This is a genomic window from Janthinobacterium sp. P210006, from assembly GCF_036231885.1.
GTDB lineage: Bacteria > Pseudomonadota > Gammaproteobacteria > Burkholderiales > Burkholderiaceae_D > Janthinobacterium > Janthinobacterium violaceinigrum.
In genome coordinates this window covers 1-57,671 of record NZ_JAZARD010000007.1, presented here as the reverse complement: position 1 = coordinate 57,671, position 57,671 = coordinate 1, and the positions used below count along the sequence as shown (strand labels likewise).

The window sequence follows — 57,671 nt, the reverse complement described above, 5'->3', positions numbered from 1 at the left end:
ACCGACGACGGATGCCATGGTGTCGCCCTGGCGGATGGGGATGCCCTTCAATTCCTGCGTGTAGCGGTTCGGATCTTCGCCGCCCTCGCCCGTGTTCGACTTGCCGCCGATGCGGTTCATGGCCACGGCCAGGGTCGCGTGTGCTTCCGTGCTGATCGAGCCGAGCGACATGGCACCCGTGGCGAAACGCTTGACGATTTCCTTGGCCGGTTCCACTTCATCGAGCGGGATGGCCTTGGTCGGGTCGAGCTTGAACTCGAACAGGCCGCGCAGGGTCAGGTGGCGACGGCTCTGGTCGTTGATGATTTGCGCATACTCTTTATAGCTGGAGAAATTGTTGCTGCGCGTGGAATGCTGCAATTTCGCAATCGCATCCGGCGTCCACATGTGGTCTTCGCCGCGCACGCGGAACGCATATTCGCCGCCCGCGTCGAGCTTGTCAGCCAGCACGGGATCGCTGCCGAAGGCCAGCGCGTGCAGGCGCAGCGCTTCTTCCGCCACTTCAAACACGCCGATGCCTTCCACGTTCGACGCCGTACCCTTGAAGTATTTGTCCACCAGCGACTTGTTCAAGCCGATGGCTTCGAAAATCTGCGCGCCGCAGTAGGACATGTAGGTCGAAATACCCATCTTCGACATGACCTTCATCAAGCCCTTGCCCACGGCCTTCGTGTAGTTGTAGATGGCTTTGTCGGCGGACAAATCGCCAGGCAAGCCGTGCGCCATCTCGGCCAGGGTTTCCATGGCCAGGTAGGGGTGGACGGCTTCCGCGCCATAGCCTGCCAGCAGGGCAAAGTGGTGCGTTTCACGGGCCGAGCCCGTTTCCACGACGAGGCCCGTGGAGGCGCGCAAGCCCTTGCTCACCAGGTGCTGGTGCACGGTCGAGGTGGCCAGCAGCGCAGGGATCGCCACCTGGTCGGCGCAAATGGCGCGGTCCGAGACGATCAAAATGTTATGGCCGGACTTGACGGCGTCGACGGCTTCCGCGCACAGCGAGGCCAGGCACGCTTCCACGCCTTCCTTGCCCCAGGCCAGCGGGTAGCAGATGTCCAGTTCGTACGACTTGAACTTGCCGCCCGTGTGGGCGCTGATGTTGCGCAAGCGCGCCATGTCGTCAAAGCCCAGCACGGGCTGCGCCACTTCCAGGCGCATCGGCGGGTTGACGTTGTTCGTATCGAGCAAGTTCGGTTTCGGGCCGATGAACGAGACGAGCGACATCACCATCGCTTCGCGGATGGGGTCGATCGGCGGATTCGTCACTTGCGCGAACAGCTGCTTGAAGTAGTTATACAGTGGCTTCAGTTTGTTCGACATGACGGCCAGCGGCGAGTCATTGCCCATCGAGCCCGTCGCCTCTTCGCCGGCTAGTGCCATCGGCGCCATGAGGAATTTCAAGTCTTCCTGCGTATAGCCGAACGCCTGCTGGCGATCCAGCAACGATGGCTGGACTTTTTCGCCCTGGGCGCGGTCCTGCTTGGCCTGGCCTTCGGCCAGCTTGATCTCGTCGAGCTTGATGCGCACCGAGTTGATCCACGCCTTGTACGGCTTGGCGTTGGCGTAGGTGTTTTTGAGTTCCTGGTCGTCGATGATGCGGCCCGCTTCCAGGTCGATCAAGAACATCTTGCCAGGCTGCAAGCGCCATTTCTGGATGATTTTCGATTCCGGAATCGGCAGCACGCCCGATTCCGACGCCATCACCACCAGGTCGTCGTCCGTGACGATGTAGCGGGCCGGACGCAAGCCGTTGCGGTCCAGGGTGCCGCCGATGTGACGGCCATCCGTGAACGCCATGGCGGCAGGGCCGTCCCACGGCTCCATCATGGCCGCGTGGTATTCATAGAAGGCGCGGCGGTTGTCATCCATCGTCGTGTGGTTTTCCCACGCTTCCGGAATCATCATCATCATGGCCTGGGCGATCGGGTAACCGGCCATCAGCAGCAGTTCCAGCGCATTGTCGAAACACGCCGTGTCGGACTGGCCTTCATAGATCAGGGGGAACAGCTTTTGCAGGTCGTCGCCCAGCACGGCCGACTTCATCACGCCTTCGCGCGCGCGCATCCAGTTGAAGTTGCCTTTCACCGTGTTGATCTCGCCGTTATGAGCGATCAGGCGGTACGGGTGGGCCAGCGGCCATTCGGGGAAGGTGTTCGTCGAGAAACGCTGGTGCACCAGGGCCAGGGCCGAGATGCAGCGCGCATCCTGCAAGTCCTTGTAATACACGCCCACCTGGTCGGCCAGCAGCAAGCCTTTATACACAATCGTGCGCGCCGACATAGACGGCACGAAGAATTCCTTGCCGTGCAGCAGTTTCAAGGCCTGGATGGCGTGGCCCGACGATTTGCGGATTACATACAGTTTGCGCTCGAGCGCGTCGGTGACCATGATGTCCGGGCCGCGGCCGATGAAGATCTGGCGGATCACGGGTTCCTTGGCGCGCACGGTGGGCGACATCGGCATGTCCGTATGGATGGGCACGTTGCGCCAGCCCAGCACGACCTGACCCTCGATGCGCACGGCCCGCTCGATTTCCTGCTCGCAGGCGATGCGCGACGCGTGTTCCTTCGGCAGGAAGACCATGCCCACGCCATATTCGCCAGGCGGCGGCAATTCCACGCCCTGCTTGGCCATTTCTTCCCGGTAGTACTGGTCGGGAATCTGGATCAGGATGCCGGCGCCATCGCCCATCAGCGCATCGGCGCCCACGGCGCCCCGGTGATCGAGGTTTTTCAGAATCAGCAAACCCTGTTCGACGATCGAATGGGTCTTGTTGCCCTTGATATGGGCGACGAAACCGACGCCGCAGGCATCGTGTTCATTGGCTGGGTCGTACAGGCCTTGCGCTTTCATGGGCTTCTCCGCTGCATATGACTATCGAAAAACTAGAGTAGTGCAACGCAACAAAAAACTCAACCACAAAAATTAGGGTCGGAGTCGAATTAAATTCGATTCCGTCGCCCTAAAAATTTAATAGGGACACAGTCGAAGCAATTTCAATAAAAGCGCGGAAAGGAACCATTTTTTGTTTTAAATGCGAATGCTTTTTAATTAGGGGCCGCGTCGGCCACGATTTTGCGGGGACGGCCCCGCTTGGCAGGCAGCACTTGCCGCTGCATTTTCTGCTCCAGCGCCTGCTTGAAAGCGTCGGAACCCAGCGGCCAGCCCTTCAGCACAGCCTGCTCTACCGCCTTCACCTGGCTGCTGCCCAGGCCCTGCTCGAACAGGCGCAGATACGCGGCCTCGCGGTCGAACGGCGTGTTGCCCAGCGCCCAGTACAGCGCATGGTCGGTAATGACGGGATCGGGCCGCACACCCGCATGGTGGGCATAGCTGGACCAGCTGTAATCGAGCGCCTGGCCCGCCAGACCCGTTTGCACGGGTACGCATTCCAGGTAGCGGCAGCAGGTCAGGAAGAAATTGTCGGGATCGATGACGGAAGTTTTGTAGCGTCCCTGCCACAAGGCGCCTTCGCGGCCGTATTTTTGATTGAAATACGGCACGTAATAGCGTCCCAGCCACTGCATCAGCTGTCCCAAGCCCGTGGCATCGGCCGGCGTCGCCAATACATGTAGCTGATCAGGCAACAAAACATAGGCGTGGATGGCCACCTTGAACATTTTCGCGCCCGTTTTCAGCCAGGACAGGAATTGCGCGTAATCGGCCGCATCCTGGAACACGGGCTGACGGTTGCTGCCGCGCTGAATCACATAATGGGGCAGTGCGGGAATGATAAGACGGGGCAAACGGGCCATGGCAGAATCGGTCAAAAGAAGGCTAAGGCCTTGATTTTACACACTCTGACGCGTCAGGCGCGACTCTGACCCTGTTTTATTTTGAATGCAGGAAAAAGCCGTTGACTCTGTCCCTTTTTATGGCACCACCCGCCTGCGGGTGGCTGCAGGCGCTGATCAGGACAGGTTGAAGCTGGCCGACAGACTGTAACCCTCGCCATACGCGCTGCGCAGCGGCAAGTCCTGGCCCAGGCCCGTCTTGGCTTTCTTGCGCAGGCGGTACACGAGCATGTCGACCCGGCGGCCCGCATCGGGATCTTCGCCGCCCATGCCGGCCACGATGACGTCGCGCGGCACGGGGCGGGTGTTGATGGTCAGCAGGTGCAGGAAGTTGAATTCTTTTTCCGTCAGGGCGATGACCGAGCCCATCAGTTCAAGTTGGCGAGCGCTTACTTTCAACGTCCACTTGCCCGGCTCGGGCACGGGGTCTTGCGGCCCCACGCGGCGGTCGAGCGCCTCGATGTGGGCGGCCAGTTCGGGGAACTTGATCGGCTTGGTCAGATAGTGGTCGGCGCCCAGGCGCAAGCCCAGGATGCGGCTGTCGAACGCCACGCGCCCCGTCAGCACCAGCACGCCGATTTGCGGATACAGCTGGCGCATGCGGGGGATGACATTGAAGCCATCCTCATCGGGCAAGCCCAGGTCCAGTACGACCACGCCAACATTGCCATGGCTCAACGCCGTCCACATGCCGCCAGCGGAGCTGGTGATATGGACTTCGTGTTCGAGCTCAACGAGAAACTCCGCCATGTCTTCGGCGTAGTCCAGATTGTCTTCGACGATCAGTATTTTCGTCATTGCAACGCCATTCTTCCGTTAGTGAGCTACCGTGGGCAAACCATGCCATTCACTTCTGCACCATGATGGACGGCACAATAGGTTTACGTCAAGGAATTATCACGGTTGCCTTCAGCGGAAGCAAGGCTTTTCCTTGTCTAGACAGGCAAGGGCAGCCAAATCCGGAAAACAGCCCCGCCTTCGGGCAGATTATGCCCCTGTAAACTCCCCCCATGCACGTCCACCACGGCGCGCGCCATGTACAGGCCCAAGCCCGCCCCCGGATGCTGCGCATCGGTTCCACGGAAACCTTTTTCGAACAGCTGCGCCAGTTCTTCTTCCCGCAAGCCGGGCCCCGCATCGCGCACGCACAGGGCCACGCCCCCTTCGGGCACCAGCTTGGCCGACAGGGTGATGGCACTGCCCGGCGCGCTGAACTTGACGGCGTTATCGAGCAGGATTTTCAGGCACAGGGCCATGCCGGGCACGTCGCAGCGCAGCCTGGCCGGCAAGTCCTCGTCCAGTTCCAGCTGCACGCGGTGGCTGGCCGGTACGGTGGCGGCCGCCTGCTGCAGCAAGGCCAGCGGCGCGATGCCGTCGGCGGCCCGCTCGCGGCCGATGGCCGCCATGCGTTCGGGCGACAGATAATCGTCGATCATGGACAACAGGCGGTCGACGGCCGTCTGGATTTTCACGTAGCGCTTGCGCGTGGCGTCGTCCGCGTCTTGCGAGGTCGACACGAGGCGCTGGATGGCACCGTCGATGGTGGCCAGCGGCGTGCGGAATTCATGCGACAGCATCGAGGCGAAGCGCTTCTGTTCCTTTTCCCGTTCCGCTTCCTGCGCCTGCGCCTCGCTGACGTCGCGCAAGCTCCCCACCAGGGTCATGCTGCGCCCCGCCGCCGCGGGCACGATGGTCGAGCTGATTTCCAGCGCCAGCAGGTGGCCGTCGGCGTGCGGCAGCGCCACTTCGCGCAGCAGGGTCAAACGGCTGGCATCGCCATCGCGCCAGCGCTGCAGCCGGGCCGGCACGTCCGCCGCCAGCTGTGCCGCGTGCCCGCGCAAGGCAGGCAAGTCGTAGCCCGTCAGGCGCTGCGCGGCGGGGCTGATGTAGAGCAATTCGAAGGTGGTGGCGTCGAGCAGGAAGGCCGCGTCGCGCCCGTGCTCGGCCAGCAGGCGGAACTGCGTTTCGCCCGCCCGCGCGCGCAACAGGGCGCGGCGCAACTGGACGAAACGCAGCGCCATGAGAATGGCGCCGGCCAGCAGCAATACAAGAAAGGGCAGGAAGGGCAGCATGCGTTATACCTGGCAAGAAAGAATCGCCAAGTATAAGCGTGCGGCAGCGTTAATCTTCCAGCGGGGCGAAAATCTGCTGCAAGTCTTCCTGCGTGAGCGCCATCTTCTGCGACTCGCCTTCGGCCAGGATCGATTGCGCCAGCTCCGATTTCTTTTGCTGCAGCAGCTGGATTTTTTCTTCCAAGGTGCCCTTGGCGATCAGCTTGTAGACGAACACGGGCTTGTCCTGGCCGATGCGCCAGGCGCGGTCCGTGGCCTGGTTTTCCGCCGCCGGATTCCACCACGGATCGTAATGGATGACCGTGTCGGCCGCCGTCAGGTTCAGACCCACGCCGCCCGCTTTCAGGCTGATCAAGAAGATGGGCACGGCGCCCTGCTGGAAGGCCGCCACTTGCGCGCCCCGGTCCTTCGTCTCGCCCGTCAGCAAGGCGTACGGAATGTCGCGCGATTCCAGCTCTTCCTCGATCAATTCCAGCATGCTGGTAAATTGCGAGAAGACGAGGATCTTGCGCCCTTCGTCGAGCAAGTCTTCCACCATCTGCATCAGGTCGAGCAGCTTGGCCGAACCGGCCGACTGCTTCTTCGCCGGCAAGGATTTCACGAGGCGGGGGTCGCAACAGACCTGGCGCAATTTCAACAGCGCTTCGAGGATGACGATCTGGCTGCGCGCCACGCCCTTCTTGTCGATTTCTTCGCGTACTTTTTGATCCATCGCAAGACGCACGGTTTCATACAGGTCGCGCTGCGGTCCCGTCAATTCCACCTTGCGCACCATTTCCGTCTTCGGTGGGAGCTCCTTGGCCACATTGTCCTTCGTGCGGCGCAGCAGGAAAGGCTTGATGCGGCGGTTCAGCAGCATGCGGCGCAGCGGGTCGTCCTGGCGCTCGATCGGGTGACGGAACTGCGTGTTGAACGTCTTTTCGTCGCCCAGCAAGCCCGGCAGCAGGAAGTGGAATTGCGACCACAATTCTCCCAGGTGATTTTCCAGCGGCGTGCCGGACAGGCACAAACGGTGGCGCGCGCGCAGCAGGCCCGCGCTTTGCGCCGCCTTGCTGCGCGTATTCTTGATGTAATGCGATTCGTCGAGAATGACCAGGTGGAAATCATGCTCGCGCAGGGTTTCCTCGTCGCGCGGCAACAGCGCGTAGGTGGTCAGCACCAGGTCGCATTGGTCGATCTGGTCGAATTGCTGGGCGCGGTCCTTGCCTTGCAGCAGCAACACTTTCAGGCTGGGCGCGAACTTGGCCGCCTCGTCCTGCCAGTTGCCCATCAAGCTCGTGGGCGCGATCACCAGAGCTGGATGCGTGAGACGTCCCGCTTCCTTTTCCACCAGGATATGCGCCAGCGTTTGCACGGTCTTGCCCAGGCCCATGTCATCGGCCAAAATCCCCGCCAGGTCATGGTCGCGCAGGAATTGCATCCACGCCAAGCCATCGGCCTGGTAATCGCGCAAGGTCGCTTGCAAGCCGGCTGGGGCCGCCACTTTTTGCACGGAACCGAACTGGCTCAGCTTGCGGCCCATGGCGCGCAGCTGCTCGCCGCCCGTCCATTCCATGTCCAGACCCCGCGCCAGCTCTTCCAGGCGCGCCGCGTCCAGGGTCGACATGCGCACCGCATGTTTGATCTTGTCGCTGAAGTACAGTTCCCCCAGCGTGTTCAGGATGGGGCGCACCCGGCCCCACGGCAGGGCCACGCGCGTGCCGTTTGGCAAGGTTGCCAGCATCTGGTCATCGTCCGCATGCGCTTCGATGACTTTCGGGTTGAAATCGTTGGGCGCGTTGCGGATCAGCTGCACCAGCACGGGCAGCAGCGGCACGCGTTCATGGTTGACGACGATGCCCAGTTCCAGCTCGAACCAGGCATTGCCGCTGTCCGGGTCCTGATCGTCGATCTCCGCATACCAGTCGCCCACGTCGCTCACGTCGTAGCGGTATTTGGCCGTCTTTTCCACGATCCAGCCCTGGTCCAGCAAGGTGTCGATACCGGACTCGGCAAAACGCAGCCATTCCGCCTGCGAAGGCAACAGCAAGGCGCCCTTCAAGCCGCTCAAGGGGGCGGAGCCCGGCTTCTTGAATTGCAGCTCGGCCAGGGTGGCCAGCGCGCGCGCTTCATCGGCCGTGTTTCTCTGGATAATTTCCGTCACGTCGCCCACTTGCCGCACCACCCGCTGCGACGGGTCGAACGAGACGCGCTCGCCATCATAGTCGTAGGACAGCACGGCGAAGTCGCTCCAGCGCTGCGCGCTGCCATCGGCCAGCATGGCGCTGTCCATCAGCAAGACCGGTTGCGCCGGCACATCCTTGCGCAAGCGCTGCGGCAACGGTTGCGGCAGCGGCATCAAATGCTGCAAGCCCTGCGCCAGCAGCAGTTGCGACACGCGCACCTTGTCGTTCGCGTTCAGCGGCGGCGCCTGCGCCACCAGCGCCTGCAAGTCGGCCAGGGAAATGTCGGAGCCGCCCTGGTTCAGTTCCAGCACGCCGCACGACAGGTTGTCGATGTACCACGGCGGATCGGTGGGCAGCATGTAGTCGATCTGGTCGGCGCCATGGTGCTTCGCCCCTTCCGGCGGGTCCACCTGCCAGCCCAGGCGCATGGTCTTGCCTTCGTCGCGCCAGAACAGGCGGGCGGGACGCACGGGACCTTCCTTCAGCGGATACACGAGTCCATTCCCCACATCGGCCCAGGAATTGGCCCACAACAATTTATCCTGCTCGGCCAGCATTTTCAGCAGGGCCGCGCCCACCTTGCCTTTCGGCTCCGTGGCGCTGCCCGTCTGCGAGTTCTGCCCACTGCGCATGGCCACGAAGAAACGCACGAGGTCTTCGTCAAACGGCGTCAGGAACGTGGGCGGCGCGGACAGCAGGGAAAAGATTTCGCTGATGGGACTGGCCGCCGCCACGTCGCCGTTCGGCCGCAGTCGCGCCTTGTACAGGCACAGGGCCACGTGGCGGCCACCGCTGGTGGGCGCCAGCACGTAGATCAATCGATGCTGGTTGAGCTTGGGATCAGGTTCGGCAATCGTCAGCACGGCCTTCGGATGGGCGGCTGCCTCCACCCGCTGCAGCCAGGTGGCGACGGCATACGGCAAAGGCGCTCCCGGCGCGCTGGCCGGGGCAACTGGGGTTTCACTGGTTTCGTCGCGGGTAAAATCCATGGGGCGCATTTTTGTGTAAAGGTCGTATCCAAATCGGCAACAGGCAATATTATCCGCCATACAGCCGTTGCTGGCTTGATTCACACACGCTCTTTAAGCAGTTTTAATGCGCGATGCCTAAAAAATAAGTATTTAATACGACACTTGGGACCCGCAGGCGGCAAAAAAGACCCGTCACCGGCCCTTTTTGCCGCCCTTGACCCGCTTATCAGGCTGCTACCGTTTCCTCTTCGGCCACGCTGGCGGCCTCGACTATCGGTGCCGTGCTCGTGTCGGCGGGCGTAAAGTTGCGCAAAAACAAGAAGAACTGGCCCATCATCTGCGTCCACAGTTGCAGATTGATATTCAGATACTCCTGGCTGACGCCACCGGCAACCAGCACATCCATTTCCAGCACGACGAAATCGCCATGCTGGGCCACGCGGGCAAAACGCTTGCTGCGGTGCCATTCGGCCAGCAAGCCGGCCGGCAAGTCGCCGCCCTGCACGCGCAGCGGGCAGCTCAGGGTCAAATCGGCGTACTGGCCAGGCGCCGCTTCATTGCCCCACAGCACCTGAAAGCCGATGCCATGGCTGGCACTGTGCAGGCGCACGACGCCGTCGTGTTCGATGCTGGTCACGGCGCAGCCGGCCGCCTTGATGGCGTCGGCCATTTGTTCCGCATTCAGGGTGCTCAGCAAGTTGGTATTGTTTTCCATCGTCATTCCATTCATTTCAAAAAATAAAATTATTGGGGAGCGGGCGCGGGGGCGGCCGGTGTGTCACTGGTTTGACGCGCATCAAAGCGGCCCTGGTACAGCTGGTCGCCGTACTGCTGCGCAATTTGCTCGAGCTTGACGCGGCTTTGCGCGGCGAACGGCTGGCGCGCCTTCATGACGTCCAGCACGTTCAGCGACTCGTACGCTTGCAGGATTTCCTGCCCGGCCGCGAACAGCTGGGCATTCTTGCTCTCGCAGCGCGCCAGGGCGCCCCGCTGCAACGCCACTTCGCCGTCGAGGCGCGCACGTTCCGTTTCCAGCTGCTTGCCCGTGGCGGCCAGCTGTTCGCTGGCCTGGCGCAATTGCGCCAGACTGGCGGCCGCCTCTTGCGCGGCGGTAGCGCTGCGCTGTTGTTGCTCGCCCAGTTTTTCCCGCTGCGCGCGCTCTTGCGCCAGCTGCGACTGGCTGCGCGCCAGTTCCTTTTTCAAGCCCTCGCTGGCAGGCGCGGCGACGGGCGCCGCCTTGGCGGCAGGCACGCCCTTGGCTTTCAGCATTTCCAGCTCGCCGCGCGTCTGCTGCAATTGCGCCGTGACATTGCGCAACTCAGCCCGCAGGCGCTCTTCCATGCTCTGGCCCTTCTGTCCCTGCGCCTGGGCAGTGCCGGCAGCCAGCAAGCTCAGCAACAGTAGCGGCACGCGCATTTTGTTGGATATCAACATCATGGCTCCTTAAAAACGCGCGTTCAGTTCGATTTGCAGGGTATCGATCGACAGTGCCGAACCGAACACTTCACGGCTCGACGTCCAGCGGCCGTTCAGCCAGGTATTCTTGTCGAGCGCATATGCGCCGCCCAGGTAGTAGCCACGCGCATTCGTGCCGCCCAGGTGGAAGGTGGAATCGTTGTAGGCGTCAGGCAAGGCATCCGGTTCGATGCGCTTGTAGCCAAGTAAAACGTTCCAGTCGCCGCGCGCCGCCGGATTCGCCTTGCCCAGGGTTGCCTGCAGCATGTAGGCGTTGCCGCCGCTCCTGAAATCGGCTTGCGACACGCCGCCCGTGCCGCCGAAGTTGTTCATGATGCCGCCCTTGGCGCGCGCCCACATGGCATTCTTGTCGTAGGCCATGTTGCGCACATAATCGCCTTCGATGCGCAAGTCCGTGCCGCCGGCCACCTTGCTATCCCAGCGCGCATTCAGGTTGGCCAGGCGGAATTTCGACGCCAGGCCCACGAATTGCGGCTGCGGCGTATTCGCCGGGTCCAGCGGATTGAGGGCGATATTGCGCAACAGCATCAAGCTATTGCCCTTTTGCATACTCGACGGACGCGACCAGTCCGTGCTGCAGCCATCGGCGCCCGCGTACAGCGCGCACGGCTGCGAATATTCGCCGCTGATGTTGCGGAAGTTGTAGTAGGCCAGCGCGCCGCGCAATTGATGGTCGCTATTGATCTTCCACGAGGCGCCCACTTGCGCGCCCAGCAGCCATTTGTTTTCGCTGGACATTTTTGCCTGGCTGCGGCTAGGCGCATTGTCGGACGAATACTCGAGCGGAATCAGGCCCAGGGTACCGAACACGGTGACGTCCTTGCTCTCGCCCACCGGTTGCTGCACCTTGGCGGCGATGCCGTCGAAATTGAGTTCGCTGGAAAACAGTTCGTCGCCGGACACAAACGGATTGTCGAAGCGGCCCGCCGTCAGTTTCAGCCACGAGGCAGGCTGATACGACAGCCAGGCCTGGTCCAGCCAGATGTTTTTCTTGCCCAGGCCGCCACCGAGCGTTTGCGTGGTGGACACGGGGCTGTCGTCGTTGCCGCTGGCCAGGCGGATGCCTGCCTGCGTGCTGTCGGAAATGTCGGCTAGGATGCCCAGGCGGGCACGGGCGCGCAGCAAGTGCTTGCGGTCTTCACGCGTATTCAGCAGCGCCGGCAGGGCCAGGTTGGTGTTCGAATTGACGTCGTAGCCGCTGCCGCTGTTGAGCGAGCGCCAGTCGATCTCGATATTACTGTTGGCCATGTCGTAGTAGCGCGATTCGTAGCGGGCGCGCACGTCGCCTTCCACGCGGATGCGCTTGGTCCAGGCCGGCGTTTCATTCGGCGCCGCCCAACCGCCCGCTTTTGCCTCGGCCAGCACTTGTCCCTTGATCTCGTCGCGGATCTGCTCGCGCACGGTTTGCGAAATATACGGCACGCGCACGTCGCCCGGCTGCACCTGCGCCAGGGCGGCCGGCGCTGCCGCCGGACGCGCTTGCGCAGCGGCCAGCGCCTCGCTCTGCGCCTGCGCCAGCAAGGCTTCGCCGGCATCCTTGTTCAGGGCGCCGCTCTGGATCAGGCCGCGGATCAGCTTGACCATGGTGCTGTCGGCCGGCGCCTGCGCTTGTACTGCGCCTGCCGCCATGCTCAACGCCAGGGCAGCGAGCGCCAGCGGAAGGCGGCGCATGCGCTGTGGGGAAGAAAATAAGGAATTCATTGTTTCTTTCGGTAAAAATTAAAATGAATGTCGTCAAGAACGCCTGACAAAACCGTCGCGAGCGGCAGTGAGTTGTGGCTGAGAAGCGCAGCTGTGCGCAGGCACAGCGAGCATCGCAGGCCGCAAATCACAACGCGCAGCAGGTTTGGTCGGGTGTTCACGGCCGGCGGCCCTTGATCGATACACGTGCCGGGAAACGCAATGACGCCGGTGGCCGCTCATCGGCGCGGAAGTCGCGCACCATGGCCAGCACCTGCTCATCCGTCTGCGCATTGCCCGTGCCTTGCACCAGCTGCACCTTCGTCGTCTTGCCTTCCGTATCGAGCCACAGGTCGACGCGGATGTCGGCAAAGGCCAGCTGGCGCGTGCGCGGGTCGCGGGCAATGGCCATCTGCAGCGCATTGGCGACATAGCGGCCATACGATCCCGCGCCCAGGCCGCCGCCACCGCCGCCGCCCGTCATGCCGCCGCCGCGCCCGGCCTGGATGCCGAAGGCGTCGCTGCCGGCCTGTGCCGCGCCGTCGATGGTGACGGGGTCGCCCTTGTCCGGCGACGGGCTTTCCGGCGCGTCATCCATGGGCTTGTCGGCCGGCGTCGGTTCCGGCTCCGACACTTCCGGCACCACCTTGTCCGGCGTCGGTTCCGGCAGTTTTTCCGGTTCCGGCGGCGGCGGGGGCGGGGGCGGCAACATCAGCATCGGCGGAGCCGCCACTTCGCGCTTGGTGGCCGCCGTGTCGGACAGCAGATACCAGACCAGCGCGGCCAGCGCACCGGCCAGCAGGGCGCCGCCGGCCACGCCGCCCCAGCGGCGCCACCATTGCGCCGCGCCCGACGGTTCCGAGGCAGCCATCTTCATCATGTCGTCACGCTTCACCTTGCGCTCCTCATGCCGGCTTGCCGGTCACCAGGCCCACCTGGTTCAGGTCTATGCGGCGCAGCAAGTCCAGCACTTCGACCACTTTCGCGTATTGCACGGCGGCATCGCCGCGCACGATCACGGGGAAGTCGGGCGTCAAGGCCTTTTCCGTGCGCAAGCGCTCTTCCAGCTCGGGCAAGGTGACGGGATAGGCGTCGAGGAAGACCTGGCCCGCGTTGTCGATGGTGATGGCCTTGGTCTTCGGTTTTTCCAGCGCCATGGCCGAGCTGGCCTTGGGCAGGTCGACCTTGATGCCGGGAATGCTGGCATTGCTGGTCAGGATGAAGATCACCAGCACCACCAGCAGCACGTCGACGAAGGGCGTGATATTGATGCCGCCGCTACGCTTGCGGGGGGTAAACTTGGCGGAGGTGGCCATGGTTATGCGCCCCTCACGCCTGTTGCAGCACGGGACGCATCTGGCGTCCGTCGCCCTGCTCTTCAGCCAGGCGCGTGGCAAATTCATCGACGAAGACGGCCATGTCGGCAACGATGGCGTCCGAACGCGACGACAGCCAGTTGTAGCCGAACAGGGCGGGAATCGCCACGCCCAGGCCCGCAGCCGTACACAGCAGCGCTGCCGCCATGCCTGGCGCCACCGAGTTGATGTCCACGGCGCCGGCCATGGCCGCCACGACGAACACCAGCATGATGCCGATCACGGTGCCGAACAGGCCCACGTAGGGCGCGCCTTCGATGGTGGTCGAGAGCCAGATCATGCGCTTGGACATGCGCTCGCTTTCGCGCACCATCACGCCATCCATGGCGGCGCGGATGGCGCCGATCGTCGCGTTCGACACGGCGTTCAGGTCGTAGCCGCGGTCGTGGCGGCGGCGCATCTCGTCGATGGCCACGTCATACAGGCGCCACAGCGAGGAATCCGTCTTCACGGAAGCGCTCAGCTTGCCGTTGCGCGCCAGGTGGTCCAGCGGCGCGCCGGCCGCTTCGTGGAACGACTGCATGAATTGCGCATTGGCGCGCGAGATGGCGCCATAGCTGCGGCCCTTGCCGATCATGATGATCCACGACAAGACCATCATCAGGCCCAGCACGCCGACGACGATCCACGCGTCGAGCGGCATGGCGGCGACGATGAAGCCGAAATGGCTTTTGCCGGCCTGCTGTTCGTCGGCGCCAAACACGGCCAGGCGCGATTCGGAACCTTGCGAGACGGCATCGGCCAGCAGCAGGGCGTCGGGACGGGCCGTGCGCGACAGGCGCAGCTCGTCGATGGCGCCCGTGAAGTTGGCCAGGGTGGCGGCGCCGGTGGCGACCGGCGGCGCATCGGCGCCTACCGAGGCGGCCGTGGCAAACGCCGGCAAGGCGGTGGCCAGCGACACGGCCGGACGGCCGCCCACATACAGGGCCACGTTGGCTTTATCGGCCTTGACGGCCAGGTGCGACCATTGCGCTGCCTGGATCGGTTGGCCGGGCTTGCTGCGCTGGCCATTCACTTGCACGAAGGGTACGCCCTGGTCTATGCCGATCAGCAATTCATTGGCGCCGTCGCGGCGGGCATACAGCACTTGCTGCGCGCCCAGGCTGTCCGGACGCACCCAGGCGGAAAACGTGAACGGCGCGCCGGCAGCCAGCGCCAGCGAAGGCGAGGCGGGCAGCATCAGCGGTGCCGTGCCCAGGCGGGCGCCAGCGCCGATGACGGAGCCGTCCAGCGCGGGTACGGCCGTCTGGGCATGGTTGCCGTAGGCGGTGCTGTCGCGCGAAGGCACGCCGGGTTCCGTGAAGTGGTACACCAGGCTGTAATCGGGATCGAAGGTGCGCTGGCCGTTACCGGAAGCGGGCGCCTTCGGATTGCCGTAGTACATCCACAGCTGCTGCGGCGTGCCGGCCGTCAGGGCCGGGACGTCGACCCAGATCAGGGCGATGCCCAGGAGCGGGTTGAACTGTTCGATCTGGTGGTTCAGCACCGTCTTGTCATCGCCTGCCACGAAGCGCAGGTCGGCGCCGTTGTCGCTGACGCCTTCGAAGTTGAAGTTACCCGAATGCAAGCGCAGCAGCACGGGAATGCGGCCGGGATCGCCGCCGACGGCGCCTGCCTTCGGACCGGCATCGACGGTGACGGGTTTGCGGTAAGCCCAGTCGGGCTGCCACCAGGCATGCGCCAGGCCGGGAACGAGCGTGCCCAGGATCGTGAGCAGAAAAAGAAAACGTTGCATGACAGTGATTCTCCGAAGAAAAGTCTAAAAAAGTGCAGTGCTGGTGAGCTGGCCCGTCAGTAGCTGGCCGACAGGTTGAAATTGATGCGGCGCACGTGTTTGTGCGTGCGCGGGCCATCGCGCAGCGGGTAGGCGAAATCGATGCGGCCATTCAGGTAGCGCAGGAACTGGAAGCTGCTGCCCACGCCCACGGAAGCCAGGCCGAACAGGTCTTTCTGCTCGATCATCGGGTCGCGCAGGCGCAGGCGCGCGCCATCGGCAAAGGCAAACAGGCGCCAGTTTTCCAGGCGGCTGAAATACGTGAGCTGGGGCGTGCGCCATTCGACGGTGCCCGAGACGCCGTAGTCGCCCGTCGCTTCGGCCGACAGATAGCCGCGCACGGAATTGGCGCCGCCGGCGGCCATCTGCTCGCCCGACACCAGCGCCGCGTCGGCCAGCTGGCCCGACATGCGCCCGTGCAGCTGCGCGCCGCTGCCCAGGGTGTAGGTGGCGTTGGCGTCGCCCTTGAGCACGAGGAAGCTGGGCGAAGCCTTGTAGCGCTTGTTGTCATAGGCGGCGCTGTTGCTGCCGTAGCCGAACGAGGCGCGCGTGCCGGCCACCAGCGACAGGCCCAGGCCGTACGTCGCCGCGTCCGTCTGCGCAAAGCCGTTATACGACACGCTCAGGGGCACGTACTTGAGCGGAATATTGCTGCCCGTGCCATTGAGTTTCAAGGCTTCCTGGTTATCCTTGAAGTCGATGCCGGCAGAAAAGCTATGCCACCAGATGCCGCTGTTGGGCACCGTGTAGTTGACTTTCATGCCCAGCGCGTGACCCTTGCCCAGCACGCTGGTGCCGCCCGTGCTGGCCACGTTGCTGTTCGACTGGTAGCCCGTCGCTTCCACGCTCCAGCCCTGCGTGCCGATGGGCGCCACGTACGAGGCGGACCACACCTTGGTCTGGTTCAGGTCGCCCGGCGTGCCGAAAAAGCTGATGGTGGCGCTGTGTCCCAGCTGCCACAGGTTGTCGTGGCCGACCGACATGCTGGTGCGCAGCTTCTTCGTGTCGGCGCTGTAGTCGTTGTTCAGGCCCACGCTGGCGCGCCACGGGCTGCTGTCCTCGACTTTCAAGTCCACGTCCATGGTGCCGGGCAGGCTGCCCTGCTTGACCAGCGGCATCACCTGGCGCTTGGGTCCCCGGTTCAGGGCCGTCAGTTCCGCTTGCGCCTGCGTAAAGTCCGGCACCTTGCCTTCCGTCAAGGCCGGCACTTGCTGGCGCACGTCGAGCGGCGAGTTGTATTGCGCACCGACCACGCGCAAGCGTCCCACCTTCGTTTCGCTCACCTGCAGCACCACCACGCCCTGCTCCACCTGCTGCTCGGGCAAGTCCACGTAGACGGACTGGTAGCCGCGCGCCTGATAGGCGGCGACCAGGGCGTCGCGCGCCCCTTCCACGTCCTTCAGGGTGCGGCCCGGTCCCAGGAAGGGCGTGACCGCCTCTTCGATGGCACGCGCATCGAGCACGGTATTGCCGCGCACCAAATATTCCTCGATCGTCACCTGGCGCTCCGGCACGGCCGGCGCGGCTGCAGCTGTTTCCTGAGCGTATGTCATGCCGGGCAGCGCCAGCATGGCCAGGCACAGCATCGTCAAGGCCGTCACAGGCGCCGCTGGCGCTGCACCGTTGCCCTGTTTTTTCATCTCACGCATCTTCCATTCACCTTAAAATCAAACGGTTGCCCTGTATTGCGGCGCTGGGCCGGCGTTGTGTACTGCGCATGTCGTCCATCGAAGCTTGTCTACTGATGCCTAGACAGTCGCCGCGCGCGGCGACTGCCGAATGTCATCAAATGTTCATAAAACTCCGCTCAAGGCTGCAAACCGCGCCGCTCGTTCGGCGTGAGCGCCTGCAACTGCGGCGCCGTCAACGGCCCCGCACCGAGCACCTGCACCACGCCGGCCGGCTGGTAGCTGGACGCCTGCGGTTCGCCGCCCGTGTGCTTGCCCACACCGGCTTCGTCCGCCTGCTCATTGCCAAAACCCAGCACCTTCACCGTAAACAGCGACGGCTGCGCCTGGCGCGTGGCGGCCCGTTCGCGCTGCAGCACATCCTGTGCCGCCGTCACGGCTTGCGAGGCGGCCGCGCTGGCATTGCTGAGCGCCCCCACGTTCACCGAGGCGATCACGGGCATGCCCGTCGACTTGCCCTGCACCTGGATGTTTTCCGCATTCACCACCTGCAAGGCCGCCAGGTTGACGTTGCCCGAGACGCGGATGCCCGCCTCGCCCGCGTCGATGCTGCCCAGCGGGGCGATCAGGTCGATGTCGCCGGGCGGCACCTCCGGGATCGGGTTCAGGGTGGCGATGCCGGCGCCCGTGCTCGGCGTGCTCGGCGACAGGCTGACGAGGCCGATGCTGTCATAGTTACGGCGCTGCGGCGTGTAGACGACGGTGGACTTGGTGCCGCGGCCCGCATTGATGTCGCCCGTGGCCGACCAGGCCAGGATGTTGCCGCCGAAAGTGGTGAAGATGCGGCTCTGGCCCAGCAGGATGCTGTCTTTCGCATACATCTGGATCTCGCCCGCCCCCTGCGTCAGCACGCCCGAGCCTTCGCCCGGCGCATAGCCGCCGTCGACGCCGATCAGCGCGCGGCCGCCCGGCACCGCGATGCCGATATCGCCGCCGAAATCCGTGTGGATGCCGGCATCGTTGACGATCACGTGCGGCACGTTGACGACCGGACGCCCCGCCTCGGCCCACTCCTGCGGGCTCAAGTAGCGCACGCCCTCGACGGGCCGCTTGGTATAGATGCCTGCGTAGTCGTTGACCGTGTACAGCGCGCTGCTGAACATCGTCAGGTCGCCCTTGTACTCGATCTTCTTGCCCGCCTTGTCCTGGGAGGGGAACAGGGTGGCGATGGCTTCGCGGCCGCGCAGGTAGCTGCCGCGGCGCATGCCGTCCGGATCGTTGTATTCGCGCCCGGCCGCCTTCAGTTCGGCAAAGTAGACATTGCTCAGGTACACCTGCTGCTGTTCCTTCGGCAAGGCGGCAAAGAAGCTGCGCGCATCGGTTGCCGGGTCGTAGCGGATGCCCAGGCCGCTGTCGCCGCCGAAGCGCGTCGTCAGCCAGTTCACCAGGTGCAACTGGCTGACCAGCGCGTATTCGCGCGCCAGGTCGCGCCGCACGCCGCCCGTTTGCGCGCCGGCCTTTTCCAGTTCCGCCTGTTTCGTGCCGAGGAAGGCGGAAGCGCCCGCCTCGTCGCCGCCGTAGCCGAACTGGCCGCGCAGCCAGTCGGCCAGGGTCAGCTTGCCGCCGTAGACGTACACGGCACTGCCGGCCTGGTCGGCCAGCGGGCGGCCCGGGTCGGCCAGCTTGGCCGGGTCCAGGTAACGCGCCGCGAAGGCCGCATAGTCGGGGCCATTGCGGCCCACGCCGGCGGCCACGCTGATGCCGGCGCCGTTGCCGCGCTCGCCGGAACCGGTGCCGACGATGGAACCGAGGCTGCGCAATTCCGCCTTGTCGGCCATGTACAGGTCGCGCCCGGCGCTCACGCTCAGCTGGCCGGGACCCGCCACATAGAAGGTGCTGTAGCGGATATCGCGCCCGGCGCTGACGACGGAGACGTCAGCGGCACGGCGGTGCACGAACAGATTGCCGCGCGCCGACGAGCTGCCGGTGACGACCGGCTTGTCCGGATAGTCCGGCCGGCCGACAAAGCCCTGGCTGGTCCATCCGGCCGCGCCGTCCGGCACGTCTTCGATGCTGCCGAGCGGCGTACCCGAATTGACGATGTCGCGCCCGGCGCGCACGGCCACGGCGCCGCCGCCCTCGTACCACACGCCCAGCGGACCCACGTCTCCCCTCAGCGTGGCCCGGTACACGATGCCGCCCGTGCGCAGGCCGACGATGTCGCCACTGTTGGCATAGAAATGCGCAGGCAGCTGGCCCACGGGCACATAGTCCGACACCGTCGGTGCCGTCATGCTGAACAGCGGATAGGTCTGCGCCTCCACGCCGGCGCCATTGGCATTCCCCGCAAACGACTTCAGCGGCGAAGGCGCCAGCGCATTCGTGCTGACGTTATGCAAGGGCAGCAGGCCGAACCAGACCTTGTCCAGCGCCCCGACGAAGCCCGGATTGAACGGGTTCGGCAAGAGGCGCGGATCGGCGCCCGATGGCGTGATGGGATAGCCGGCCGCATGGATGGAATCGGCGGCCAGCATTTCCAGCTGGCCCGTGCCCGTCTTGACGAATTGCGGCGCCACCGGCGACGGCGCCAGGATCACGCCGTTTTGCGGCATGTCGACCTTGCCGCCCTCGCCCAACCTGCCCAGGCTGGCATTGCCGTAGTACAAGCTGCCGCTGGCAGCCACGGCGCGCAGCACGGACGGCATGACAAAACGTCCGTCCGAGGGCGCATGGTTGTTGCCCGTCAGCGTATTGATCCAGGCGGACGTCGGCGTCAGGTTGCCGCCGGCGCTGAACAGGTCGATGGCCGTGGCCGGCGTCCACAGCGAGAACCAGCTCCAGCCCTCGCCGGCGCGCTCGACGCCCTGGTAGTTGAACGGCGAACCGTTGCCCAGCTGCTTGACGCGGCCCGCATCGGCCGTGCCACCCAGCACCAGGTCGCCGCGCGCATCGATGCGCACGCCGCTGTCGCCCGGCACCAGGATCGGCCCGCCGCTGGCAATCGCCGTGCCCGCCGTATAGGTTTCATACGGCCGCGATTCCTTCGGATCGGCGCGGTCGAAACGCAGCTCGACGCCGCCCACGGCGCCCGCCTCCATGCGCAGCGCGCCGCGCAGGTTCGTGAAGGTGCTGTTGAGCGTGAGAGACTGGCGCTCGTAGCGCGTATCGACATTCTGGGCATCGCTGTTGCGGTCGAAACTGCGCACCTCGGCAACAGGGTTGAGCCCGCCGCCGATGCGGATGTCGAGGTCGCCGCCGCCCGTCAGCAGCAGCTTGCCGTCCGGCGTCACCCTGCCCGTGCTGCCCACGGCCACGTTCAGGCCCTGGCTGCGCGGTGCGTACTCGCCGCCCGGATCGGTGCGCGAGGTCAGCATGCCGGCATCGCCGCCCGCCTGCAGCAGCACATTGCCGCCCCCCAGGGTGCCGATGCCCGTAAAGCCCGACACGGCCGGCTGGCCGGCAAACAGCTCGCTGCCGTCGGGACGCGCGACATAGGTGCCGAAATTGATCCACCATGCCGTCGGCACGCCCGCGCCCGTGCTGCCGCTGCCCTGGCGCCACAGCCAGGTACCGATGTCGCTGGTATCCTGCTGCCGGCTCAGGGCGCCGATGGCGTCCTCGCGGCGCTGCGTGGCGGTGCCCACGGTATCGCCCTTGACGTCGCCCTGGGCGCGCAGCAGCAGGTTGCCGCCGTGCTCCGGATACCAGGCGCGGTACAGGCTCTCGCTGCCCCCATCGACGAAGCGCGTCAGCTGGTTGTCCAGGGCGCCGAGCAACTGGCCCTTGGCACTGACGCCGCGGGGCAGGTTGAACAGATCCTTGCCATCGACCAGCGGCGAAGCCGACTGCGTGCCCGCCGTGTAGACGCCGTACAGCGAACGCATGTCGAAATCGCCGGCGGCCAGCAGGTCGAGGTCGCCCGTGCCCGTACGCAGCACGCTGAACAGGGGCTGGCGCGCCGGCGCAATCACGTCCACGTATTCGGGCGGTGTGCCATCGGCAACCTTGACCACGATTGCGCCATATTCATTGAAGCCAAGCAGCACTTCTTCGCTGCCAAAGTCATCCAGGTTGATCGGCGTGCCCGGTTCCTGGCCAAACAGGCCGGCATCGTCGCCCCAGATGTATTGTCCGGGCAAGCCGGTGCCTGGAACCAATTCGCGGGCAGGGACCATGCCGTAATGCGTATCGGCCAGCATCAGGTGGGCGTCCTTCGCATGCGGCCGCAGCGCACGCGTGTCGGCCGCGGCCGTATCGGCGCCGCCCACCAGGCGCAGCGACCACGCTTGCGAACCCTGGGCCAGCATGGGCGCCAGCGCCAGGTTGCGGCCCTGGCTGCCGCTGCCATCCTCGCTGCGCAGCGCCACCATGGTCGCGTCGCCAGGCAGCTTGACCACGGTGCCGGCGGGCAGCACGCTGCCCTTGTCCAGCGCCAGCGCGGTGGCCAGCACCACGCCGTTGACGGGATTCCATCCATCGCCCACGTCCCACGGCTTGCCTTCCGGGAAGGGCAAGGCCACATTCGCGGGCCACACCATGGCCGCCACCCTGGCCGCGCCAGGCAGGCGCAGGCCGGGATCGAGCTGCATGCCGCTCGATAAGGTCAGCGCCTTCTGCAAGACCGTGCCGGCCGCGTACAGCACGCTGCCATCGGCGTTGCGCACGGCGCCGCCCAGCACGCTACCGGCCGGCAAGTTCAACTCCGCCGTCAAGGTGGCGCGCACCGCCAGCAAGGTGCCGCCGCGCAATTGCATCGGCTTCATCGGCACGGCGAAATTGAGGCTCGTGCCCGATTTGAAATACGTGTCTTCGGCCAGGGTCACCAGGCCCCCTTGCGGCACGACGACATCGCCGCCCCACGGCAAACGGCCCTTCACCAGTTGCCAGCCCTGGTCGTCCGACGTGACGGGCAAGGTGCGCGTATCGAAACCATCCGTGATGCTGCCAAAGACGCTGAGCTTGCCACCGGCGCGCACGACCAGCGCGCCCGCCTCGCCCGAGCCGTACACGCCGCTCAGGCGCGCCAGCGGATTGACGCCGTCGTAGCGGTGGCCGGACAGGTCGATGTCGCCATCGATATGCAGGTCGCCGCCCGGCGTGGCGCTGACGATTTCGACGCCGGGTCGCAGGTGGAAGGCGTTCGCATCGCCGCGCAAGCCGCGCAGTTTGTTGTTCATCAAGTTGCCGTTCGCCAGCGCATTGACCATGAAGGCCTGGCTGTCTGCATGCTTCCCGTCCAGGTAAGCCTGGGTAATGCTCTGGTAGCTGCGGCCGTCCGCATCCTTGCCGGTACCCGCCGGGGCATCCTTGTATTGCCAGAAGGCGTTGACGTTGATGTTGCGCGCGCCCGCGATGTTCAAGGCGCCGGCCGCATCGATATCGATATCGTCGCCCGTGGCGCCGCCCAGGCGGCGCGCATTCAAGTCGATGCTGCCGTAATTGCCGCCCTTGTCTCCGCTGCGCAGGTCGAGCCGCGCGCCGTTTTCCAGGGTCAGGCGTCCGCCAGGCGACGCCAGTTCGATCACGGCGCGGTTCGGCGCCTCGATCACTTGCCCGTAGCTGTCCGTGCGCAGCACCGTGCCATGCGCGTCGAGTACGGCGCCGGACTTGATGGTGACGCCGTCGCGGCCGGCCAGGCGGATGCTGCCCACCTGTTCGCCGCTGGCGTCGATGCGGCCGTTCACCGTCAGCGCGCCGCCATCGACGGACACGCTCACTTCGCGCGCCTTGACCTCGTCGCCGATGGCCAGGTCGCCCTGCTTGAGCTGGAAGCTGCGGCTGCCGAACACCTTGCCCGTGTTCAGGCGCTGGTTCAGGCCGGCGAAGTCGCCGATCCGCTGGGCGCGGATTTCCGCGCCGCCGGCCGCATAGGCTACCTGGGTACCGCCCGCGTCATAGCTGCCGCTGGCGCCGCCCAGCAGGGTGCCGCGCAAGTCGGCCGTGCCGGCCGCGTCGCCCGTGGCGATCACGCTCAGCTTGCCGGCGCGGTTGTTCACGGCCGACACGTCGATCACGGAAGCGGCCGCCTGGCGCACATCGCCCTCGCGGCTGTCGAGGATCACGTCGCCGCCCCAGCTGTACTTGCTGGTGTCGTAGAAATCGATCTTGCGTCCCGCCAGGTCCAGCTTGGCCTTGTCGCCCAGCAGCACATCGCGCTCGGCCGACAGCGTCAATTTTCCGCTTGGCAAGACCACCGACGTATCCACGCTGACATTGTTGCCGCTCAGCGCCACTTCGGCGCCCAGGGCGCCGGCCAGCGCCGCATTCGTCGGCGTGGCGGCGGCCGCACCTGCCGGCGCGCTCACCGTCAGGTTGCCGCCCGCCGTGATGCGGTTGACGGAACCGGCCGCGCCCGTCAGCAGGGGCGTGTTGATCACGACGTCGCCACCGCTGTAGCGGTAGCCATTGATGGCCGTATCCCACGCGCCCTGCGACTGGTAGACGGACAGGCTGCCCTTGTTATTGGCCGTCAGCTGTTCGCTCGCATTCAGCGCCACCTGGCCGAAGCCCAGTATCAGGCGGTCCAGATTGTGGATGGTGTCGGGACGGCTGTCCGGCGTAAAGCCGAACTCGATGCGCTTGGCATCGACCTGCAGGCGGCCGCTGCCGGTGCCGGGGCCATCGGCAACCACGGCGCCGGGCGCGTTCGTCGCGCCTTGCCACACCAGGGTGTCCGTGTGGATGCGCGCCAGCGCGTCCGCGCCGCCATAGCCATAGATGGCGGGCGTATTGAGCACCAGGCGCGACAGCGACGACTTGCCCGTGGCCGCATCGATGGTCGACAGCTGCGTCGAGTCATAGAAATTGAAGGAATTGCGCGCCGTCAAGCCCAGGCTTTCCAGTGCCGGTGCGCCCGTGCTGGTATCGCCGCGCAGCAGGCGGTCAAGCACGCCCTGGTTCAGCGCCAGGCCATCCGGCAAGGCACCGCGGGCGCTGGCGTCCGCCAGCGAGGCTTCGCTGCCGATATTGATCGAGCCCATCGCCAGCACCAGGTTGCGCGTGCCGTAGCGCACGTTGTCGCGCAGGGTAAACGCGCGCTCCGTCACGGCCGCGATGGTGCCTTCCGAATACAACGCGGTGCTGCCGCCGCAAACGCCATTGACCTTGGCGCAGGCGCCGATGTCGATGATGCCGGGGCCATACGATTCGGACGGCGTGCGCGCGGCCGGCAGCATGTCCAGCCAGCCGTTCGAGACGGCCAGCACGCTGCCCATCGGCTGGTACACATAGCCGTCGCGCGAGTCCCAGGCCGCCTTGCCGCGGCCCAGCGTATTGATGCCGGAACCCTGCTCGAGGATGATGCCGTCGTTTTTTTTCGTCGTCACGAGGAACACTTCGGCCGCCTTCAGCACGGCGCCGTCGCGCAGCACGATGCCGCCTGCCGATTCGTTGATGGCGGCGATGTTGGCGCGCTGGTTGCTGCCCGTGGCGAAATCGCTGTAGGTGACGCGCGGCAAGCCGCCGATGCCCACGCGCTGGGCGCCGAAGGCATTGATTTGCGAGGCGTGCACGGACACGCCATCGAAGTCCGCCAGCGGCGCCGTGCCGTCGGCCAGCACTTCGTAGCGGGTCGACGCATGCGTCCCCGTCCCCAGCAGCAGGGAACCGCCAAAGCCGCCCTCGGCCGGCGCGTACAGGGCGCTGCCATCCATCATCAATGGCGTCTGGTTATTCTCGACACTGCGCAGGGACGGGGCGATCAGCTGCAGCCGCACGGCCTTGGCGTCGCGTTCGAGCATGGCGCGCGGCACGCCGTCGCGCGTGGCTTGCGCCATGGCAAAAGCGGCATAGCCCGTTTCATTGTATTGCGAATAGCTGCGCAGCACGTCGGCCGGCGTCAGGATGGCCTGGCCGGGCACGGCGTCGCGGATGGCCGTGCCGGCGATGCCCGTCTGCGCCGCCGTGGCGTACGAGCCATTGCGCATGGCCACCGTGCCGCCCGCCTCGACGGCGCCGGCCAGGCCATTCAATTCCACACGAAAAGCGCCCGGCAGCAAGGCGAAATTCGATGGCAGCAAGGTGTAGGTGCCGGCCGCCAGGCCGGGCACGCCCGCGCCGATGGTGATCTGGCGTCCCACGGCAGGCTTGCCCGCGCCCTGCTCGGCCATCAGTGGCGCCACGTCCGGCTGGACGCCGGGGATGATGGCGTACACGGGGTTGGTATTCAGGCCAGGCAAGGTGAAGCCGCCATTCGGCTTCATCTGTACCAGCGGATTGAGGCGCGCATCGGTGGAGCCGCCCCGTCCTGCCAGGAAGGCGGCGCCCGTCAAGGTGCCGCCGCCCGACAGGTCGAGCACGGCGCCGGCCTGCACGTCGACGGCAGCGCCCGTCAAAGCGATCTCGGGGCCGTTGCCCACGCCCTTGAACACGACGTCGTTGCCGTCATACAGGTAGCTGAGGCCATCGAGCGTGCCGCCGTACGGCATCGTCAAGCCCTTCGCGCTGACGGAGGTCAGGCTGCCCGGCAACAGGTTGACATGGTCCGTATAGGCTTCATAACCTTCGGCGCCCAGGGTGATCTGGCCCAGCGGCGCGCGCAGCACGCCGCGCTGGTTGATCGTGGGCGCAACCAGGTTCAGGCTGCCAAAGACGGAAAACGGCTGGTTCGGCGTGGCGCTACCGGCGCTGCGCTCGATATTGAGCGTGCGCAAGGGATCGAGCGTGACGCGCACGATGCCGTATTCGTCGACCCGGCTGCTCTGGCCCACGGTGACCATGCCGCTGTCGCCCGTGGCCGGGTAGATTTGCGCGGCCACCAGGGTGGCATTGCCCGGCTGGTACAGGGCGGCGTTGTTCGACATGCGCAAGTCGCCGCGGCTGTTGAGGGTCAGCTGTTCGAAGGCATCGCGTTCCACAGCCAGCGGCTTGCCGCTGCTTTGCACGATCTCGCCCCGCGTGCCCATGTTGACTTCGCCCGCGAGATCGAGCATGCCCGCATCGATCTGCAGCAGGGAGCCGTCGGCCACCAGCGGCACGCCCAGCATGCCGCGCCCCTTGCCCGAGTTTTTCGACCCTTTCACGGCATTGGGCACGATGAAATTGTCCTTCTGCGCGCGTGCGGCCGTTCCCAGGCGCACATACGGCGCCGCCAGGTGTACCTGGCTGGCCAGGCTTGGCCGCTTTTCCTGGCCGTCCTTTTCCTGGCTGTCCATACCCGGCTGTTGCGGCGGCTGCGCCAGGCCCAGCGACGTGGCGCTCAGGCGCAGGCTCTGGCCCAGCGCCAGGTTGACGTCGCCATCCACGCTGAGCATGCCGTTCACGTGCATGGCCAGGTTATCGAAGCCGCCGGCCTGCACGCGGTCGGCACCCAGGCGCGCACTGCCGTAGCGCAAGGCTTCATCCTGCTGGCCGGCGCGCAAATCGGCCGGCAAGGCGCTGTCGCCCTGTACCTGGGCCAGCACGAATTCGCGCGGCACCCGCACCACATTGTCGACGCCGGCGCCTTCCAGCGTCTGGCGGTCCACCTGGCCATAGTTGGGCGTGTCCAGCGCCAGCGCCAGGGTGCCGCCGGCCGCCCCCGCGCCACCGGCCGCCGCGCGCATGGTGCCATCGGCAAAGATGCCGTTGTAGGAACTGAGCGAAATCAAGCCGCCGCTGCCGGCCACGTTGACGGCGCCCTGGTTCGGCAAGTCCAGCGTGGCTGCCGCGCCGCTGGCGTCGAGCAGTGCGCCCGGGCGCACGACGACAAAGGCATCGGCCGCATCGACGCTGGCGGCATCAGCCTTGTAGCGGGCGCCGATTTCGATGCTGCCCCCCTTGTCGGCGCGGCCATAGCGGCCGCCGCGCATGTCGGTGGCGACAGTGGCGCGGCCGGCGACGTCGAGCACGGCGTGTTCGCCGATCCAGATCGACGTGGCTTGTCCCTTGCCATTCGGCACATCCACATCGTTGCCCGTGCCAAACGTGCCCGGCAGCACGGCGATCTTGCCGCCCCAGGCCTCGAGGCGGCCATCGATGCTGACCTGGCCATTGCCAGTCAAGCTGATCTGGCGGCCCGGATCGACCGTCACGACGGAGCCCTCGGCCACCGCCAGGCCGCCCTTCACGTACGGGCTGCCCGCCGTCAGCGTCAGGTCGGCGCCGGCGCGCTGCGTCAGGCGGCCCTTGCGCGCATCTTCCTGGTACAGCGGCGGCGTCCACACTTCCAACGCGGCGCCTGGATCCGTGCCGCCGGCCACCGTGTGGCCGGTGGCGGGTTTGAAGCGCAGCACGGGCATCCGCACATCGATCTGCGCATTCTTGGCCACCACGACGCCGTCGCGGCCCGTGACGGCGTAGTCGGCAAAGCCGCTCTGGAACAGGCTGGCGTCCAGCGCCAGCATGGGCTGCACGGCAACGTCGCGCCCCAGCGCGACACCGGTCGGCAGCAGCTGGCCTCGGGGAGCGGCCAGCGCTTCGGCAGCGATGCTGCCGGCCGCATACCGCGTCGTCATCGGCTGGATGGGCAAGCCGTTCGGAAAGGCCGCCGCCGAGACCACGAAGCCCGCATTCAAGCCGTTAATCGACGTCAACACACTGCCGGCGGGAACGATGGCGCCGCTGCCCAGATAGATCGCACCGTTGACGACGACCTGCGCGCCCTGCGGCACCACCATGCTGGCCCCCAGGACCAGCGGTTTCTGCGCCGACACATCCACCGTCACGGCTTGGCTCAGGGTCTGGCCCGGCTTGATCAGGCTGGTGCTGAGCGCGAAATCGAAGGGGATCTTCTCGCCCTTGGCAATCAGGAATTCATCGACGAGGCGCAGGCCCACTGGGGCGCTGCTTCCTGCTGGCAACACGTCGCCGTCGAGCAGCTTGCCGCCGATGCTGACGGCCGTGCCGCTATCGATCGTCAGGCGGCCGCCGCCCTTCACGCCATGGCCGCGCAGCTCGCCGTCGAGCTTGAGCAAGGCGCCCGTCGGCGCCTTTTCGCGCGGCAAGTCGACGGCCAGGGTGATGTCGCCGCCGCGGCCGCCCTGCAGGCTGCCATTGCTCATCAGCGCGGCGCCGGACGAGACGTCGATGACGCTGCCGCCGGCCAGCTCGATGCCGCCGGAGCTCTTCAGGCTGACCTTGCCGCCATTGATATACGGCAAACCGGCGCCGGCGCCCGGGTCCAGCTCCAGGTTGCTCCACAGGCCGCGCGTATCGAGGCGCACGCCGGGCGCCACGCGCACGCCGGCCGCTCCCGCGGGACGCGCTTCCGGCGACACGGGCAGGTCCGCCCACACGGCGCCCGCGGAGGCAAGGTAGCGCGAGATCATGTTGCCGGCGGCAATGCTGCCGCTGCGCGCACTTACGTTCGCCTTGATCCCCACGTCGCTGGCGTGCAGGGCGATGTCGCCGCCATCGGCCACGCGCACGTCGGCATTGACGTCGAGCTTGTCGTAGGCGTAAATGTTCAGTGCGCCCAATTCCAGGCCGTTGAGCCAGTCCGCATCGAGCTGCAAGGTGTTGCTGCGCGCGGCGGGCAAGGCCGCATTGAGCAGCTGGCCATCGGCGATGGCTGCCACCTTGCCGATCTCGACCTTTTCCAGCACGGCTTGCGGGCTGTCGCGCAACTGACCCGACTTCGGATCGAAGACGGGCGTCATTTTGCCGACGATCAATTGACCAGCGCGCGCCGCCGACGTCTGCGCCTGCTTGTAGCTGTCCACGCCGTCGTCGCGCTTGCGCTGCTGGCGTTCGCCCTGGAACACGGATGTGTCGATGTCGCCTTCCAGCACGGCCGCGCCCGTGGAAACGATCAGGCGGCCCGCATCGCGGCCCACCGTGTAGCCGTTTTCCAGGCGCTCGCGGGGACCGATCAAGGCATTGGCAAAGGTTTCCGTCGTGTTCGCGCCCCAGCGCGCATGCGTGCTCTCATAGCCGCGGTACAGGCCCGTGTACAGGTTGTCGCCAGGAGCCGTGCTGAGCTTGTACATCGCGCCATCGGCGCCCTTCAGCCACGTCTGCTTGACCATGCCCGTCTGCACGTCCAGCGAACCGCCGGCGATGTTGATGCGCGAACCGGCCTGCGTCACCACTTCGCCGCCGCCAAAGCCGACGGTGCCGCCCTGGGCCGCCCATTCGCCGACGCCATGGCCGCTGGTATTGAGGTAGCCGCTCACTTCCAGCAAGCCGCCCGCCGTGTACCAGCGGTCCGTGGCGTAGCCGTTGGTGCCGGCCGGCACCAGCACCAGGTCGCGGCGGTCGACCCACACATCGCTGTTGTTCAGGTACTTGGCGTCGCGGCTGCCCGGCGCGTCGCGCTGCTCGTTGCCCTGCACGTTGATCAGCACATTGTTGCTGCTCATGTCGACCTTCACGCCGACGGCGCCGGAGACGTCGATGGCGGCGCCGCGCGCCACGTGGCTGCGGCGGGCTGCATCGGCCAGCACCTGGCCGCCCGTGGCCAGGGTCAGCGAATCGCTCTCGAACTCGATGTTACCGGCGGACACGATGCGCACCAGCGACTGGTCGCGCCGGTCCTGCGGCGTGTCCGTGCCCTTGCCCGTGTCTTTCAGCAAGGTATCGCGCTGCACGTCCAGCGCCGTGGCGCCATTGTCATCGATGAGGATGGCGCTGACGCTGCCGCGCGCCAGGGTGACGCCGGCGTTCTCGTCCGCCGCCGTCAGGTGGATCGTGCCGCGGCCATTGACGGTCGTGCTCGACAACAGCACGCCATCCTGGCGCACGCTATTGCCGCTGAGCGTGATGTCGCCCGTTGCCGCCTGGATCAGGCCGCTGTTGACGACGCTGCCGGCGCTGCTGCCGGCCACGCGCAGCATCCCGACTTCATTGCCGCGCGTGCTCGAATATTGGTTCTTGTCCGTGCCCATGCCCTGGCGCACGACGATGGCGTCGCCGGCCGCCAGGGTCGTCTGGCCGTTCGGCGTGGTGATGGCGCCCGCATTCTCGACACTGCGGCCGGCCAGCAGCACGTAGCCGCCGCCCTCGGTGACCGTCTGCGGCTTGCGCGTGTCGATGCGCGCGCCGGCGGCGACGACGACGTCCGCCTCGGCCGCCCCATGCGTGTAGGTGTTCTGGCCCAGCAGCAAGTCATTCGCAAAGGTCGGCACGGCGCCCGTGCCCTGCGCCTTGCCGTACAGGCCGCTCTTGAACTGGCTGTCGCTCATGCCCATGGCGGCGGCGGCCAGATTGCGCGTGTCGACCTGGCTGCTGCCCGTAAACACGATGCCGTTGCGGTTGACGATCATCACCGTGCCGTCGGCCTTGATCTGGCCCTGGATCTGGCTGGGGCGCGCCAGCGGATCATTTACGCGGTTCAACACGGCCCAGTTCGATTTCTGGTCGAATTGCAAGGTGGTGTTCTTGCCGACGTTAAAGCTTTCCCAGTTCAGGATCGCCTTGTCATCCGTCTGCACGACCTTCACGACAGTCTTGCCATCGGCCTGGGTCTGCACGGGCGCCTGGGCATTGAGCCAGCCCGCCGTCAGGCTGTTGCTGTCGACCTGCAAGCCGCCCTTGACCAGGCCCTCCGGTGCACCGCCGGCGGCCAGCGCCGCCTGGCGCGCGGCCGCCTGCACGGCCTGCTCGGCGGCGATGCCGCGCGCGGCCAGCAACAGGTTGTTCAGCGATTGCTGCAGCTTGCCTTCGGCCTTTTGCTGCTGCAACAAGGGATTGTTCAGCGATGTGGCTGGCTGGCCATTCGGCAAGCGCCCCGTGGCGGCAGCCGTGCCCTGCTGCGCGCCCTTGCCCGCGAACCAGGCGCCGCTGAACGGCTGCTGCGCCTGCGCGCCGCCCGCCTGCAGCAGCACGGCGATGGCCAGCGCCAGCGGTTTCAGGCGCACCGGGCGCCCGGTCCGGTTGCCCGCCATGGCGGAGGAGGATGCGTGTTTCGTGACCGACTTGCTTCGCTGCATGGCGACATTCCCTTTTCATGTTCCGTTGCTGACCGATATCGCGAGGCGGCGCGCGGCACGCACGGGGCGGGCGGCAGGCACTGATTCGCGGCTTCCAGCAGCATTGACAGGGAACAAGGTTCGGGACTGCAAAAGGTCATCAAAATGTCATAATTGGCAGCATGCCATCGGCGTGCAGCGCTAGCCGAACAGCACGATGCCGCCCGGCAGCCGCGTCACGCGCGCGCCATACGCATCCTGGATCAGGGCGATCACGTCGTCGAGGCGGTCGAGCGAAAAGCTGGCCTGCACGCGCGCGTGTTTCAAGGCGTCGCCATTGAGGATCAGCTTGCCGGGACGGTAGCGGTTCACCTCGTCCACCACCTCGGCCAAGGTGCTTTGCTTGAACACCAGCAGGCGCTGGCGCCACGCGCTGACGTCGCCCCTGGCCACCGCGCGCGCGATGCCGAAATGCTCGGGCCGGTAACGCAGCTGCTGGCCCGCGGCCAGCTCCGCATCGTTGCCCGCCTGCGCCACGCGCAGGCGGCCCGCCAGGCACGTCACGCATACTTCCTGGCCAAACAAACGGATGTTGAAGCGCGCGCTGCCGGCCGACACCGTGCCGTCGCCCGCCTGCACGCGCACGCGCGCCGCGCCGCGCAGGCCGGCCTGGAATTCCGCCTCGCCCGCCAGCAGCACCAGCGCGGCGGCGCCGTCCTGCAGCGGCGCCGCATCGAGGCGCGTCTGCGTATTCATCTGCACCAGCACGCCGCCGTCGAGCGCCACTTCGCGCTGCTCGCCCGTGCCGGTGGCGTAGTCGGCGGCCAGGCCCGCCACGGCCGGCCACAGGTCCGTGGGCGGGCGCACTATCAGCAGCCCCAGCGAGGCGGCCACGCCGGCGCCCAGCCAGGCGCGCCGCGCCGTATTCACTGGCTGCTGCGCCCGCTTGACGGCAAGCGCGGCCGGCGCCATCGCGCCCCACACGGCGCGCGCCTCGGCAAACGCCGTCGCATGCTTGCGGCTGCGCGCGCACCAATGGCGAAACACTTGCGCGTCGCGCTCGCTGACCTGGCCCGAGGCCAGGCGCACGACCCACGCCTGCGCTTCCTTCTGGATGACACCCATGTCGTCTTCCGCTTGTTCAATCATGATGTTTAGACGTTTTTCCCGCGCCGGGACCGAAGCGCTGAATGAAATCGCGTCCCATGCGCTCGCAGCAATGTTCGAGGCCGGCGCGCAGTTCCTTCTCGACCGTGCGGGCGGAAATGCCGAAACGCTCGGCGATGTCGCGGTGCGGCAATTGATCGACGCGGGCGGCAATGACGATGGCGCGCCGGCGTTTCGGCAACTCCTGCAAGGCCCGCTCCAGTTCCTCCAGTTCGGCGCGCGCGCTGAAGGTGCGGGCCGGGTCGGCCAGTTCATCGGCCATCTCGTACAGATCGTCGATATCCGGCAGGCTGAGCAGGCGCGCATTGTCGCGGCGTTGATCTTCCGCAACGTTGATGGCGATGCGCATCAGGTAGGCGGACGGATAGCTGATCGCCTCGGGCGCCGTCATCCGTTCCACCCGCAAATACGTTTCATGCAGCGCGTCGTTGGCCAGGTCTTCCGAGCCCAGGCGGCGCTGCAAGTGGCGGCGAAACTGTCCATAGCGTTCCAGGAACAGCTTGCGCAAGGTGGTTTTCAGCAATTCCGACATGCTCAGGGCGCCCCGGCCAGGTGCAGATACGGCGCGCAATCGGCATCCGGATCGGGCCGCGGCGTCAGGAGGATGGTCAGCGGCTGCGGCAAGCCCGCAGGCGGCGCGCCATCCATCAGCAGGCTGCGCAGGCGCTGCAGCACGGCGCGGTCGCGCTGCGCCACGCCGCTCGGTTCCAGCACGTGCACGGCGCGCACCTTGCCCCGCTCATCAAGCCACAGCTGGAAGGCCAGGCGGTAGCGGCCGAAGGCGTCCGGATGCAAACGGCACAGGGCGCGCGTAAGCGAGCGCTGCAGGATGACCGCATAACCTTGCAACGGCGGTGCGGCAGGAGCGGCCTCGGCCGGTACGGGCGCCGGCGTCGCGGGAGCGTCCACCAGCGCTAGCAAGGTAAACGCATTGCTGCCGCTGAAGCGCGCGCCCAACTGCGTGCCTGCCAGCAAGCGCTGCAGCGCCTCGGCCGGCGTATAGTCGCCGCGCACGGACGATGCCACCCGCCCCGCCGCCAGCTGGCTGCTGACGAGCACGGAATAGCCGGTCACTTCGCCGAACGCCACCAGCGCCGCATCGAGCGGCTGGGCGGGCAAGTCGAAGCGCAGGGTCGCGTGCGCGGCCGCGTCAGCACCGTCCGCGCTGGCTGCCGGCCGCACGAATGTCATCAATGTCATCAACGTCATCAGCAAGCAGGCGGACAGGGCATTGCCCGTTGCGGCGCGGCGGTGGCTTAGTGTCATTTTCCAGGGGAATCAACGAAGAATCCTGCTCATGAAGTGTCTTGACTGCAATGTTGTCTGCAGAATGGCAAGATGGTAGCTTCATAAAATGACAACTGCATGACATGAAATATTTGCTGCAGTTGCCGTGTGTCATCGCCGCGACATATGGTTTTGCTATGCTGAACGCTTCTTCCACCGCTCCGGGAGCCGCCATGGCACGCCTGTTCTTGCTGTTGCTGTCGGCCTGCGCCGCCCTGTCCGCGCAGGCGGACGAACACACCGTCGTCGTGAACGCCGCCGCGCCCGCGAAGGGTTGCGTGGAAGTGGAAGTCAATGGCAAGCGCGCGCAATCCATTTCTTGCCTGAATGAAAAATTATTGCCGGATAGCAACACCGTGAACCGGCAGCCGCCCACCCTGTCCGGCGCGGAAGCGACCGTGCAGCGCCCGTCGAACCAGCTGGGCCTGTACAACCGCGCCGCCCTCGAACACCGCATGGGCAATGCCTTCGGCAAGTCCGTCACGCCGCAGAGGCCGGCGCCTGCACCGCCCGCCAGCCCGCTGCTGCCGCCCCGCTAGGCCGCTACTCAACGCACAGTCCATTTGCGCTGTCAAGATTGCGCAATCGCGCCGATTGCGTATCATTCCAGGCTTGATCGCTCTGGAAACAACCATGCTGCCCACTATCGAACAACGCCTTGCCCTTGAACTTGCCGCCAAACCCGTGCAAGTTGCCGCCGCCATCGAACTGCTCGACGAAGGCGCCACCGTGCCCTTCATCGCCCGTTACCGCAAGGAAGCGACCGGCGGCCTCGACGATATCCAGCTGCGCCTGCTCGAAGAGCGCCTGCGCTACCTGCGCGAGCTGGAAGAGCGGCGCGCCGCCATCGTGGCGTCGATCACGGAACAGAACAAGATGACGCCCGAACTGCTGGACGCCGTCATGCACGCGGAAGACAAGACGCGCCTGGAAGACTTGTACCTGCCATACAAGCAAAAGCGCCGCACGAAGGCGCAGATCGCCATCGAAGCGGGCCTGATGCCGCTGGCCGACGGCTTGCTGGACAATCCGGAACTGACGCCGGAAATGGAAGCGGGCAAGTTCCTGCGCGAAGCGTTCACGAGTGCCGACGGCAACAACCCGGGCGTGGCGGACACCAAGGCGGCCCTCGACGGCGCGCGCCAGATTTTGATGGAGCGTTTCGCCGAAGACGCGACCTTGCTGCAAACCTTGCGCGAATACGTGCAGGAACACGGCATCGTCGAATCGAAAGTGGTGGAAGGCAAGCAGGACGAAGGCGAAAAATTCGCCGACTATTTCGATTACTCGGAAACCATTTCCACCGTCCCCTCGCACCGCGCGCTGGCCCTGCTACGCGGCCGCCGCGAAGGCATCCTCGACGTCACCCTGCGCCTGGACACGGAAGCGGAAAAACCGAAATGGGATGCGCCGCACAATCCGTGCGAAGGCCGCATCGCTGCCCGCTTCGGCATCAAGCAACAAGGCCGTCCCGCCGACAAATGGCTGGCCGACACGGCGCGCTGGACCTGGCGCGTGAAAAGCTTCATGCACCTGGAAACGGAACTGATGGGCGCGCTGCGCGAACGCTCGGAACTGGACGCCATCAACGTCTTTGCCACCAACCTGAAAGCGCTGCTGCTGGCCGCGCCGGCCGGCCAGCGCGCCACCATGGGCCTGGACCCTGGCCTGCGCACGGGCGTCAAGGTCGCCGTGGTCGATGCCACCGGCAAAGTGGTCGACACGGCCGTGATCTACCCGCACCAGCCGAAGAACGACTGGGACGGCTCCCTGCACACCCTGGGCCGCCTGGCCGCCAAGCACAATGTGTCGCTCATTTCCATCGGCAATGGCACGGCCTCGCGCGAGACGGACAAGCTGGCGCAGGATTTGATCAAGCAGCATCCGGAAGCGAAGATGACGAAGATCGTCGTCTCGGAAGCGGGCGCGTCGGTGTATTCGGCATCCGAATTCGCCTCGAAGGAATTGCCGGACATGGACGTGTCCCTGCGCGGCGCCGTCTCCATCGCCCGCCGCCTGCAAGACCCGCTGGCCGAGCTGGTGAAAATCGATCCGAAATCGATCGGCGTGGGCCAGTACCAGCATGACGTGAGCCAAAGCCAGCTGGCCCGCTCGCTCGACGCCGTGGTGGAAGATTGCGTGAATGCCGTGGGCGTGGACGTGAACACGGCGTCGGCCCCGCTGCTGGCACGCGTGTCGGGCCTGTCGGCCAGCGTGGCGCAAAGCATCGTCACCTACCGCGACATGAAAGGCGCGTTCACCTCGCGCGCAGCCTTGAAAGCCGTGCCGCGCCTGGGCGACAAGACCTACGAACAGGCAGCGGGCTTCCTGCGCGTGATGGGCGGCGAAAATCCGCTCGATGCCTCGGCCGTCCACCCGGAATCGTACCCGCTGGTGGAAAAGATCCTGGCCGACATCAAGAAGGATATCAAGGCCGTCATCGGCGAAACGGCGCTGTTGAAAACCCTGAGCCCCGCCAAGTATGCGGATGACACTTTCGGCGTGCCGACCATTTCCGACATATTAAAAGAACTGGAAAAGCCGGGCCGCGACCCGCGTCCGGAATTCACGACGGCCACCTTCAAGGAAGGCGTGGAAGAAATCCGCGACTTGCGCCCGGACATGATCCTCGAGGGCGTGGTCACCAACGTGGCCGCCTTTGGCGCCTTCGTCGACATCGGCGTGCACCAGGATGGCCTCGTGCACATCTCGGCCCTGTCGAACACCTTCGTCAAGGATCCGCACACGGTGGTCAAAGCGGGCCAAGTCGTGCGCGTAAAAGTGCTGGAAGTCGATGAAAAGCGCAAGCGCATCGCGCTGACCATGCGCTTGACGGACAGCGCGCCGCAGGCGGGCAGCAAGCCGGAGCAACGTGGCGACCGCAACGACCGCCGCAGCATGGCGCAGCACCAGTCGCAGTCGCGCAACGCGCCGGAACCGGCCGGCAGCATGGCCGCCGCATTCGCCAAGCTGCGCGGTTAAGCCTGTGGCCGCCGGACAGGACATCACCATCCTGGCGGCGGACGCGGCCGGCCCGGATGCCCAGCTGCTGCTCGACGCATTGTCGGACGCATTGCTGCGCATCAATGGCGACAGCGGCCGCTCCTCGTTCGACGTGGAAGCGGCCACGCCGCGCGGCGGCTTTTATATTGCCCGCGACGGCGCCGGTGAACTGCTGGGCTGCGCGGCCCTGCGCCCGCTGGACGGCGTGGCGGACAGTCCAGTGGGCGAACTCAAGCGCATGTATGCGCGCCCCGGCTCTGCCGGCGTGGGCGCGGCCCTGCTGGCCCACGTGGAAGCGCAGGCGCGCTGCTACGGCTATGCGCGGCTGCACCTGTCCACCCGTGTGGCGAATCGCCGCGCCATGGCGTTTTATGCCAAGCACGGCTATGCACCCGTCAATGCCTGGGGCAAATACGTGGACGCCGCCCAATCGGCCTGCCTGGGCAAGCAGTTATAAGCGCCAGCGTGGCTGACTTGCCCGATTTATGACCTGAGCGCATACCCGTGCCGTCGTTTTCTTATAAAATGACGGCATCTATTTATTTACCCATCAGAGGCAGCTATGAGCGACGTACAAACCTGGATCAAAGAAACCGTGACGAACACGCCAGTCGTGCTGTTCATGAAGGGCACGGCCCAGTTCCCGCAGTGCGGCTTTTCCGGCCGCGCCATCCAGATCCTGAAAGCATGCGGCGTGGAAAACATCGCTACCGTCAACGTGCTGGATGACCCGGAAGTTCGCCAAGGCATCAAGGATTACTCGAACTGGCCGACCATTCCACAGCTGTATGTCAAAGGCGAGTTCATCGGTGGTTCCGATATCATGAATGAAATGTTTGAATCGGGCGAACTGAAGTCCCTGCTCGATGCCTGATAGTCAACTTGCGCGGCCGCGCCGTATCGTCGTGGCCATCACGGGCGCCACGGGCGCCGTGTACGGCTTGCGGCTGCTGCAATTGCTCGGCGCCATCCCCGGCGTCGAGACGCATCTGGTCTTGTCCGATGCGGCCGTACTGACCCTGCACCAGGAAACGGGCGTGGGGCGCAAGGAGATCGAAGCGCAGGCGCACGTGGTGCACAAGCTGCGCGACATTGGCGCAAGCATTGCCAGCGGTTCGTTCCAGTCCGATGGCATGGTCGTCGCGCCATGCTCGATGAAGACCCTGGCGGCCGTGGCGCATGGCTTGTCGGATAATTTGATCACGCGGGCCGCCGATGTGGTGCTCAAGGAGCGCCGGCGCCTGATCCTGATGGTGCGCGAAACGCCGTTCAACCTGGCGCACCTGCGCAATATGACGGCCGTGACGGAAATGGGCGGCATCATCTTCCCCCCCTTGCCCAGCTTTTATCACCACCCGCACAGCATCGCGGAGATGGTCGACCATACGATGGCGCGCGTCATCGACCTGCTCGGCATCGAGCACAGCCTGGCGCCGCGGTGGAATGGTTTGAAAAACCCGGACCAGTCAGCAACAAACTAAACAACTACGCGTCAAACTACGCACGCTCCGATGCCTGACAAAAGCGTAGCGAGCGGCAGTGAGGCTCGGCGCCCCCTTCTGGCCGAGAAACCCAACCGTACTTTAGTACGGTGAGCATCGCAGGCTAGCTATGCCGACACGCAGCAGCCTTGGTCAGGCATCCACCACTAGCGTTTTTCGAATTGCGTGGCACTGGCCTGCTTCAAATCCCTGGCTTCTTCAACCATCCTGCGGTGGGCGATCCGTTTGCGCATCACTTCCGCATGTTGCGCGGCAGTCATGGGGGGCACGGTCATCAAGTCTTTCAGCTGCGCGGTATTGCTGTAGTTACTTTTCATAAGACGGCTCAAATGCTCGGCTCCGTAGTGGATGAACTAGCTGCTTCTGATGTGATTATGCGCTGGTATTGGCCGCTGCGCCGCTGCAGGCAGGATTATTGTCAAATAATTCCGCTGCAGCGCAACATGCGAGGTCTTATTGTGCGGCAAAATCATGTCTCCAGTATGACTCTGCGCAAATAAAAGTACAGGAGAAGCACCGTCAGCGAAAAGCGGACGGCGCCGGCCGGGGATGGCCTGAATGCTTACTTTTGGTAGTTGACGCGGACCAGCATGCGAATAAATTCTCGCGCGATTTGACGATGATGTTCATCTAATCTTTGCAAATCGGCAATTAATTTCACATCGGCGGACTCAAACCGCGACAAGGCGCTGCCCGCTTCGCCATTCGGCGTGGCGCTTTCCGGGCCGCCAAAACGCAACCATTCCGCCGGCACGCCCAGCCATTGGGCAATCATGCGCAATTTCTCTTGCGTGGGAATTGCTTCACCTACTAACCATTTCCTAGCTGCATGCACGGTAATCGGGCGCCCGTCGAAACGGATGTTGAATTCCCGGGCCAGTCTGGTCGGGCTGTCTGGAGAATAATGGGCGTTTTTGAGAGCCAACTGAAGTCGCTGGCTGAAGCTTTCGCGTTCGTTAGAAGAATTCATAGGTGTACTATTTCATGTTGTAACATGAAAGTCAGTTTCTTGAATGACCATACAGAATGTTACATTCGAAAGGAGCATCAATTAACAATTAACACTCGGGCCGGACTTTCCGGGTAGAAAAGTGGGCCGAATTTTCTCTTGTGATTCTGCGTGGCTTCGGGTCAAATTCGCGGCTGGCCTTGATTTTCGCACTGCAGCACGATTCAAAGCCTCGGTTTGGCATTACAACGTACGGTATCGGATAATGCCCTCCTCTGCCGATACGCGCAATGCCCATGTCATACAATTTCTTGTAGACAAAGTTTTCAGAAGGGCCATTTTGTTTTCAATATGGAAACGAACTAAACAGCGTACTCATAGTGGAACGTTGTTTTTTGATCGTGCCGATTGGAAAGAATCTGCGCCCAAAAATTTTACTGCCATCGTAACGAAAAGAATGTCGCCGTTGTGCCAGGAAAGCTCTTTTTGGTGTCATCTTGGCCACCAACTCTCGATCTTAAGCGCGTTTGCGCAAGAAGAATCAATTTATTTTCAGTAACTGTTGCCATATTCGCCAAATCACCGCGTCCCTGCCCGCTTTTTTCTTTGTTGCAGCACGGGCAGGGCACGCTACAATAGTATTGACGTTGACGTAAACGGCACTTTGCCACCACCTGCCTCGCAGCATCCATCCAGCGACCGACCACCCATGCAACCGACACCGCCCCCAGCAACGACGACCTACACCATTACCGAACTGGCGCGGGAATTCGACATCACGGCGCGCGCCATCCGTTTCTATGAAGACCAGGGCCTGCTCAGCCCGAAACGCGAAGGCGCAGGCGGGCGCAGCCGCGTCTACACGCCGCGCGACCGCACGCGCCTGAAACTGACCCTGCGCGGCAAGCGCCTGGGCCTGGCGCTGTCGGAGATCAAGAGCCTGGTCGACATGTATGAATCGCCAAAGGACACGCGCGCGCAGATGGACCGCTTCCTGGGCGTGCTGGCGCAGCACCGCCAGACCCTGGAGCAGCAGCGCATCGATATCGAAATGGCGCTGGCGGAAATCAGCGCGCACGAAGACGCTTGCGCGCGCATGCTGGCAGACTTGAACCTTGATAAGGCGCCAACAAGCTGAGTGGACACGCGGCAGGCGCTGGCCGCGCGCGCATCGCTTTACGTTTACGTAAACGTCACAACTGAGTATCATAGCTTTACTGACCCGGCATCCATGACCGCCACACTTATAACGACGAGGACGACATGCTCCATCTCCCAGGCTTGACCTTTGACCACGGCGAAGACATCGCCTCCCTGCGCGAAGCGATCCAACAATTTGCCGCCGCCGAAATCGCGCCGCGCGCGGCCGAAATCGACCGCACCGACCAGTTCCCCATGGACCTGTGGCGCAAGATGGGCGACATGGGCTTGCTCGGCATCACCGTCAGCGAAGAATACGGCGGCGCCGGCATGGGCTATCTGGCGCACATCATCGCCATGGAAGAAATCTCGCGCGCCTCCGCTTCCGTCGGCCTGTCCTACGGCGCCCATTCGAACCTGTGCGTGAACCAGATCAAGCGCAACGGCACGGCCGAGCAAAAGGCCAAGTACCTGCCGAAGCTGATCACGGGCGAGCACATCGGCGCGCTGGCCATGTCGGAACCGAACGCGGGCTCGGACGTCGTCAGCATGAAGCTGCGCGCCGACTTCAAGGGCGACCGCTGGGTCTTGAACGGCACCAAGATGTGGATCACCAATGGTCCCGACGCGGACGTGCTCGTGGTGTACGCGAAAAACGACCTGGAAGCGGGCCCGCGCGGCATGACGGCGTTCCTGATCGAAAAGAATTTCAAGGGCTTTTCCATCGCACAAAAACTCGACAAGCTGGGCATGCGCGGTTCGCACACGGGCGAACTGGTCTTCCAGGATTGCGAAGTGCCGGCCGAAAACGTGCTGGGCGGCCTGGGCAAGGGCGTCAACGTGCTGATGTCGGGCCTCGACTTCGAACGCACCGTGCTGTCCGGCGGTCCGCTGGGCATCATGCAGGCTTGCATGGACCTGGTCGTGCCCTACGTACATGACCGCAAGCAATTCGGCCAGCCCATCGGCGAATTCCAATTAATGCAAGGTAAACTGGCCGATATGTATTCGACCATGATGGCGTGCAAAGCCTATGTGTATGCCGTGGGCCAGGCCTGCGACCGCGCCACCACGCCGGAAGCCGTACGCCAGCTGCGCAAGGATGCGGCCGGCGCCATTCTGTATAGTGCGGAAAAGGCGACCTGGATGGCGGGCGAAGCGATCCAGGCCCTGGGCGGCAACGGCTACATCAACGAGTTCCCGGCCGGCCGCTTGTGGCGCGATGCCAAGCTGTACGAAATCGGCGCCGGGACCAGCGAAATCCGCCGCATGCTGATAGGCCGCGAACTGTTTGCGGAAACCAAGTAAGCACGGGCGCGCGGCTATCGACTGGGTGATGAGCTATTCATGCGAGTACAGCTATGACGCAAATTGCCTTCCCCAAATTGCTCTCTTCCCAGATTGCATTCGATATCGCGCGCACCATCCGCGACGGCTTTGACAAGCATTACCGCCTGTTCCGCGCCACCAGCCAGCACGCCAAGCAGTATTTCGAGCAAGGCGCCTGGGCCGCGGCACAGACGGCGGCCCGCGAACGCATCGACTTCTATGACAAGCGCGTGCAGGAATGCGTGCAGATGCTCGAAGATGAGTACGAAGAGTCGGAGTTGAGCGACGAAGTGTGGCGCGAACTTAAGCTGCACTACATCGGCATGCTGACGGAACACAAGCAGCCGGAACTGGCGGAAACCTTTTTCAATTCCGTCTGCTGCAATATCCTGCACCGCACGTATTTCAATAACGACTATATTTTCGTGCGGCCCGTCGTTTCCACGGAATACATCGAAACGCAAGACGCGCTTCCCACCTACCGCGTGTATTACCCGGGCGAGGACGGCTTGCGCCACACCCTGCTGCGCATGCTGACGCACTTCCAGCTGGACTGCGCATTTGCCGACCTGGAACGAGACGTGGCCCAGGTGGAAGCGCGCCTGCAGCAATTGTTCGGCGGCGACAGGATCGAACCGAACCACCAGATCCAGGTCTTGACCAGTTTGTTCTACCGTAACAAGGGCGCCTACCTGGTGGGCAAAGGCATCAACGGCAACCGCGAATACCCGTTTGTCGTGCCCATCCTGCACAACCGTCACGGCAAACTGGTGCTCGATACGGTGCTGTTCGAGCACCAGCAGATTGCCGTGCTGTTTTCGTTTACGCGCGCGTATTTCCTGGTCGATATGGAAGTGCCGTCGGCCTACGTACAATTTCTCCGAAGTTTGCTCCCGCGCAAGCCGCGCAGTGAGATTTATACGATACTGGGCTTGCAAAAACAGGGCAAGACGCTGTTTTACCGCGACTACCTGCAGCATCTGAAACACTCGTCGGACCACTTCGAAAGCGCGCCCGGCATCCGCGGCCTGGTCATGCTGGTGTTTGCCCTGCCGTCGTTTCCCTATGTCTTCAAGGTGATCAAGGATTTTTTCCCGCCGCCCAAGGAAACCACGCGCGCGCAAGTCCAGCAAAAGTATTTGCTGGTGAAACACCACGACCGGGTGGGCCGCATGGCCGACACGCTCGAGTATTCCAACGTGGCCTTTCCCCGCGCCCGTTTTGCCGAGGAGCTGCTGGCCGAGCTCAAGCAGTTCGCTCCCTCGCTGATCGAAGAAGACCGCGAGCAGATCATCATCCGCCACCTGTACATCGAGCGGCGCATGGTGCCGCTGAACATGTGGCTGAGCAATGCCGAGAAGGAAGGCCGCGATGACTTGGTCGAACACGCCATCGTCGAGTACGGCAACGCCATCAAGGAGCTGGTGGCGGCGAATATTTTTCCCGGCGACATGCTGTATAAAAACTTTGGCGTCACGCGTCATCAACGTGTCGTTTTTTACGATTACGATGAAATCGAGTACATCACCGATTGCCAGTTCCGCGTCATTCCCCAGGCGCGCACGGAGGAAGAAGAAATGTCGGCCGAACCCTGGTATCCCATCGGCAAGCACGATGTGTTTCCCGAACAATTCGGCACCTTCCTGCTGGGCAATCCCCGCATCCGCACCTATTTCATGCAGCACCATGCCGACCTGCTGACGGCGCAATATTGGCAGGCGCGCAAACAGCGCATCGAAGACGGCCATATCGAGGACGTCTTCCCTTATCCGCAGCACCTGCGTTTTTGTATGCAGTCATCATCCCCACCTTTAACCGGAGATCCAACATGAATGATCCAGTCGTAATCGTCGGTGCCGCGCGCACCCCCATGGGCGCCTTCCAGGGCGACTTTGCCAACGTCACCGCCAGCGACCTGGGCGCCGTGGCCATCCGCGCCGCCGTCGAGCGGGCCGGCGTGGCGCCGGACGCCGTTGAACACGTGTTTTTCGGCAATTGCCTGATGGCGGGCCAGGGCCAGGCGCCTGCGCGCCAAGCCTTGCGCAAGGCTGGCTTGCCCGATTCCACGGGCGCCGTGACCCTGTCGAAGATGTGCGGCTCGGCCATGCAGACGACCATGTTCGCGCATGACACCTTGCTCGCCGGCAGCGCCGACGTGGTGGTGGCGGGCGGCATGGAATCGATGACCAACGCCCCCTACCTGGTGCCGAAGGCGCGCGGCGGCTACCGCATCGGCCACGGCATGATCTATGACCACATGATGATGGATGGCCTGGAAGACGCCTACAGCCGCGATGAAAAGGGCAATGCCCGCTCGATGGGCACGTTTGCCGAAGAGTGCGCCAGCCAATACAGCTTCACGCGCGAGGCGCAGGATGCCTTCGCCATCGAATCCGTGAAGCGCGCCCAGGCCGCCACCAAGGATGGCAGTTTCGAGTGGGAAATCGTGCCAGTGACCGTGTCCGGCCGCGGCGGCGACACCGTCGTCAGCATCGATGAAGGCCCGCAAAAAGCCCGCCTGGAAAAAATCCCGACCTTGAAGGCGGCGTTCAAGAAAGACGGCACCATCACGGCCGCCTCGTCTTCGTCGATCAACGATGGCGCGGCCGCCCTCGTGCTGATGCGCGAATCGACGGCGAAAAAACTCGGTTGCACCGTCATCGCCAAAATCCACGGCCACGCCACGCACGCGCAGGCGCCGAACGAATTCACCACGGCCCCCATCGGCGCGGTGAAAAAACTGTACGCCAAAACGGGCTGGAGCAGCAGCAATGTGGACTTGTTCGAGATCAATGAAGCGTTCGCAGCCGTACCCATGGCTGCCATGCACGACCTCGACATTCCGCACAGCAAGATAAACATCCACGGCGGCGCGTGCGCGCTGGGCCACCCGATCGGCGCCTCGGGCGCGCGCATCATCGTCACCCTGCTGGGCGCCTTGAAAAAAACGGGCGGAAAGCGCGGCGTGGCAGCCCTGTGCATCGGCGGCGGCGAAGCGACGGCGATGGCGATCGAACTGGTATAAGCTCTTCCTGAGCACGGGCGCGCACCGCAGTTCACGGTGCGCGCCTTTCATTTTATTTTCAGGGAGAAAAGATATGCCTACCGCATTGATCATCGGCGCCTCGCGCGGCATCGGCCACGAGCTCGTCCGTCAATACCGCCACGATGGCTGGCGTGTCATCGCCACGGCCCGTACATCCGACGCTTGCGCAGCCCTCAAGCAACTGGGCGCCGAAGCGCACCAGCTGGATGTGACGGATGTGGAAGGCTGCGCCGGCCTGGGCTGGAAGCTCGACGATGAAAAGCTCGACGTGGCCATCCTCAACGCGGGCGTGTATGGCCCCCGCCACGATGGTTTCCCCGCGCAAGCCGATTTCGACCTCGTCATGCACACGAACGTGCTGGCCGCCATGCGGCTGCTGCCCATCCTGGCGCCGCTGGTGGCCAACGCGAAAGGCAAGCTGGCCGTATTGTCCTCGCACATGGGTTCCCTGAGCGAACGGGGCAACCCCACCGGTTCGCTGTACCGCGCCAGCAAGGCCGCCTTGAATTCCGTGCTGATCGACACTGCCCTCGTGCATGGCTCGCAAGGCGTCAGCTGCGTGGCCTTCCACCCAGGCTGGGTACGCACGGACATGGGCGGCGCCGGCGCCGACCTTTCGCCCGAGGAAAGCGCTGCCGGCATCCGCGCCACCCTGGCCAGCCTGCCGGCCACGGACAAGGCCGTGTTCCGCAACTACGATGGCAAGCCCATAGCCTGGTAATTCCACCACACACCATATAAAAACAAACGAGACGACGTCCCATGATACTCAATGAAGAACAATCGATGATCCAGGAAGCGCTGCGCAGTTTTTCGCGCGAGCGCCTGGCGCCCAACGCGGCCCGCTGGGACAAGGAACATCATTTCCCGAAAGAAGAATTGCAGGAACTGGCTGCGCTGGGCGCCTTTGGCGTGGCTGTGCCGGAAGCGCTCGGTGGCGCCGGCCTCGACTACGTGTCCCTGGCCCTGGTGCTGGAAGAAATCGCCGCCGGCGATGGCGGCACCTCGACGATTATCTCCGTCAACAATTGCCCCGTCTGCAGCATCGCCATGATGTACGCGAATGACGCGCAAAAGGAGCAATGGCTGCGTCCGCTTGCGCAAGGCGCCATGCTGGGGGCTTTTTGCCTGACGGAACCGCACACGGGCAGCGACGCCTCGGCCCTGCGCACCACGGCCACGCGCGACGGCAATGACTACGTCATCAACGGCACGAAGCAGTTCATTACCAGCGGCAAGTATGCGGACGTGGCCATCGTCATGGCCGTCACGGACAAGGCAGCCGGCAAGCGCGGCATCAGCGCCTTCTGGGTGCCGACAAACACGCCCGGCTACATCGTGGCGGGGCTGGAACAGAAGATGGGCCAGCACTCGTCGGACACGGCGCAAATCCTGTTCGACAACTGCCGCATCCCGGCAGAAAACCTGATCGGCGAAGAAGGACAGGGCTACAAGATCGCCCTGTCCGGCCTGGAAGGCGGACGCATCGGCATCGCCTCGCAAGCCGTGGGTATGGCGCGCGCCGCGTATGAAGCGGCCCTGAGCTATGCGCGCGAGCGCGAGAGTTTCGGCAAACCCATCTATGAACACCAGGCCGTGCAATTCCGCCTGGCCGACATGGCCACGCAGATCGAAGCGGCACGCCAGCTGATCCGTCACGCGGCGGCCATGAAGGATGCGGGCCTGCCCTGCCTGAAGGAAGCGGCCATGGCCAAGCTGTTCGCGTCGGAAATGGCGGAAAAAGTGTGCTCGGACGCCATCCAGGTGCACGGCGGCTACGGTTACGTGTCCGACTTCCCCGTCGAACGCATCTACCGCGACGTGCGCGTGTGCCAGATTTACGAGGGAACCAGCGATATCCAGAAGATTTTGATTGCGCGGGCGTTGTAAACCCCACGGCAAATGCTGGGGTCAGACCCGCCGGGTCTGACCCCGAGCGACTGCCAACAATGGACGAAAAAAAAGCCCGCTAGCGCGGGCTTTGTTCCAATGTATTACCAATGCTTTAATCGTGTCATGGACGCCAGTGCTATCTGCAAAGTGCCTCCTGATTTTCGGACTCCCATGCTATCTGCATGGTGACTCCAAGTGTAAATCGACCAACGTATCCGGAATTACAAAATCCACTCTTTCGCACTGTCACGCCATCGACATTACACCTGTCGGTCGCCGCGCTGAGCCTGGATAGTGAGACTATTTGCAAGCAAATCTCAATCACTGAACGGAGTATAGCACAGACTTTTGTGCAATGCAACAACCATTTAAAATCAAGTCCTTAGCGCCAGCGGCTTGTCTTCTTCACCACCGCGGGCCACCCTTTCGTACTCGGAAATCACTTGCGCGCCCAGCAGCAGCAGGGTGGCGCCGATTTCCAGGCTGAACATGACGACGATGGCCGTCGTCATCGAGCCATACACGACATTGACCTGCGACAAGGTGGAAAAATACCAGACCAGCACATGCCGGGCGATTTCCCACAGCAGGGCCGCCGTCACGCCGCCGATCAGCGCATGCGTGATCGATAAGCGTCCGACGGGCATGACCAGGTAGATCGAGCTGAGCACCAGGATTTCACCCGCCAGCCCCAGCAAGTACAGCAGCACGCCGGACACGCCTTCCAGGCCCCAGTCGTGTCGCAGGAACCGCACGCTTTCCTCGCCCATCACTTGCAAGCTGCCCGCCACCAGGGTGATCAACAGGATACCCACGCCCAGGCACAGGATGTAGCAGTACGGCAACACGGCGGAGATGAGGAAATGGCGGCGGCGGATGGCCACGCGATGTATGAAAATCACGCTCATGGCGTTTTCCAGCACGGTAAACGCCAGCGAGCTGAAAAACAGCATGGTCAGCAGCAACAGCCAGCCGATCACGCCCCGGTTGTTGAGGAAATGCGCCACTTCCGCCACGATGGCCTTCGATTGCCCGGGCACCAGCCATTCCAGGTAATGGCCGATTGTCTGCAGCAATTCATCCTGCGCGATCACGTGCGACAGGGCCACCACGACCAGCATCAGCAGGGGCACGATGGACAGCAGCGAGTAATACGCGACGGCGCCCGCCAGCAGCAAGCCCTGGTTGGCGCGAAAGCCCTTCAGCACCTGCAGCACGAAGGCCAGCGGGTGGCTCAGAATGTAGGCGCTGGCGCGGCGGTTGATCATGAGCAAACCGTTCAAGGATGCCGGCATGGCCCGATGCCTTGCCGCACATACCCCTAGCATACTGACTATCCCCGTACTGTGCCGTGCGCGAACGAACAGACTAGCTGACGGCAGCTTCCAGCAAGGTCAAGGTTTGCCGGTCCGCATCGAGAGTGGCCAATATGCCCATCGGTATCGTGAACTGGTGGCGGATGTGGCCAAACGAATAGCCGCTGACGGCCGGCACGCGCAAGGGTAGCAGATGCTGGTCGAGGGTAGCATCGAGGGTCAGCGCCGTATCGCCCTCGGCCGCCTCGCAATGCTCGAAGATGCCCAGCATCAGTGCCGCCGCCTTGTTGAACCCCACGGACAGGTCCAGCTGGCACAGCATGCGGTCGATGCGGTACGGCACTTCGTTGATTTCTTCGAGGAACAAAATATGCTCGCGGAAATCGGCCGCATACGGCGTGCCGGCCAGTGCGCTGACCATGCACAGGTTGCCGCCCGTCAAGCGTCCCGTGGCCTGGCCGCCGTGCACGGTGCGGATGGCGAAGTTCGGCTGCGTCTGCGCGCGGCGGTGGTTGTCCAGCGCCATGGGGATCGTGTAACTGTCTTGCGGCGTCATCAGCACATTGCGCAGCTGCGTCACCGCGTACTCGGAAAACGTCGATGACGCCACGGGACCGTGGAACGTCACCAGGCCCGTCTCGCGGCCGATGGCCAGGTGCAGGGCCGTGATGTCGGAATAGCCGACCAGCACTTTCGAGTTGCGCCGGATCAAGGCGTAGTCGAGCAGCGCCAGCAGCGAAATGCAGCCGGAGCCGCCGCGAATCGCCCAGATCGCCTTGACTTCGGGGTCGGCGAAGGCCGCGTGCAGATCGTCGAGGCGCTGCTGCACCGTGCCCGCATAGTTGCCGTGCACGGCGCGGATGTTGGCGCCCAGGCTGGCGCGCAGTCCCAGCGATTCGATATTGCGCACGGCCTTGGCGATGGCGTCGTCATCCGTAAAACCGCCCGGTGCGATGATGGCCACCAGGTCGCCTTCGCGCAGGCGCGCCGGCTTGATCATGGAGTGTTGCTGTTGCATGCGTTTGTCCTTCCCTTGCGCGGCCGCCGCCCACGCCGGTGTGCCTGCCGCCCCCACGGTGGCGGCCAGCAAGCCGCCGAAGCGGCGCCGGCTGAGATTGGTCTGACTGGACATGCGGCCCTTTCCTGGAATAAAAACGGCGACGCCAGGCGCCGCCGCATGAGATTAGCATGCCGGCAGGATCGCCGCCGGCATGGCCGCCTTACATGAACTTGTACTTCAGCTGGAACGACAGCGAGCGGCCGCGTGGATCGGCCACGCGCGGGTCCCAGCCGGCACCCACCACTTCATCCACGTTGTGCGCGGTGAACGGTGGATCGCGGTCGAACAGGTTCTGGATGCCCACGGTAATCGTCGTATTTTTGAAGCCCGTGTACGTGCCCGACAAGTTATACGTGGTGTAGCTGGACACATCCGGCTTGAAGCCCGGCGGCGGCGTACCCTTGCCGCCGTTCGGCACCTGGTCCTTGTAGCCCGACGAAAAACTCTGGATCAGCAAGCCGCTCCAATCGCCGCGCGACACGCCGAAGCTGGCATTGTGTTTCCAGCGCAGGTACAGATCGCGCGTATAGAACTTGCCGACCAGCTCCTGGTATTCCTGGCCTTGATACTCCGCAAACTTGAAGCTATCCATATACGTGCCATCCAGGGTCGCCGTCCATTTCGCGTCCTGCACCTTGCCTTCGCCACGCAAGCCCACGTCGAGACCACGCACGCGGCTGCCTGCCGCATTGATCCAGCCCGCCTGCACATACTCGATGGTGCCATCCGGATTGCGGTGGATGTACTGGTTCAGCGCCTGGTAGTTGGCCAGCACGATTTGCGGCGTGCGGTTCAGGATGCGGTCCTTGGTATTGATGGCCCAGTAGTCGAACGAGGCGGAATAGCCCTTCACCGGTTCGATGACAAAACCGACGCTGCCCTGTTTCGACGTTTCCGGCTTCAGGTTCGTGTTGCCGCCCGTCTTGTAGTTGAGGCGATCGATGGCGCAATACTCGGGCACGCCCGGATGCTTGGCGCAGCCTTCCTGGTCGATCACGCCGTTCGGCAATTCCTGGCTCAGCGAACCGGAATACAGCTGCTGGAAGCTTGGCGCGAGGAAACCCTTGCTGGCCGAACCACGGAACAGCAGGAAGTCGGCCGGCTGGTAGCGGAAGGCCACTTTCGGATTCGTCGTCGCGCCCACCAGGCTGTAATCGTCGCGGCGGATGGCCAGCTGCATTTCCAGGTCTTTCGTGACCGGCACCAGCAACTCCGCATACACGGCCTTGACGGTACGGCTGGCATCCTTCAATGCGGCATTGCCTGGCGCCAGCAGGATCTGCGTGGCGTCGACGTCTTGCCCGAAGCTGTACCCTTCGCGGCGCAAGTCAAAACCGGCCGCCATCGCCAGCGCCCCGGCCGGCAGCTGGAACAGTTCGCCCGAAACGGAACCGTCGATCTGCGTCAGGGTCGTCTTGCCGTGCTGGAAGTCGCCACGGAACTTGGTCGATTCGATCAATTGCTTGGCCGCTTCCGTCTGGCTCTGGCCGGCGCCCACCCATGGATTGATGATGCCGGTGGCCAATGCCGCGTACAGCTTGTCCGTGTAGGAATAGCCATCCGTCAGCTTGGTCTTGGTGCTGCTTTCGGCGCGCGAAATGCCGGCCTTGTAATCCCACTTGCCGAAGTTCCCCTCGAAGCCCACCAGCACGCGGGCATTGTCGGTCGTGTTTTCCTGCGTGCGGTTGCCCACGTCATTGGCGCGCCACTTGTAGGAAATCGGCTTGGTGTTGTCGAACGTGGGGATATACGCCGACAGATCCTGGTAATACGCGCCGCCGACCGGATACACGGCCTTGTTGGCGATCGTCGCCTGCACCTGCATCGGCGTCAAGATGGCCGTGGCCTTGGTGCGCGAACCGAGCACTTCGACAAACATGCGGTGGTCGGGCGCCAGCTGGAAGGTGCCGCGCGACAACAGGTTGGCCCGTTCGACAGGGAATTGCAGCACATAGTCGGCGCCATAGTCGTAGGCGCACGAATACCTGGTGCGCAGCGGCGAAGTCACGTCTTTCCACAGTTCCGTCTGGTATTGCGACATGCCAGGTAGCGTATCGCACTTGCCCTGGAAGCTCAGGGGATTGGCTTGCAGGTATTTATTCGCATCGCCAGGCAACTGGAACGAGGTGCCCAGCGCCGTGCCGGTACCGGCCATCTGGTTGGCAAACGGCGTGCCCGTGGTATCGGGCGACAGGCCGCGGCCCGGCTGGAAGCCGTTAACGAAGGAGCGGTCGCTGCCATTGAGCTGCTGCGCCTTGTCGACGGTCAGGCTGGCCATGATGTTGTAGCGGTCCGATTCCAGCGAACCCGTGCCGGCCAGCAGCGAGGCGCGGCGCGTGGCGCCGCCGCCTGCCTGCGTATCGTTGGTGGAAACGGACGCTTCCACGCCGCTGTAATTGGTTTTCAGAATGAAATTGATCACGCCGCCGATGGCGTCCGTGCCGTAGATGGCCGAAGCGCCATCCTTGAGGATTTCCACGCGTGAAATCGCGCCCAGCGGAATCGAGTTCAGGTCGACCGACTTGCCGCTGGCACCATGCGTGGCGATGCGGCGGCCGTTCAACAGCACCAGGGTACTCGACGGTCCCAGGCCCCGCAGCGAGGCAAACGAAGCGCCGCCGCTGACACGGTCGGCATCGGCGCCAAACACGTTGTTGCCCGAAGTCATGTTATCGGCGCCCGTGCCATTCGCCGACAAGGTGCGCACCAGTTGCTCGGTCGTCGTGATACCCTGCTTTTCGATCTGGTCAAACGAGATGACTTGCACCGGCAGCGCGCCTTCCTTGGCCACGCGCTTGATGCTGCTGCCCGTCACTTCGACCCGTTGCATCGCTGGCGCCGCCGCGTCCTGTGCCATTACCGGCCCCACCACCCCCATCAATGCCACCAACTGCGCTAGCTTCTTCAATTTCACAGGTCTTCTCCTTGTTGGGCAATCGAAACTTGAGTTATCAAGTCAGGCTGTTTTTTCACGTCGCAGTTGTCTGTCTCGCAGTACATTTTTTTATGACATTTGCGCATGACTTTATTTGTTTTCATTTTCAGAGTAGCGCGATGCATCCGCGGCCAGCCAATGAAAAATGCTTTCCTAACCATAACTTTTTGGAATGAATGCCCTTTTCAGCGATATGGTCACTTGCCTGCGGGGCTGCCCCTGGCTTTATCCACGTCCAGGTAGCGCCAGGACGTGAATTCCACGGGGTGGCGCCTGTAGTTTTTTAGCCACGGTTGCTGCAGGTCGGCAGAGATGGGATGCGTCAGCAGCACCCACGGCGTGTAGGCGTGGATCAGCTGAAACAGGTCGAAGTACAGACTGCGTCGGCGCGGCGTATCGGATAGCAGGCGCGCCTCCTCATAGCGTTTATTGTAATCGGGCAAGTTGAAGCGGGCATAGTTGGCGCGGCCAACGTTGCCACCATACAACAATTGCATAAAGTTATCGCCATCGGGGAAGTCGGCGATCCAGTTGGTCTCGAACATCTGCACCTTGCCCAGGCGCGAAGCCTTGATGATCTCCGTCTTCTTGTCGCTCTTGAACTCCACGCGCAGGCCGATGGCATTCAGGTTGCGGCGCCACAATTCGTCGCGCAGCCGCCCCACCGTGCTCGGCTCCGTGTGCATGGTCAGGATCAGGGGCGTGCCGTCCGGCTGCGTGCGGAAACCGTCGGCGCCCACCTTGTAGCCGAAGCGGTCCAGCAGCGCGCGCGCCAGCACGGGATCGTAGCCGACGGGGCTGCGGTAATTCTTGTCGTAACCGAGCACATTGGGCGGCAGCGGCGACTGGGCCGGCAAGGCCAGGCCTTTCTTCAGCAGTGCGATGTCTTCGCGGCTGTTGTAGCTGAGGGCGATGGCGCGCCGCAGGGCCAGCTTGTCCTTGGTCGTGCCCCCCAGCACGGGGTCGTCCATGTTCATCCACATGTAATACGTCTGCAGCACGGGAAAGCGCGTCAGCTGCAGACCCTTGGCCGCCAATGCCGGTTTCAGCGCGCCGTTTTCCAGCACCATGTCCGTCATCGATTCCGGCACTTGCTCCAGGTAATCGAATTCGCCTTTCAGAAAACCCAGCATGCGCGATTGATATTCCTCGACGATGCGCACCTCGATGCGCTCGACCAGCGGCAAGCGCTGGCCCTCCAGCGCGCCGGCAATGGCGCGCGCGTCGGGCGGCAAGGCGGCCAGCGCCTTGGCATCCGTATGGAATACGGTGGCACGGAAAGTGGGGTTGGCCTGCAGCACGATCTTGTCGCTGCGTTTCCATTCCTTCACGAGGAACGGCCCCGTGCCCACGGGGTGGTTGCCGATCTGCCCTGGCGCTGCATACGCTTCGGCCACTTCGCGCGCCATCACAGCTGTCGCCGGCATGGCCAGGTAAAACAGGAAGTTCGGGTCGACGCCGTTCAGGCGGATGCGCAGGGTGTATTTGTCCAGCGCCTGCAAGCCGGCGATGGGCGTGTCGTAGCTGAATCTGGTTTTCAGGGCCGCGTCGCCCACCAACTTATCTTCCAGCAAGAACAACCACGGCGACTTCAGGGCCGGGTCATACAGGCGCGTCAGGCTGTACACATAATCCTGCGCCGTCACTTCGCGCGGCTGGCCCTTGAAGGCGGGATCGGGCGTGAAGAAGATGCCGGGCTGCAAGTGAAAGGTGTACGTGCGCCCGCCATCTTCCACGCTCGGCAAGCCGCGCGCCGTATTGCCTTGCAACTGCACGGGGCGCGCCAGGTAGTCATAGCGCAGCAGCGGGTCGAAGATGTTTTCCATCAAATTCAGGCTGGCCAGGTCCGACGCCACGGCCGGGTCCAGGCCCGTCTCGCTGGTGCTCAAAAACAAGTGCAGGGTCTTGTTCGCGCGGGCATCGGCGGCGGCATACGCGGGCGCAATGCAGAGCGTCAACAGGGCCAGGCCGGCGGCGCAGGCGGTTTTGCGTAAAAACATCATCAGTGATCCAGTGCAGACAAGGGTAACGAACAGCGATAAGCGACAGGCATCCCCCACACTACGCGGGCAAAGTGCGGGACGCCAATGAAAACAGGCTGCCAGCTTATAACTTTTTGGCATGCGATTGCTGCATTCTTTCATCAACTCGTATCGGGCTGCCCCTATACTTTGTTTGCAGACATTTTTCACTCCCGACACACAGAACTGATCGCATATGGCACTTAATTACATCTGGTCCGGCTTTTTCCTCGTTGGCTTCCTGGCCGCAGTGCTGCAATGGCTGTTTCTCGGCGATACCGATATCTTCAAGCGCATCATCGATGGCACGTTCGAGACGGCGCGCATGGGCGTGATGGATATCGCCCTGCCGCTGGCCGGCGTGATGACCTTGTGGCTGGGGATCATGAACATCGGCGAAAAGGCAGGCATCGTCGGCTGGCTGGCAAAAGTGATCGCGCCCTTCTTTTCGCGTATCTTCCCGGAAATTCCCAAGGACCATCCGGCCACGGGCCACATGGTGATGAATTTCTCGGCCAACCTGCTGGGCCTGGACAACGCGGCCACGCCCTTCGGCTTGAAGGCCATGGAAAGCCTGCAGACCTTGAATCCGAACAAGGAAGAGGCGACGAATGCGCAAATCATGTTCCTGGTGCTGCACACCTCGGGCCTGACCCTGATTCCGCTGGCCATCATGGCGCAGCGCTCCATCCTCGGCGCGGCAGATCCGTCCGACATCTTTATCCCCTGCATGATCGCCACCTATGTGGCCACCATGGTCGGCATCATCACCGTCTCCATCAAGCAGCGCATCAACCTGCTCAACAGGGTCGTGCTGGGCTGGATGGGCGGCATGACGAGCGCCATCGTGGCCATGATCTGGTACTTCACGCAATACCTGACGAAACAGGAAATCGAGCTGGTCTCGAAGGTGGTCAGCAACCTGGTGTTGATCAGCGTCATCGCCATCTTCATCATCGGCGCCCTGCGCAAGAAGGTGAACGTGTATGACGCGTTTATCGAAGGCGCGAAGGGCGGCATCCAGACCTCGATCACCGTGATTCCCTACCTGGTCGGCATGCTGGTGGCCATCAGCGTGATCCGCAACGCGGGCGTGTTCAATTTCCTGATGAGCGGCATGAACTGGTTCTTCGCCAACCTGGGCATCAATACGGACTTCGTGCCCGCCCTGCCGACGGCCATGATGAAGCCGCTCAGCGGCTCCGGCTCGAAAGCCATGATGATCGATGCCATGAATACCTACGGCGTCGACTCGTTTGTCGGCCGCCTGGCCTGCGTGTTCCAGGGCTCGGCCGACACCACCTTTTATATCGTGGCCCTGTATTTCGGCTCCGTGGGCATCCGCAAGACGCGCTATGCGATCACGGCCGGCCTGATCGCCGATCTGGCTGGCGTGATCACGGCCGTCTTTGTCGCCTACGTCTTTTTCCACTAAGGAGAGCCATGTTCCGTCCCATCCTCATCGCTGCCTTGCTGGCCGGCATCGGCCTGTCTAATGCACAGGCACAATTGCCCGAATCCGTCAGCCTGCTGCTGCGCAGCGCGAATATCCCGGAAGACGCCATGGGCGCCATCGTCTTGCGCGGCAACACCACCGTGCTGTCGCATGGCGCCGACCGCAGCATGCAGCCCGCGTCCACCATGAAGCTGGTGACGACGGCCGTGGGCCTGGAGCAACTGGGTCCCATCTTCCGCGGCCGCACGGAGTTGCGCACCAGTGCCGACGTCATCAATGGCGTGCTGAAGGGCGACCTGATCCTGCGCGGCGGCGCCGATACGGATTTCAATGCGGATGTGCTCGCGCACATGCTGCAAACCCTGCGCACCCAGGGCATCGTCAAGATCAAGGGCGACCTGATCCTCGACCGCCAGCTGTTCCAGCCGGCCCGGCCCGATATCGGTGCCGCCCCTTTCGATGAGTCGGCCGAGTTCCGCTACAACGTCATTCCCGACGCCTTATTGCTGAACACCAATCTGATCGATATCAGCATCAGCGCGACGGACCGGCAATTGAGTTTCCAGATGCAGCCGCCGCTCGAGAATGTCGGCATCAGCAGCGACATGAAGCTGGTCAAAGGCAGCTGCGCCAAGTGGGAAGATGGCTGGCGTCCGCCCGAGTACCGGCGCGATGCGAACGGCAATCTGCAGGTGATACTGCACGGTACTTTCCCGCAAAACTGCAGCAAGACCACCAGCATCAATGTGCTCGATCGCAACGATTATGCGGACCGGCTATTCCGCGCTACCTGGAAACGCCTGGGCGGCACGATCACGGGCAGCGTGCGCGAAGCACCCGCAACAGGCTTGCCGCCCACGGCCGAACCCGTCGGCACGCGCATGCTGGCCGACCACGTGGCGCGCGCCTTGCCGGAAGTGCTGCGCGATATCAACAAGACGTCCGACAACACCCTGGCCCGCACCCTGTTCCTGAGCCTGGGCAGTTTGCAGAGCGATGGCTGGCTGGGCAGCCGCCCCGTCGCCATGGCGGCGCCCGAAGACACGGCTAACCGGGCGCGGCTGGTCATCCAGGAATGGTTCCAGCGGCACCATATCGACACGCAGGGCATGCTGGTCGACAACGGCTCCGGCCTGTCCCGCACGGGACGCATTGCGCCGGCGCAACTGGCTGGCGTGCTGCAAGCAATGCAGCAAAGTCCGTGGGCGCCCGAGTTCCAGTCCAGCCTGCCCATCGTGGCGCTGGACGGCACCATGCGCAAGCGCCTGTTGAACACGCCGGCAGCCGCACGGGCACGCGTCAAGACGGGCACCTTGAAGAATGTGGTGGCCATCGCCGGCTATGTGCCCGACGCCAACAACCAGCAGTGCGTGGTGGTCGCCATGATCAATAGCGATCTGGTGGGCAACGGCAATGGCCGCGCGGCCGTCGATGCGCTGATCGAGTGGGTCGCCAGGAGCGGCGCCACGCCGGTAGTCGCCGGACAATAAAAGCGGTGCAGCGGCCTAGTTGCGCGCTGTGCGTGGTGCGCTGGCAAACGCCAGGCGCAGCACGTACGCGGCGGCGGCGCCAAGCAGCAGCACCGTCACCAGCGAAGCTTCCACGCCGAATGCGCCGCCCGTCAGCATGGGATTGCCTGCCAGCTCGCCACGCAGCAAGCCGCCGGTATCCGCATGGCCGGATACAATCGACGAGAATACCTGGCCGACGCAGTAGTTCCAGCCGACATGCGTGCCTATGCAGATCCACAAACGGCGCGTCTGCAGGTACAGCGCCGCCTGCAGTACGCCATACGTGACAAGGCCGGCGATCGCCAGCAAGGAAAAGCCGGCATTGGGCAAGTGGGCCAGGCTGAACACCAGTGCTGAAATCACGATGGCGGCCTTGCTGCCCAGCGCACGCTCGGTCACGCCAAAAACGACGCCACGGAACATCATCTCTTCCGCCATACCTACCAACAGCAATTCAGCCAGCGGAAGCAGCAGCAACACGTTCAGCGCGTTGACGCCGCTAAACTGATACACGCCCAGCACCGCCAATACGGCAAAGGTCAGGAGCACCAGTCCGGCGCCCAGCAGCAGTCCGCGCCCCAGTTCACGCGCCATGCCCGGCATTGCCAGTTCAGTCGGCTGGCGTTTTTCGATGCGGCGGACATGGAAGCGGTAGCCGAACCACACCAGTACGGCCGCCAGCAACTGCGGCCAGAGGATGCGGTAGGACTTGTCCACCAGTCGGGAGGCGATGATCATCGTCAGCGGCACCGCGGCAAAGGTCAGCACCATGCCCAGCACAATTTGCACGAGGGGATAGGCCAGCAGGCGCGCCAGCAGGGATTTCTTTGTTGCCATGCCCAGGGTATTTTCCATCGTCACTTTCCTCAAAGAGTGTTCAGGGAGTTACTTTTACGGCTTGCCTGCATCATGGAAGCACTTGCCAATGGAGCGCTGTTCGATGCCATGGCCTTCCACATCCTTGTTTCCTGTAGCGATATTAGCAGCATTTATATAAGCGCTTATGCAAATATGGAATGTTGTTGCATTTTATGCACAGCGCACCGGCCGTGCGTCAGCCTGCGGCAGGGAAGCATCAAGGGAAGAAAGAGAATGGCCAGGTGCCGGCCTGGCCGTCGCTGCAAGGCATCGCGCAGCGGTGCCTTGAGGTTGTTGAATTTGATATATTGGATATGCCAGCGCCAGACGAAAAAAAACCCCGCCATTGCTGACGGGGTTTTTCTCTACTGCGAATAACAAGCCTGACGATAACCTACTTTCACACTGGTTGCAGCACTATCATCGGCGCAAAGTTGTTTCA

The 57,671-nt window shown here is 64.0% G+C and carries 38 protein-coding genes (1 of these 38 running past the window's edge); 15 read left to right on the top strand and 23 right to left on the bottom strand.

What is annotated here, in order from left to right; genetic code table 11:
• The 17 genes from VPH41_RS26905 to VPH41_RS26825 all read right to left on the bottom strand — a co-directional run.
• Positions 1 to 2,847: the 5' portion of a glutamate synthase-related protein gene (locus VPH41_RS26905; RefSeq protein WP_328572095.1), read on the bottom strand. Its footprint begins 1,854 nt before the window's first position; 2,847 of the gene's 4,701 nt are visible here — the first part of the coding sequence; it begins with the start codon at positions 2,845 to 2,847; its stop codon lies beyond the left edge, outside the window.
• Between the two features lie 194 nt (positions 2,848 to 3,041).
• A complete protein-coding gene (locus VPH41_RS26900; protein WP_328572094.1) occupies positions 3,042 to 3,749 on the bottom strand; it encodes a transposase in 708 nt (235 codons plus the stop codon).
• Between the two features lie 156 nt (positions 3,750 to 3,905).
• Positions 3,906 to 4,586 (bottom strand): response regulator transcription factor, encoded by a 681-nt coding sequence (locus VPH41_RS26895; RefSeq protein WP_034780956.1) that lies wholly within the window; start codon positions 4,584 to 4,586, stop codon positions 3,906 to 3,908.
• Positions 4,587 to 4,723: 137 nt separating this feature from the next.
• The gene (locus VPH41_RS26890; protein ID WP_328572093.1) at positions 4,724 to 5,860 is read right to left on the bottom strand and encodes a PAS domain-containing sensor histidine kinase; all 1,137 of its coding nucleotides are present in this window, start codon (positions 5,858 to 5,860) and stop codon (positions 4,724 to 4,726) included.
• Positions 5,861 to 5,909: 49 nt separating this feature from the next.
• Positions 5,910 to 9,014 (bottom strand): DEAD/DEAH box helicase, encoded by a 3,105-nt coding sequence (locus VPH41_RS26885; RefSeq protein WP_328572092.1) that lies wholly within the window; start codon positions 9,012 to 9,014, stop codon positions 5,910 to 5,912.
• 208 nt (positions 9,015 to 9,222) lie between these two features.
• Positions 9,223 to 9,711 carry a YbjN domain-containing protein gene (locus VPH41_RS26880; RefSeq protein ID WP_226938904.1) on the bottom strand — a complete coding sequence of 163 codons (489 nt, stop codon included), beginning with the start codon at positions 9,709 to 9,711 and terminating at the stop codon, positions 9,223 to 9,225.
• A 29-nt stretch (positions 9,712 to 9,740) separates the two neighbouring features.
• Positions 9,741 to 10,433: a hypothetical protein gene (locus VPH41_RS26875; RefSeq protein WP_328572091.1), complete on the bottom strand. Its 693-nt coding sequence runs from the start codon at positions 10,431 to 10,433 to the stop codon at positions 9,741 to 9,743.
• A gap of 6 nt (positions 10,434 to 10,439) precedes the next feature.
• Positions 10,440 to 12,173 (bottom strand): putative porin, encoded by a 1,734-nt coding sequence (locus VPH41_RS26870; RefSeq protein ID WP_328572090.1) that lies wholly within the window; start codon positions 12,171 to 12,173, stop codon positions 10,440 to 10,442.
• Between the two features lie 157 nt (positions 12,174 to 12,330).
• A complete protein-coding gene (locus VPH41_RS26865) occupies positions 12,331 to 13,047 on the bottom strand; it encodes an energy transducer TonB family protein (RefSeq protein ID WP_226941208.1) in 717 nt (238 codons plus the stop codon).
• A 10-nt stretch (positions 13,048 to 13,057) separates the two neighbouring features.
• Positions 13,058 to 13,468: an ExbD/TolR family protein gene (locus tag VPH41_RS26860; RefSeq protein ID WP_034753784.1), complete on the bottom strand. Its 411-nt coding sequence runs from the start codon at positions 13,466 to 13,468 to the stop codon at positions 13,058 to 13,060.
• A 13-nt stretch (positions 13,469 to 13,481) separates the two neighbouring features.
• Entirely contained in the window at positions 13,482 to 15,263 is a 1,782-nt protein-coding gene (locus VPH41_RS26855) for a DUF2341 domain-containing protein (RefSeq protein WP_328572089.1), read from the bottom strand.
• A 56-nt stretch (positions 15,264 to 15,319) separates the two neighbouring features.
• Positions 15,320 to 16,951: a ShlB/FhaC/HecB family hemolysin secretion/activation protein gene (locus tag VPH41_RS26850; protein WP_328572088.1), complete on the bottom strand. Its 1,632-nt coding sequence runs from the start codon at positions 16,949 to 16,951 to the stop codon at positions 15,320 to 15,322.
• A 158-nt stretch (positions 16,952 to 17,109) separates the two neighbouring features.
• On the bottom strand, positions 17,110 to 30,777 hold the full coding sequence (locus tag VPH41_RS26845) for a filamentous haemagglutinin family protein (RefSeq protein WP_328572087.1): 13,668 nt from the start codon (positions 30,775 to 30,777) through the stop codon (positions 17,110 to 17,112).
• A gap of 180 nt (positions 30,778 to 30,957) precedes the next feature.
• The gene (locus VPH41_RS26840; RefSeq protein ID WP_328572086.1) at positions 30,958 to 31,905 is read right to left on the bottom strand and encodes a FecR family protein; all 948 of its coding nucleotides are present in this window, start codon (positions 31,903 to 31,905) and stop codon (positions 30,958 to 30,960) included.
• A complete protein-coding gene (locus tag VPH41_RS26835; RefSeq protein WP_152285195.1) occupies positions 31,898 to 32,455 on the bottom strand; it encodes an RNA polymerase sigma factor in 558 nt (185 codons plus the stop codon). The genes VPH41_RS26840 and VPH41_RS26835 overlap by 8 nt, the downstream gene beginning before the upstream one ends.
• A 2-nt stretch (positions 32,456 to 32,457) precedes the next feature.
• Complete coding sequence (locus VPH41_RS26830; RefSeq protein WP_328572085.1) at positions 32,458 to 33,123, bottom strand: secretin and TonB N-terminal domain-containing protein; 666 nt, start codon at positions 33,121 to 33,123, stop codon at positions 32,458 to 32,460.
• Positions 33,074 to 33,385: a hypothetical protein gene (locus VPH41_RS26825; protein ID WP_328572084.1), complete on the bottom strand. Its 312-nt coding sequence runs from the start codon at positions 33,383 to 33,385 to the stop codon at positions 33,074 to 33,076. Before VPH41_RS26825 ends, VPH41_RS26830 begins: the two co-directional genes overlap by 50 nt.
• Between VPH41_RS26825 and VPH41_RS26820 the strand changes: the two genes are divergently transcribed.
• From VPH41_RS26820 to VPH41_RS26795, 6 genes are all read left to right on the top strand, one after another.
• Positions 33,384 to 33,749, top strand: coding sequence for a hypothetical protein (locus VPH41_RS26820; RefSeq protein WP_328572083.1), 366 nt, complete (start codon positions 33,384 to 33,386; stop codon positions 33,747 to 33,749). The genes VPH41_RS26825 and VPH41_RS26820 overlap by 2 nt on opposite strands.
• A 94-nt stretch (positions 33,750 to 33,843) precedes the next feature.
• A complete protein-coding gene (locus tag VPH41_RS26815) occupies positions 33,844 to 36,192 on the top strand; it encodes a Tex family protein (RefSeq protein WP_251351522.1) in 2,349 nt (782 codons plus the stop codon).
• Between the two features lie 4 nt (positions 36,193 to 36,196).
• Positions 36,197 to 36,670, top strand: a complete 474-nt coding sequence (locus tag VPH41_RS26810) for a GNAT family N-acetyltransferase (RefSeq protein ID WP_328572082.1) — start codon at positions 36,197 to 36,199, stop codon at positions 36,668 to 36,670.
• Positions 36,671 to 36,775: 105 nt separating this feature from the next.
• A complete protein-coding gene (gene grxD / locus VPH41_RS26805; RefSeq protein WP_034753766.1) occupies positions 36,776 to 37,087 on the top strand; it encodes a Grx4 family monothiol glutaredoxin in 312 nt (103 codons plus the stop codon).
• A complete protein-coding gene (locus VPH41_RS26800) occupies positions 37,080 to 37,694 on the top strand; it encodes a UbiX family flavin prenyltransferase (protein ID WP_328572081.1) in 615 nt (204 codons plus the stop codon). Before grxD ends, VPH41_RS26800 begins: the two co-directional genes overlap by 8 nt.
• 149 nt (positions 37,695 to 37,843) lie before the next feature.
• A complete protein-coding gene (locus VPH41_RS26795) occupies positions 37,844 to 38,215 on the top strand; it encodes a hypothetical protein (RefSeq protein ID WP_328572184.1) in 372 nt (123 codons plus the stop codon).
• A 62-nt stretch (positions 38,216 to 38,277) separates the two neighbouring features.
• Here VPH41_RS26795 and VPH41_RS26790 read toward each other — a convergent pair whose 3' ends face one another.
• A complete protein-coding gene (locus VPH41_RS26790; RefSeq protein WP_034753756.1) occupies positions 38,278 to 38,685 on the bottom strand; it encodes a hypothetical protein in 408 nt (135 codons plus the stop codon).
• A 688-nt stretch (positions 38,686 to 39,373) separates the two neighbouring features.
• Between VPH41_RS26790 and VPH41_RS26785 the strand changes: the two genes are divergently transcribed.
• The 6 genes from VPH41_RS26785 to VPH41_RS26760 all read left to right on the top strand — a co-directional run bounded on the left by VPH41_RS26785 (position 39,374) and on the right by VPH41_RS26760 (position 46,069).
• Positions 39,374 to 39,802 carry a MerR family transcriptional regulator gene (locus VPH41_RS26785; RefSeq protein ID WP_152285187.1) on the top strand — a complete coding sequence of 143 codons (429 nt, stop codon included), beginning with the start codon at positions 39,374 to 39,376 and terminating at the stop codon, positions 39,800 to 39,802.
• Positions 39,803 to 39,927: 125 nt separating this feature from the next.
• Positions 39,928 to 41,112: an isovaleryl-CoA dehydrogenase gene (locus tag VPH41_RS26780; protein WP_077398251.1), complete on the top strand. Its 1,185-nt coding sequence runs from the start codon at positions 39,928 to 39,930 to the stop codon at positions 41,110 to 41,112.
• Between the two features lie 53 nt (positions 41,113 to 41,165).
• Entirely contained in the window at positions 41,166 to 42,965 is a 1,800-nt protein-coding gene (gene aceK, locus VPH41_RS26775; RefSeq protein WP_328572080.1) for a bifunctional isocitrate dehydrogenase kinase/phosphatase, read from the top strand.
• Positions 42,962 to 44,158: an acetyl-CoA C-acyltransferase gene (locus VPH41_RS26770; RefSeq protein ID WP_328572079.1), complete on the top strand. Its 1,197-nt coding sequence runs from the start codon at positions 42,962 to 42,964 to the stop codon at positions 44,156 to 44,158. Before aceK ends, VPH41_RS26770 begins: the two co-directional genes overlap by 4 nt.
• A 73-nt stretch (positions 44,159 to 44,231) precedes the next feature.
• Positions 44,232 to 44,900, top strand: a complete 669-nt coding sequence (locus VPH41_RS26765; protein ID WP_287775991.1) for an SDR family oxidoreductase — start codon at positions 44,232 to 44,234, stop codon at positions 44,898 to 44,900.
• Positions 44,901 to 44,941: 41 nt separating this feature from the next.
• On the top strand, positions 44,942 to 46,069 hold the full coding sequence (locus VPH41_RS26760) for an acyl-CoA dehydrogenase family protein (RefSeq protein WP_328572078.1): 1,128 nt from the start codon (positions 44,942 to 44,944) through the stop codon (positions 46,067 to 46,069).
• 377 nt (positions 46,070 to 46,446) lie between these two features.
• Here VPH41_RS26760 and VPH41_RS26755 read toward each other — a convergent pair whose 3' ends face one another.
• From VPH41_RS26755 to VPH41_RS26740, 4 genes are all read right to left on the bottom strand, one after another.
• Entirely contained in the window at positions 46,447 to 47,367 is a 921-nt protein-coding gene (locus VPH41_RS26755) for a YihY/virulence factor BrkB family protein (RefSeq protein WP_226941605.1), read from the bottom strand.
• A 73-nt stretch (positions 47,368 to 47,440) separates the two neighbouring features.
• Positions 47,441 to 48,520 carry a S66 peptidase family protein gene (locus tag VPH41_RS26750; RefSeq protein ID WP_328572077.1) on the bottom strand — a complete coding sequence of 360 codons (1,080 nt, stop codon included), beginning with the start codon at positions 48,518 to 48,520 and terminating at the stop codon, positions 47,441 to 47,443.
• 88 nt (positions 48,521 to 48,608) lie between these two features.
• A complete protein-coding gene (locus VPH41_RS26745) occupies positions 48,609 to 51,362 on the bottom strand; it encodes a TonB-dependent receptor (RefSeq protein ID WP_328572076.1) in 2,754 nt (917 codons plus the stop codon).
• Positions 51,363 to 51,580: 218 nt separating this feature from the next.
• Entirely contained in the window at positions 51,581 to 53,383 is a 1,803-nt protein-coding gene (locus VPH41_RS26740; RefSeq protein ID WP_328572179.1) for an ABC transporter substrate-binding protein, read from the bottom strand.
• 217 nt (positions 53,384 to 53,600) lie between these two features.
• Here VPH41_RS26740 and VPH41_RS26735 point away from each other — a divergent pair, with 217 nt between their 5' ends.
• The gene (locus VPH41_RS26735) at positions 53,601 to 54,839 is read left to right on the top strand and encodes a nucleoside recognition domain-containing protein (RefSeq protein ID WP_034753725.1); all 1,239 of its coding nucleotides are present in this window, start codon (positions 53,601 to 53,603) and stop codon (positions 54,837 to 54,839) included.
• Positions 54,840 to 54,847: 8 nt separating this feature from the next.
• Positions 54,848 to 56,350: a D-alanyl-D-alanine carboxypeptidase/D-alanyl-D-alanine endopeptidase gene (gene dacB / locus VPH41_RS26730; protein WP_328572075.1), complete on the top strand. Its 1,503-nt coding sequence runs from the start codon at positions 54,848 to 54,850 to the stop codon at positions 56,348 to 56,350.
• Positions 56,351 to 56,365: 15 nt separating this feature from the next.
• Here dacB and VPH41_RS26725 read toward each other — a convergent pair whose 3' ends face one another.
• Entirely contained in the window at positions 56,366 to 57,226 is an 861-nt protein-coding gene (locus VPH41_RS26725; RefSeq protein ID WP_328572074.1) for a CPBP family intramembrane glutamic endopeptidase, read from the bottom strand.
• A gap of 161 nt (positions 57,227 to 57,387) precedes the next feature.
• Here VPH41_RS26725 and VPH41_RS26720 point away from each other — a divergent pair, with 161 nt between their 5' ends.
• A complete protein-coding gene (locus VPH41_RS26720) occupies positions 57,388 to 57,582 on the top strand; it encodes a hypothetical protein (RefSeq protein WP_328572073.1) in 195 nt (64 codons plus the stop codon).
• Positions 57,583 to 57,671: the final 89 nt, after the last annotated feature.

Bases quoted from the DNA above. Each gene is read 5' to 3' on its own strand.
- VPH41_RS26825 (WP_328572084.1), bottom strand. From the start codon at position 33,385: ATGGCGGCTCCCGGAGCGGTGGAAGAAGCGTTCAGCATAGCAAAACCA.
- VPH41_RS26885 (WP_328572092.1), bottom strand. From the start codon at position 9,014: ATGGATTTTACCCGCGACGAAACCAGTGAAACCCCAGTTGCCCCGGCC.
- VPH41_RS26735 (WP_034753725.1), top strand. From the start codon at position 53,601: ATGGCACTTAATTACATCTGGTCCGGCTTTTTCCTCGTTGGCTTCCTG.
- VPH41_RS26725 (WP_328572074.1), bottom strand. From the start codon at position 57,226: ATGGAAAATACCCTGGGCATGGCAACAAAGAAATCCCTGCTGGCGCGC.
- VPH41_RS26740 (WP_328572179.1), bottom strand. From the start codon at position 53,383: ATGTTTTTACGCAAAACCGCCTGCGCCGCCGGCCTGGCCCTGTTGACG.
- aceK (WP_328572080.1), top strand. From the start codon at position 41,166: ATGACGCAAATTGCCTTCCCCAAATTGCTCTCTTCCCAGATTGCATTC.
- VPH41_RS26755 (WP_226941605.1), bottom strand. From the start codon at position 47,367: ATGCCGGCATCCTTGAACGGTTTGCTCATGATCAACCGCCGCGCCAGC.
- VPH41_RS26840 (WP_328572086.1), bottom strand. From the start codon at position 31,905: ATGATTGAACAAGCGGAAGACGACATGGGTGTCATCCAGAAGGAAGCG.
- VPH41_RS26800 (WP_328572081.1), top strand. From the start codon at position 37,080: ATGCCTGATAGTCAACTTGCGCGGCCGCGCCGTATCGTCGTGGCCATC.
- VPH41_RS26785 (WP_152285187.1), top strand. From the start codon at position 39,374: ATGCAACCGACACCGCCCCCAGCAACGACGACCTACACCATTACCGAA.
- VPH41_RS26895 (WP_034780956.1), bottom strand. From the start codon at position 4,586: ATGACGAAAATACTGATCGTCGAAGACAATCTGGACTACGCCGAAGAC.
- VPH41_RS26780 (WP_077398251.1), top strand. From the start codon at position 39,928: ATGCTCCATCTCCCAGGCTTGACCTTTGACCACGGCGAAGACATCGCC.
- VPH41_RS26870 (WP_328572090.1), bottom strand. From the start codon at position 12,173: ATGAATTCCTTATTTTCTTCCCCACAGCGCATGCGCCGCCTTCCGCTG.
- VPH41_RS26845 (WP_328572087.1), bottom strand. From the start codon at position 30,777: ATGCAGCGAAGCAAGTCGGTCACGAAACACGCATCCTCCTCCGCCATG.
- VPH41_RS26890 (WP_328572093.1), bottom strand. From the start codon at position 5,860: ATGCTGCCCTTCCTGCCCTTTCTTGTATTGCTGCTGGCCGGCGCCATT.
- VPH41_RS26815 (WP_251351522.1), top strand. From the start codon at position 33,844: ATGCTGCCCACTATCGAACAACGCCTTGCCCTTGAACTTGCCGCCAAA.
- VPH41_RS26765 (WP_287775991.1), top strand. From the start codon at position 44,232: ATGCCTACCGCATTGATCATCGGCGCCTCGCGCGGCATCGGCCACGAG.
- VPH41_RS26720 (WP_328572073.1), top strand. From the start codon at position 57,388: ATGTTGTTGCATTTTATGCACAGCGCACCGGCCGTGCGTCAGCCTGCG.
- VPH41_RS26830 (WP_328572085.1), bottom strand. From the start codon at position 33,123: ATGACATTGATGACATTCGTGCGGCCGGCAGCCAGCGCGGACGGTGCT.
- dacB (WP_328572075.1), top strand. From the start codon at position 54,848: ATGTTCCGTCCCATCCTCATCGCTGCCTTGCTGGCCGGCATCGGCCTG.
- VPH41_RS26790 (WP_034753756.1), bottom strand. From the start codon at position 38,685: ATGAATTCTTCTAACGAACGCGAAAGCTTCAGCCAGCGACTTCAGTTG.
- VPH41_RS26835 (WP_152285195.1), bottom strand. From the start codon at position 32,455: ATGTCGGAATTGCTGAAAACCACCTTGCGCAAGCTGTTCCTGGAACGC.
- grxD (WP_034753766.1), top strand. From the start codon at position 36,776: ATGAGCGACGTACAAACCTGGATCAAAGAAACCGTGACGAACACGCCA.
- VPH41_RS26850 (WP_328572088.1), bottom strand. From the start codon at position 16,951: ATGCGTGAGATGAAAAAACAGGGCAACGGTGCAGCGCCAGCGGCGCCT.
- VPH41_RS26750 (WP_328572077.1), bottom strand. From the start codon at position 48,520: ATGTCCAGTCAGACCAATCTCAGCCGGCGCCGCTTCGGCGGCTTGCTG.
- VPH41_RS26875 (WP_328572091.1), bottom strand. From the start codon at position 10,433: ATGATGTTGATATCCAACAAAATGCGCGTGCCGCTACTGTTGCTGAGC.
- VPH41_RS26855 (WP_328572089.1), bottom strand. From the start codon at position 15,263: ATGCAACGTTTTCTTTTTCTGCTCACGATCCTGGGCACGCTCGTTCCC.
- VPH41_RS26900 (WP_328572094.1), bottom strand. From the start codon at position 3,749: ATGGCCCGTTTGCCCCGTCTTATCATTCCCGCACTGCCCCATTATGTG.
- VPH41_RS26820 (WP_328572083.1), top strand. From the start codon at position 33,384: ATGGCACGCCTGTTCTTGCTGTTGCTGTCGGCCTGCGCCGCCCTGTCC.
- VPH41_RS26760 (WP_328572078.1), top strand. From the start codon at position 44,942: ATGATACTCAATGAAGAACAATCGATGATCCAGGAAGCGCTGCGCAGT.
- VPH41_RS26860 (WP_034753784.1), bottom strand. From the start codon at position 13,468: ATGGCCACCTCCGCCAAGTTTACCCCCCGCAAGCGTAGCGGCGGCATC.
- VPH41_RS26880 (WP_226938904.1), bottom strand. From the start codon at position 9,711: ATGGAAAACAATACCAACTTGCTGAGCACCCTGAATGCGGAACAAATG.
- VPH41_RS26770 (WP_328572079.1), top strand. From the start codon at position 42,962: ATGAATGATCCAGTCGTAATCGTCGGTGCCGCGCGCACCCCCATGGGC.